We start from the raw sequence: 57,671 nt of genomic DNA, 5'->3' as shown, positions 1-57,671 counted from the left end.
CGCACGCGGTGATCGCCCCCAAGGACCATGCGGCCGGCATCAACGCTACCGTGGCCAAAGTGGCCAGTGGCGCGGCCGAGACCATGCCTTATTTCATGGTGACCAATCTGGCGCGGACCTTGGGCGAGCTCAAGGAGCGCAGCATCTGGGTGATTGGCACCAGCGGTGACGCGCCACGCAGCATCTACCAAGCCGACCTCAAAGTGCCCACCGCCCTGGTACTGGGTGCCGAGGGCGACGGCATGCGCCAGTTAACCCGCAAGAACTGCGACGAGCTGGTCAGCATCCCCATGCGCGGTGCGGTCGAAAGCCTGAACGTGTCCGTGGCCAGCGGCGTGTGTCTGTATGAAGCTTTGCGCCAGCGCAGTTGACGGCATCCGTAGGTCGGCGGCTTCAGCCCCGACACAGGGCCGAAGCCAGCCATGTCGGACCTGAAAGCTCCTTCGGTAGCCACGTATCCGTAGGTCGGCGGCTTCAGCCCCGACATGACCCTTAGAGCCATTTCAAACAAGGAATTTTCCATGTTGCAAAAGATCAAACACACCGCCCTGATCACCACGGTCATTGGCGTCAGCCTGCTGGCCGCTTGCACGCAAGAGCAACAAAACAAAATCAGCCGCAGCATCCAGAACTGGACCGGCACCAACGGTGTGATGGAGGTGTATGCCGGCGACAAGTTGGTGCGCCGCTTCATCAAGGTGGACAAAGTCAGCACTGCGTTGGGCACCGATGACAAAGCCCCACGCGCTTACCGCTATGGTTACGGCGTGCTCGATGAGAACTTCAATTTTGAGGTCGATCCAGGCGAGAAAAAAGTCTATTTTGAGGTCAGCGATTACTCGAACACGGTGTTTTTCGAGAGCCCGCGCTGATTCGCCTCAGACCCAGCCCAAGCCGCCCAGCAGGGCACCCAGTCCAATGAGCCAGAGCATGTGCACCTGGGTGCGCCAGACCACCAGCGCGGTCAGGGCCGTCAGCACATACAAGGGCCAGTCAAGCGCGGGCTGGTTGTGAGCGAGCGTCAGCAGCCACGACGTTGAAAGCAGCAGGGCAATCACAATCGGTGCCATGCCCGACTTGAAGGCGCGAATGCCCAGCTTGTCTCGGTGTTGGTGCGCCCAACGTGTGGCGGTGTAGGTCAGCACCGAAGAGGGCAGCATGATGCCCATCAAAGTGAGCACCAGTCCCAAGCTCGCCAGACCCACACTCATCCAGCCGCCACCCAGACTGGCTCCGGCGTTCATGCCCACGTTGAAGCCCATCAAAGCCACAAACAGGATGTTGGGGCCCGGTGCAGCTTGGGCCAACGCGATGGAGGAGGTGAACTGCGATTCACTGAGCCAAAGCTTTTCTTCCACCAAAAAGCGGTGCATGTCCGGCGCCACGGTGATCGCCCCCCCGACAGCCAGCAAGGACAGCGACGCAAAGTGGTTGAACAGGCTGAGCCAGTCACTGGTGCTCAGCTCCAGCACCGGGTTCATGGTCGACCTCCGGCATTGGCCGCTTTTTGGGCCAGTTGCCAATAGGCCCAACTGCAGGCCACCAGACCGGTGCCCAGCAACACATAAGCCAAGGGCCAACGCAGCAAACCCACCCCAGTGAAACTGGCACAGGCCAAGCCAATGCACATCGGCATGCCCATGGGGTTGTTGCGCAGGGCCGACATCAGTTTGAGTCCCACCGCGGCAATCAGCCCGGCAGAGACGGCCCCCATGCCGCGCAAGGCGCCTTGGGCCCAGGCCGCGTCAGACACGCCACCAAAAGCCACGGCCAGCAAGAGCACCACCACCATCGGCGCGGCCAACATGCCCGCAACGCCTGCCAGCGCTCCGGCCAGCCCGAAATAACGACCGCCAATCATCAAGGCCAAGTTGATCACATTGGGGCCGGGCATGATTTGCGCGACGGCCCAGTCTTCGACAAATTGCTCGCGCGTCATCCAGCGTTTTTTTTCAACCATTTCGCGCTGCACCACGGCCAGCACGCCGCCAAAGCCTTGCAGGGCCAACACCGTGAAAGACACAAAAAGATCGGTTTTCGAGCGTGGTTGATTCAGTGGCAGGATTTCAGACATGCAGGGGATTATCCCCGCAGGGGCTTATGCCAGGGTGTCATCCCTGAGCGACGACCTATGCCAACTTGCATTGGCCAAGGCAGTTTCATAAAGACTGAAAACTTCTTTGGAGCAGATCAGCCTACCCGATCGGGCTGAATGCCTGGGTGTTCTCTGAAGCAGATTGTTTTGTTGACCTCCCTGGTTTTCCTGCTGACCGAGTTCCATTCGGATCGACCATAAATGCGGTCTGAGCATGAAGTGTTCTCAGTTGTTTAGGGGCCTGCAGCATCTGAGCTTGTGCCCAGTGGTGGGGGCAAGCCAAGAACGGGCAAAACTCCAAGACAAAGAATTCAAAAAATAAGCAGATTTGTAAGTAAAAAATAATCTTAAAGAATTATCAAAAAATTTTTTGTGAATAATGTCGTTTTTTGTCTGTTTTTGTCGTTTTTTTGCGTGCGATAAATCTAATTTCATGGATTACGATAACTTTTCTTCTTTGTGGTGAAAGAGGAGGTTTTATCGTTTTTGATTTTTACAGACTGTGCTGCAGCAAGTCTGTGGCAATTGAGAAAGGTCAAGCCGTAGTTGAGCGCAAGGTTGGCAACCAGGGAGTCGGATCGAAGCTCACTTCCGTCCGAATTCATAAACATCAATTTTTATCAAAAAGGATCTGCTTCATGTTTGAGCAAGTCGTACCCGTCAATAAAGAACGCCACGCTGGCAAAAAAGTGCGGATGAGCAATGACTTCGGTTTTGCCTCCAAATTTCACATCGCCTACATCACCCTTCATGAGTTCGCACGTGCTGCGTCGATCTATCCGGTGATGTTTTTGGAAGATCAGGCCAACGATCAATTTCGGCCAGTGGTCCTGATGGGCCTGGACGCTGGTGAAAACCTGTTCATTGACGCGCAGGGCCAGTGGTCTGCTTCCTACATCCCCGCCATCATCCGCCGTTATCCTTTTGCGCTGACCAAAGCGCCCGAGGCTGACCGCTACATCGTCTGTGTTGACGAAGGCAGTGACTTGCTGAGCGATACCGAGGGCGCACCCATGTTCGATGAGCAAGGAAACCCCACCCAGGTGATCGAGAACGTCAAGCGGTATCTCGGAGAGTTGCAACAGATGGATCAAATGACCCACGAGTTCAGCAAATTTTTGGTGCAAAACAACCTGTTGACCCCCTTGAACATGCGAGTCAACGCCGCGGACCAAGTCCGAAACATCACAGGCTGCTATGTCATCAACGAAGAGCGCTTGAACAATTTTTCGGATCAGAAATTCCAGGAAGTGCGTCAGAAAGGTTATTTGCCTGCGATTTATGCCCACCTGATTTCTCTTTCACAAATCGAACGCCTTGCTGCTTTGAAAAAGCCCGCTGTGCCATCTCAAGACCTGAGCGCAACGCAAGCGCCTTCTTCCGAACAGCTTCAGTGATCCATTCTCAGGGGCATGAAGCGATGCAAAACCTCCATGCTCCTGATGACTGGGACTTTGACTCTTGCCCAAACAAGGCGCTGGTGTGTGCAATCTGATGTTCAGGACTCGCATGAAAAACTCTGATAAATCTTTTCGTCTTATCGCCCCTACTGCACTGATGCTCTCGATCGGTTTGGGGCTGCATGCCGATTCTTGGGCGCAAGCGGTCGCCTCGGCTGGCCGTGAGCCCACTGCGGCGGCACAGCAGCAGGCACTGAGCCTCAAAGACTTGGTGGACCAGGTGCGTGTTCACAACAAGGCGATCCGATCCAAGCAAGCTGAAAGCAAGATCACGGCCACCGGTGTTGAGCGAGCTGCTGGTGCATTTCAGCGCACGGCCAGCATCAACACCACGCGTGGCATGAGTTCGACCAAAAACACGTTCGAAGAAGACCTGGTCAGGCAGGGGCAGGGGGTTTATGAACGCACTGCCAACGACTACAGCGCGGGTATCTCTCAACTGCTGCCCTCGGGTGGCAAGCTGGAGGTGAAAACTTCGCTTTCGCGATTTATTTCCAACATCAATAACCAAACCACACCCCGTCCGCCAGGTTTGCTGGATAACCGCAGCCAGTTTGGCTTTACCTTGACACAGCCCTTGGCCCGGGATGCGGGCAAGGAGGTGACCAGTGCACGTCTGAATGTGGCCAAGCTGGATGCATCTGCTGCTGAGCTCACTGCACGTGACACCGAAACCAGTGTTGTGGCTGAAGCGACCATTTATTACCACGAATTGACCTTCGCTCAGTACCGGGTGCAGGCTGCGCAAGAACGAATTCGCAACGCTCAACGTTTGCTTCAGGAAGCCCAGGCCATGAAGCGTGGTGGACGTCTGCCAGATACCGACGTATGGGAGGTTGAGAACGCACTCGGTCGTTACCAGGCGGGATTGGGCGAAGCTCTTCAGCAAGAGCGAGAAAAAACCAATCGGCTGCGCACCATGCTCATGACCGTATCGGCCAATGATCCTCGAAGCCTGAGAACAACAGATGCTCTGCCTGAAGTTGGGCTGACGCAAATTTCACAAGAGGACAGTCTTCGCACGGCGCTTGAGCGTCGTGATGACTTCTTGATGCGCAAGGTTCAGGTCGAGCGCGAGGGTGTGCAAGTTTCCTATTCGAAAAACCAGATGCTCCCTCGGGTGGACTTGGTGACAGGCTATGGCGTAGGGGCCTTGGAGTATTCCTCCCGCAAGGCGTTGACCGCCTCCAACGCGGTGGACTACCCGACTTGGTCCGTGGGGCTTCAGTTGTCATTCCCCTTGGGTCCCAATCGTCAGGCCAAAGCAGACGTTGAAGCGGCGGTGGTGCGGCGCGAGGACGCCATGCTGGCTCTTGAAGCCTTGCAGGTGCAGATTACCAACGACATTGACACCAGTCTGGCTATGCTCCAGTCGTCTGCCGAAAACTGGCAACTTTGGAAAGACGTGCATGAGCGCGAGAAAAAACAATTAGAAGCTGAGCGGCGCAAATTTTCAGGTGGCCGCAGTGACACCCGAGAAGTCCTGTTGCGTGAAGAGCGGGTGATCAACTCGATGCTCAACGTGCGCGAGCAACAGCTGGCGCATGCGCGTGCCCAAGTCATGTTGCAATCTGCCCAAGGCACTTTGCTCGATCGATTCCGCTGAGATGGTCAGACAAAACTCAGGGAGAGATTTTTGACAGAAAAACGAGCAAAACAAAGCAGATGTTGTCCACTTGCAGCGGTCCTTGGACCTGGCTTTTTTCTGCAGGTGGCTGCTGGCTGCTTGTTGGCCACAGTTTCTTTGGCGCAACCCGCTGTGACTGCGCGAGCAGCACCCGCTGGGGGCGCGTCCACTTTCTTGGCCCAAGGTGTGACTCAGGCCATCAAGGACATCAAGTTGGGCATGACCGTGGCCGGGCGGGTCGATGGCGTGTTGATTCGCGAAGGGCAACGGGTTCGGCAAGGCCAAGTCTTGCTGTACCAAGACAAGCAAGCCGAAGAGCTTGAGGTGCAACGCAGGCGCTTGTTGCTTCAAGACAACTCTCGATTGAATGAGTTGCGCAACAAGGAGATCGTGTTGACCGAGCAAGTCGGCTCCTTGCGTTCTTTGTTGACGTCGGGTGCTGTTTCTCGCAAACAGCTTGAAGATGAAGAGATGTCAATGAACGCGGTGGTGTCTGAGCGCAAGGCCCTCGAAATAGCCAAGCAACGCGAGCAAGTTGAGCTGGAAATGGCCATGGAGGCTTTCGAGCGACGTCACTTGCGCTCGCCCATCAATGGCATCGTGACCAAGGTGATTCCGCGTACCGGTGAAAGCATTGGCGCTCATGAGCCTGTTGTGCACGTGGTGGACACCAGCAGGGTACGTTTCATGGGCAACATCCCAGCTGCACAGGGTGCACTGCTGCGTGTCGGTGCTCAAGTAACGCTTCGTCTCGGGGTCGACCCGGGGATCACCCGCACTGCACGGGTGATGTTCGTCTCACCAATTGCCGATCCCGCCAGTGGGCTCGTCGAGGTCATCGCCGAGTTCGATAACCCCGATGGTGCAGTTCGTCCGGGGATCACCGGCCGCTTGGTGTTGTGAGGCCGACCGACATGTCCGCGCCATCGAGCCCGCCACCGGAACAAAATAGCCAAACCGCCAGTGCTCGTTTGGCCAGTTTGGTGCGCCTGGGCGGTACAGCGGAGCATTTCTGGTCACATTATTTGCAAGCGGTAGGGCAAGCGCTGTCTGCGCGTCGGGTGTTGTTGTTGACCTCGTCGGTTGGGCGGCCCTGGCAGGCCCGTGCGCAATGGCCTGTGCGTGGCGGCGATCAGCCGGGCGATGTTGATTGGACGCTGGAGTTGGTGGGTGAAGTGCGCAACGGTCAGCCTCGCGTGCGTCGCAACGGGGCAAATCAGCTGGCCTTGGTGATGACACCTTCTGCGGATGCGGCCGAATCCGGGGCGCAAGTGCTGGCTGTGGTCGCATTGGGCATCGATGCCGACGCTTGGGACGAGACCCGTTTGTTGGTTTGGGCCGCATTGGCCGAATGGATTCCATCTCAGTGGTCCCTGAACACGGCCATGTCGGGGCACCCCCCTGAGCGCGAGGTGTCGGTTGTTCCCAGCCAGTCATCCGACGCTACCGTGCCTGAAATCGCCTCGGTTAAGGAGCCTGATCAAAGTGCGCAAGATCGGGCACAAACGCTCCATGATGTGATGCGACTGGCCATTCGGCTGCAGGAAGAAAAACGCTTCATGGCCATGGCCATGGCCATGTGCAATGAATTGGCGCTGAGATTTGACTGCGAGCGGGTTTCATTGGGTTGGGTCGATCAACACGATCTGAAGCTCACGGCGGTCAGCCATGTGGAGCATTTTGACCCCAAGTCACAGGCCACCCGCTCGCTTGAAGCTGTGATGGATGAGGCGTTGGCGCAGGAATCGGTGCTGTTATACCCCGCCGAACCCGGGACCGACCCTGTGCTGCGTGCGCATCAGGCTTATTGTGAAAAAGTGGGGGCCACCTGCATGACCACCGTGCCCTTGTTGCATGCCGAGTCGGTCATGGCCGTGCTGTGCCTGGAGCGGCAGGCAGGCACGCTGACCGCGGCGCAGTTGTGGGAGCTTCAGCTCATTGCCGATGCCGTGGCACGCTGGCAGTTCACCCTGCATGAGCAAGACCGTTGGTTTGGCGCACGCTGGTGGGCTGCCTTGAACCGGCAGGCAAGTCAAGTTTTCAAGCCCAGCCACATAGCCCTCAAACTCACTGCCCTGACGGTCAGCCTCCTGCTGGCTTTGTTGTCTTTGCTGTCCTGGCCTTATCGGGTGGACGCTGCCTTGGCCATTCGCAGCCAGGATTTGCTGTTCATGCCCGCGCCATTCGATGGCTACCTGCGCAAAGTCAATGTGCATGTGGGTGAACAGGTGGCAGAGGGCGCAGTGCTGGTCGAGTTGGACACCCGCGATCTGGCCTTGGAGGCGTCCATGGCCGAGGCGGATTTGCTGCGCCACTCGCGTGATTCCGAAAAAGCCATGGCGGCGCATCAACTGGCCGAGATGCAGATCGCAGCGGCCAGGGCGCAGCAATCGGCTTCGCGCCTGGACATGATTCGTTATCAACTGGAGCATGCGCAGGTACGTGCACCTTATGCCGGCGTGGTGATCGAGGGTGATTTGAAAAAAAACCTGGGTGCTCCCGTGCGCAAGGGTGATCTGCTGCTCAAGCTGGCCCAAACCAGCCAAGCCTACATTGAGTTGGAGATCGACCAAGCGTACATCCACGAAGTGAAAGTGGGCAGCCGGGCTGAATTTGCCTTGGTCGGTCGGCCCCAAGACCGTTATGACATCACGATCAGCCGCATTGACCCTGCGGCAGTCAACCGGGATGGTCGCACCTTTTATGTGGCGCGTGCTGATGTGGACGGCAATTTTGAACCCCATTGGCGGCCAGGCATGGGGGGCAATGCCAAGATTGATGTGGGCCTGCGAAGCCCTCTTTGGATCATGACGCAACGCACGGTGCGTTTCATGCGTGAGTTTTTCTGGTTATGAGTCTCGAAGAAGCCAGCGGCCGGACCTTCAGTGATACGTGGCACCGTGTCGCGGGCGTGCGTGCCCATTTGCGCACCAGCGTGACGGCGCATCGCCAAATTTTTCGTGGCCAACCTTGGATGGTCTTGCGCGACAAGTTCAGCCACGAATGGTTTCGTGTCACCCCTGATGCCTGGACATTTTTGTGCCGCTTGGGCGAAGGCACGACGGTGGACGAGGCTTGGAACCGATCGTTGGAGTTTGATGCAGGCCGGGCTCTGACACAGGAAGAGGTGGTGCAACTGATCGGTCAACTTAACCTTTCGAATCTGTTGCACTTTGACCGTGCTGATTCGCAAGCCAGCCAATTTGAACGTCATCAAAAACGAAAATCACGCGAACTCAAAGCCCTGTTGATGGGCTTTTTGTCGGTGAAGATCCCTCTTTTCGACCCAGACCGCTTACTGGACAAGGCTTTGCCCTTGATCCGCGCCATTTGCAGCCGCTGGGGTCTGGCGCTGTATCTGCTGTTGCTCTTCATGGGCCTGAAGGCTGTGGTCGATGAGTCTGACCGCTTGTTTGACCAGTCATCGCATCTTTTGGTGCCAGGCAATCTGCCTTTGTTGTATGTGGGCTTCTTGCTCTCCAAGACACTGCATGAGTTCAGCCACTCGGCGGTTTGCAAGCTTTTTGGCGGCGAGGTGCACAAACTGGGTGTGATGTTGCTGTTTTTTGCACCGGTGCCTTACATGGATGCCACTTCGGCTTGGGGCTTTCGCAGCCGATTCGAAAGGGTGATGGTGGGGGCCTCTGGTGTTGCGGCAGAACTGGCGATGGCCGCCTGTGCTGCGCTCGTCTGGGCATCTACAGCGCCAGGCACCCTCAACTCTTTGGCTTACGACATCATGTTTGTGGCCAGCATTTCAACCGCGGTTTTTAACCTCAATCCCTTGTTGCGCTTTGACGGTTATCACATTTTGGTGGATGTGCTGGATGTGCCCAATTTGTTTCAGCGCTCGCGTGACCAATTGCGCTATCTGGCCGAGCGGCATGTGCTGCGACTGCATGACGCACAACCGGCTGCACGCACCCCCACCGAGGTGTTCATGCTGCCGCTTTACGGTGTGATCAGCTTGCTGTATTGGGTCATGCTGATGGTGACCATTGTGATCTTCATTGCGGGTGAGTACCTGGATCTGGGGGTGGCCTTGGCGATCTTGCTGACCTTCACGTCGGCGGTCATGCCCTTGTACAAATATGTCAAATATTTGTACAGCGAGCCACGGCTCGGTTATCGGCGTGGGCAAACAGTAGCGATTTCCGCTGCATTGGCCTTGTTGGCCGTGGGCCTGTTGACCTTGATCCCTGTGCCTGACCGCATTCGCGTGACCGGCGTGGTGGAAGCGGTGCAGTCTCGTCAACTGCACACCGACACCGATGGTTTTATTGATGAACTGCTCACTCGCCCTGGTAGCCAAGTCAGTGCTGGGCAGCCCTTGCTGCGCTTGCGCCACCCCGAGCTTGAATTTGACATTCGTGCTGCACAAATGCAGCGTGAACAACTCGAGGCCCAGCGCATTCAGTCGGTCTCCAAATCGTCAACCGATCTGGCGACCATTGAGCGTCAGCTCGAATCGGTGTTGCAAAACCTGACCGAGCTGCATCGCCGTCGTGAAGCGCAGCTGATCGTGGCCCCGATTGCGGGCGAGTGGAGCGCCAGTGATCTGGATGGCATACGTGGTCAGTGGCTGGCCCGCGGTGCATCGGTGGGCACCATCGTGAACCCCGATCAGTGGCGTTTTGTTGCCGTCTTGCCCCAGGTTGGCAGTCATGTTCTGGGCGAATCGATCGAAGGCAGCGAAGTGCGTTTGAGGGGTCAAGAAGGCATCAACATCACCGTGGCTGCCACGTCGGTGATGCCCTTTGAGCAAGGCCTCCTGCCGTCACGGGCCTTGGGAATGTCAGGGGGGGGCGACTTGGCCGTTTCACCATCTGATCCCAATGGGGTGGTTGCTGCTGAGCCTTTTTTTCGAATTGAATCGCCATTGATGCCCGATGCCGAGCAAGCTCCGATGTTGGTCCATGGCCGAATTGGCGTCATGCGCCTGACCTTGAGCAGTCGACCTTTGCTGGTGCAGTGGGAGCGGCGATTGAGGCAATTCTTGCAGCGGAGGTTCAGGGTATGAACACCATGGCCAACACCACGTCATGGTTGAAGGGGGTGTCTACCCCTGCAGCGGGACTCATCGGTCATGCCCGCACACTGACACCGCTGACACCGCTGCCTCAGGGGCTGGACGCAGCCTACCAGTCCTTGCAAGGGTACTGGATGCGCTTGCGCAGCCCGCGATCGCAGTTGCTGGCCCAGGCCAAGCGCACTTTGGTGGCCTTTGATGCCTTGATGGGGTTGACGCAGGAGGAGATTCAGGCACGTTTGAAACAGGCACGTTCCTGGATGCGACTGGATCCCAAACGGGCAGATGGTCATCTTGAGGAAGTTTTGGCTGTGGTGGGCCAAATGGCTTGGCGGCATTTGGGACTCAAACCTTACGCGGTGCAATTCATGGGGGCCTTGGCACTGCACAAAGGGCTTTTGGCTGAGATGGCGACGGGTGAGGGCAAAACGCTCACCGTAGGATTGGCTGCAGTGCTGGCTGGACTGTCTGGCCGAGCCTGTCATGTGATCACCGCCAACGATTACCTGGCCCACCGTGATGCCGAAGAAATGAGCCAACTTTTCTTGGCTTGTGGTTTGCGGGTGACCTCGATGGCCGGGGAGCTGGAGCCACCCGAACGATCCCTGCGTTATGACGCTGATGTGGTTTATCTGACGGCCAAGGAATTGTTGGCGGACTATCTGCGTGACCAGATGGGTGAGGCTTCGCCCGCCAGTGATGAGCAGCTGTGTTTTGAGCAGTGGTTACGAGGTGAAGCACCCCAAGGAGCCAGCGCCTTGTTGGTGCGTGGCCTTCACACCGCCATCGTTGACGAGGCCGACAGCATCCTGATCGACGAAGCTGTCACGCCTCTGATCTTGGCAGCCCCCCGTGAAAGTCGCGGCTTGCACGAGGCCGTGCGGCTGATTTCCGATCTGGCCAATACCTTGTTTGAAGGCCCCGACTACCAGGCCAACGCCAAGGGTCAGTCGGTCACGCTGAACCCTCCTGCACTGGCGCAATTGACCGATTTGTCCAGTCAGTTGCCCCCTCTGTGGCGGCCTGCACCCCGGCGCGAAGAGTTGCTTCGGCAAGCGCTGGTGGTTCGCCACTTTTTTCACCCAGGCCAACACTTTGTGGTTCAAGACGACGAAGTGGTGCTGCTCGACGAGTTCACTGGCCGCATGACACCCGGCCGAAGCCTGACCGCGGGCCTGCACCAGGCCATTGAAGCCAGTGAGGGGGTCACGATCACCGACCCCAATCAGTCCCTCACGCAGATGAGTTTTCAAACCTTCTTTCGGCGCTTTCGAAAACTGTCCGGTTGCAGCGGCACCATCTGGGAGGCTAGTTCTGAGGTCTGGCGTGTCTATGGATTGCAAGTGGTTCGGGTACCTACTCACCGGCCTCGCTTGACGGTTTACGACCCGCCGATATTGGTCAGAGACGCCGTGCACAAATGGGACACGATTGCCCAAGAGGTGTGCAGACAGATCGCGCGAGGTCGTCCTGTGTTGGTGGGCGTGCGCAGCGTGACCGCCAGTGAAGCGCTGGCCCGTGTGTTGCGGGCTCAAGGCATCGAGCCCCGGGTGCTCAATGCCTTGGCTCACGCGGAAGAAGCGCCCATCGTTTCGGGGGCGGGTCAGCGTGGCGTGGTCACCATTGCCACCAACATGGCGGGCCGCGGCACCGACATTCGTTTGGGAGAAGGGGTCCCCGAGTTGGGCGGGCTGCATGTGATCGTGGCCGAAGTCAATGAATCAGGGCGAATCGATCGGCAGTTGGCTGGCCGATGTGGGCGCCAGGGTGACTTGGGCAGCGTCTCCACCTATTTGTGCCTGGACGATGACCTGGCCCAACGCATGATGCCTGCGCCCTGGCGTCAGTTGGTTTCGATGGCCCTGCGCACTTCAGCTGGTCGGTCGTCACGCATCGCGGGGTGGGCTTTTGCACGCGCCCAGCACCGTGCTGAGGCGGTGGCTTTCCAGCGGCGTTGGTCGGTCTTGCGTTCAGATGATTGGATGAGGGCAGCCCTGCCATTTGAAGGGCGTCAGCGGAGAAACCGGTCATGACGCGTGTTTCAACCTGGCCCTGGACAGCAGGTGAGCGCAGCGAAGCTTTGTCGGACTGGCTTGGGCCTTGGCTTCGTCACAGAGGTCAGATACCTGCTACAGGGTATGAGTTTTCGTGCCGTTTTGGGCCCGATGGCGCATGGCCAGACCGTCTGTTGCTGGCGCTTGATCAAGCCCCAATGCGCACCGAAAAAGGCGCACAACTGTTGTCTGACTGGGACATGCCCGATGGCCTGAAGCACTCCTGGCAGCAGGACGCGCGGTATGCAAAGCAGTTTTTGATGGCCGCTCAGGCCTCTCATGACGGGGTGGAGCGCCGTGCCTATCTCGGTTTTGGGACCGAAGAACATCCGCTCATGCCAGGTCTGGTCATGCGCGGTTACAAGTGGTGCAAGGGCCGCGAACGGGTGAGCGATTACTGGCGTGTGCCGGTGTCCGCTCAGCAATTGTTGCAACAAGGCGCCTTGTCATCGGGCTTGCCCATCCAAGCCGAAGCGGTTTGGGGTGTCTTGATGCAGGTCCTGCAAACCGCCTGGGTTCGTGACCAGGGCGTGGACCACATCGAATTGTGGGCAGTGACTGAAGCCGCCACCGCGCGTGGCTCGGTCTGCTTGCGCTTGTACGAAACAGGATTGTGTGTGGCCGATGTGGCCCACGCCTTGAAGCGACTGACGACCCTTTGGCCGTCGTGTGCGCTCGTGTGTGAAAAAACCTTGCAAGCCCTGGGCCCCAGAGCCCTGGGCTGGTTGGCCGCCGGAACCGATGGTGCTGGCCTGCCATTCATGACCATTTATTGTGAAGCTGGACCTCAAGACGTCCAGTCTCTGCTCGAAGTATCAGGAGTAGCTTATGCGTAACATCAAGAACAGAACCTTTCGCACCCCCCCATTTGCGCTTAAAAAGAGCCGTGTGCAGCTGGAGAAGCTTGAAGAGCGCCTGCTCCTGTCGGCAGAGCCCCTGTTGCAAATCAGCAAACCTGCACAGGGCAGCTCTTTGGCTGTGGACAATGTTCTGCTGACGACACGGGTTGGTGATGCGGTCAACAACCAGCAGGATCCGATGTTCGAGGTCAACTTGCAAAACGCCCAAGTCATTGACCTGAGCAAAGGGGTGGACCAGAACAGCAGCTTGCTGTCTTGGGAAGTGCAGGGTGACCTGATGAAGCTCAACCAGGACTTGGGCAGTCTGGTGCTGGATTTGGGCGCGAATGATGACACCGTCACCATTTCTCAGGATCAGCAGGGTCGAATCAAGGTCTCTGGTGATGGTCTCTACGATTTGGTGTTTGCCAAACCCTTGAACCTGCTGGCCATTCGGGGTGGTGCGGGTGTGGACAAGGTGCTGCTGGACTCATTCAGCATGAGCGGTGGACTGCGTGTGGAGTCCGAATTCATCGAACTGACCAAAGACAAGACCGTCACGCTGGGTGGCGATGTCTTGCTCGATGCAGTCTCACGCATCACCGGTAATCCCGACACAGGCGATGCCCAGGGCACCGCCTCGACCCTGGTTGACGTGCAAGGCACCTTGGTGACGAAAGGATTGGTGACCTTGTCGGCACGCTCTTATGTCGATTACCAGACGGTCAGAAACGGCACATCTGCGGACTTGAATTTCACGGCGCAAACCGAAGCCCGAGCCCGTCTTGGCGAGTCTGCCTCTGTGACCGCAGCAGGATTGGCGGTGGTCGCGTTCTCCGACATCAGACTGGTGGCCGAACTGTCGGGTGTGACCGCAGGCACTTTGGTGCTGGACGCCAAACAGACCAGTGAAGCAGCTTTGCTGGGCAACGCCCGCGTGACCATTGATGCAAAAACCGGTGACGGTCAACCCCAAGTGCGGGTCGAAGCCAGTGGTCTGACGCAAATGAAAGGTGTGGTCAGCATGGCCACCCGCGATGCCGAAAACACCATCAATGCCAACACGGTCAATGGCCAGATCAAGCTTGACCGCTCGGTGTGGGCGCGTGTGGGAGATGGCCTGCAAAGCATTCAAGAGGGTCAAAGCACCGACAACAAAGTCACGATGATTTCGGCCGATGGCCTACCTGCGCCTGCTTTGCAAGTCTCTGCCTTGACCGCAGACCGAGCCAGTGGCGGTATTCAGGCCGAGCTGATCAGTTCGCCCTACGGTGTTCAAAACATCCAGGTCAATAACCGGGTAGCGGCCGATGTGAACGGTTCAACCCTGAACCTCTCTCGTCTGGACGTCAGTGCGCTGGACAGCACCACGGTGAGCAACAAGGCCCGACAGGCCAAGAGCACCGGTGTGAACAGCACCAGCGTGCTGCTGCGCAACAGCACGGTTTTTGCCAGTGGCCATGTCAGCTTGGTGGCCCTGGACGCCTCTTCTTGGAACACCGAAGGCGGTGCGTATTCGGTCAACTTCACTGGTGGTGGCAACCTTGGTGCGTCCCGTGCAGGCAACCAAGTGAGCTCGGACGTGTCAGCATTGGTCAGCGCTTCGAGTGTGATTGCTGCGGACCTGCGGGTATTGGCCAAGGGGGCTCAAACGCTCAAAGCCACCATCGCCCCCAACAAGCTCGATCCTTTGAACTCAGGCGAGTTGGACTACTGGGTGGACATGAGTGCGCAACGCGCTTGGAACCAACTCAATGGCGGTGTCCGCATGGACATGAACGCCTCCACATTGACCCTGAGTGGTGGAATGGTCTCTGGTGCCTCCGCGCGTGCACGTTTGAGTGCCAACACGCCTGCTGGTGCCTTGCGTTCGGGCATTTTGAGCGATCAGGAAGAGTCCATGGCCCGCAACGTGGTGGGCTGGAACGAAGGCAATGGCGATACGCTGGATCTGTCCAAGCTGGGCGGTGCCGAAGGCAATCTCAATGGCGTTTCGGCTTACGAAATATTTGCCACGGTGCGAGACACCGAAGTCAATGCCGCCGCAGGCGTCGTGGTGGACGCCCACAATCGACTTCAATTGGAAGCCATCAACGGCGCACTGAGCGTGCCTACGGGCGCGGGTGCGGCTGCACTGGCCTTGCTCGAAGTGGGTGCCACCGCCCTGGTGGCCACCAACCGGATGCGCACCGACACGCGTGCACAGGTCTCAGACAGTGAGCGCAAGAAGAAGTTTGCAGCGGCGGGCGTGGTGAGCATCTCCGCCGTCGATGCGGTCACCGTGGACGCTTCTGTGGGCACCCTGGCCCGCGCCCAAACCACGGCCAGTGGTGTTTTGGTGCTCAACGATGTGCAGCACTTTGCCATGGCCCAGTTCAACCCGAGTGAGGCCAGCACAGGCGATCTCAAGATCGAGGCGCTGGACCAATCACAACTGAGCGCCTTGACGGCGGGCAAGTTGTACGCAGGAGAAAGCCGCGTTTTTAAGAACAGCTGGAGTGCTCTGGCCGACGAAGGCGTGGTCACCACCAACTGGCTGTCTGGCTCCGTCAAGGCTTGGCTCGGAAATGACACCGGTGATGTGGGTGTGCAGCTCAAAGCCACGGGCAACACGTCGGTGCAAGCTTCTGGGGAGGCCACCCTGAAGGCCGGAAACCAGTTGGATTACCAAAACGCCAAGGGTGCGGGGGTGTCCTACAACCGCATTGGCACCTCGGGCATGGCCGGTGTGCTCAAGGGCGAGATGGACGATCTGTTGTATGCCAACAACCAAACGGCTGATCCGTTCATGGTGTCGGCCTTGGTGCGCAACGGCAGTGTCCATGTGGACGGTGACCTGCGTGTGCGTGCTGACCTCAAAATCAGCGCGACCAGTGTGGTGGGGCTGAGCTCTTCTGAATTGGACAGCATCCTCGCGCAAAACGCCAGCTATGCCCGGGCCGATGCCCGCATCGTCATGCCCGCCAGCAGCACGGTCAACCATTTTGTGGGCGGTCTGCTGCAGGTTGCCGCAAGCGACAGTACCACGGCGCTGTCCAAGGGCTCGCTGAGCACCGGAGGGGCTTGGTCTTCGGCTTTTCTGGGGGCTCGAAATGAGGTCAATCACCGCGCCGATGCCTTGATGGACAACGTGATCGTCACCACGGGCGGCGGCGTGCAGGTTCTGGCCAACACCACTCAAAGCCTGACGACCAACTTGTCCGGCAAGGTCGACGGCTTTTTGTTCAGTGCGGCCAACACCCTCACACTCAACGAGGTCGTGGGTGGGACCACAGCGCGTATCCAAGGCGGGCGACTGGAAACAGCCGGTGATTTGTCGGTGGTGGCCGACAACGCCAGCACCATCGACTCTGTGAACCAGGCAACCGTCGATGGTGCCGGTGCTGACAGCCATGTGATCGCGGCCAACGTGATTGGCTGGAGCGGTTTGAATGCATCGCGTGCCACGCTGGCCTCCATTAGCGGTTTTAAAAGTGCTTTGGGCGGGCAATTGACTGGCTCAGCCGGTTCGGCTTCTCCGATGGAAACGCTGGCTTCGGTCGTCAACACCCCCCTGGTGGTCGGTGGGTCCGCCCAAGTCAAGGCCCTCATGCGTGCGGCCCAGACCAGCCGGGTGAGCTCGGATGTCGATGGATTTTTCGGGGGGGGCAGCCAAGTCTTGGCCGTTCAACGTGCCAACACCCGCACACAGGCTTGGATCAGCCCATCGTCTGCGGCCACTCCCGTAGATGGCCGCACGCAAGTGCTCAAAGTCAATGTCGGCGGTGCGCTTCAGGTCGAGGCCAATGACAGTTCAAGCATCCTGTCCAACGCCACCATGTCTTCTGCGGGGGGCATTGCCGCTGTGGGCGGGGCCACGGTGCAAAACCTGGTGTCACAGCAAGTCCAGGCCACTTTGGACGATTTGGCCATCGCTGCAGGGGGCAATTTCTCGGTGCAGGCCTTGAACAAGGCCGTCATCAGCTCTGAACTCAGCGGCATCGTCAGCCTGTCTGTCAGCTTTGGCTTGGTCGGGTCCGTGCCATTTACCCGTCTGTCGGCCGCCAACAACATCTTGGCGCAAGTCGGCGCCGACGTGCGCGACAGCGACGTCACGGCGGGTGGGGACTTTTTGCTGCAAGCTCAAAACAGCGCCAGCATTTTGGCCAACAATTCGGCTTTTAGCCGTTCTTCAGGGGGTGGTGCTGCATCGAGTGTGGTGGCCCGCAATGCCATCGGTTGGGACACCCCGGCCCTGTGGACACAGTCAGATGACGACCTCGATACGCTCAAGGATTCCAGTGAACTGGGGGCAAATGCCTGGTCCAAGGTCTCTGGCAGCACACTCAAAGTCACCGGGGGGGCCCAAGTTTTGGCCTTCATGTCGGCCAACGTGGATGCATCGGTAGATAACTCCGCCACGGGTGGAGCCGGAGGCACCATGGTCGCGGGTGTGCGTGCCTACAACTTGGTCAGCACCTCTTCCAAATCCGAAGTCTTGGATGCCCGCTCTGATACCTTGGGTTTGATGGGCGTGGCCATGGTGGGCGGTGAATTGAGGCTCGAATCGAAGAACGAGCCCATGGTCACCTCTGACACCACCCTCAAGGCGGGCAGTGGCAACACCGAAACCGAGCGCATCAATGCCGACTACACCACCAGCGATGGTTTGCGGAAAGTGAGCTTTGGCGACAGCGTCCGTGTGGATCCGCGTTACCGCAACGGTGGCGAGGGCGGCAAGGTTTACCGTTACATGGGTGGCGGCTCCAAAATGCTGGATCTGAGCAAGGAAGATTACAGCAACGATGGTTACTGGTTGGAGGAATCGCCCTCAGCCTTCAAGTCGGGGGTGCTCGGCCAGTTTGTCGGGTTTTATGAGCAATTGGCAGACGTTTTGCCCATGAACTCCCTCAGTTGGAAAGATGTTGTCCAGTCTGGACGAGGTTCCTCCGGTGTCCAGGAAGTCCAGCGGCTGACCCTGACCCCCGGCATCGATGCTGTCAGCAGCATGCAGTTGGCTCAAGGGGACAAGGTTTCCGAGCCCATCGCGGTGCTCAAGATCGGCACGGCGCAAGCGGAGCGCCAGTCCTTGGTGCTGGTCAATGCCGACCGGGCGGTCGGCTCCACGATTCGCCTGTCGCTGGCTGGGCGTGATGACTTGACTTTCGAGTTGTCAGCTGACCAAGCCGCCCAAGCCGTGCAATTGGAATCGCTGCTTGAGCAGTGGTTCGGTGCCGACAACGTCAAAGTCTCGGTGCAAAGCATGCGTCAGGCTGGCTGGGGTTTCGACATTGTGCTCGCCGGCAGCATGGTGGGCGAAAACATCAGCCCCATCAAGGCCAAGGTCAGCACCTTGGTGGGTGACACACCCTTGGGGCTGAATGTCAGCACTGTGCGGGACGGACTCAAATCTCCGACGCGTGAAGAGCAGGCTTTTTTGATTCAGAGCGCCTTGCGCAAGTCGCTGGGTGACAGTTCGCTCACCGTGACGGCAGGCGCTGGCCTGGTGGCCACTTACGACATCCGTTACGGCACGGAGGGGGATGTGGCGCAGCTGCGTGCCCTGTCCTTGACCGGTGGCACCAAGGCCGAGCTCGAGACCGTGAGCACCGGCGTGGCAGCCGTTGGTGGCATGTACGATTTGCGGCTGGATCAGCAAAGTCCTGATCAATACTTCAAACTGAAATTTGACTACGCCGGGCTCACTTACACCTCCAATGACGTGGTGACGGTGGCCACGGCCAACCAGATGCGAGACGCCTTGCTGGACGCCAAAACCAGCGACGGCAAGTCTTTGCGCAGCCAGGGTTTGTCGGCCACGGTGTTGGCTTTGCCCACCAACGTTGATGGAAAGACCTACTGGAAAATCGCGTTCGACCGGGACAGTGGCGACCGCACCATCGAGAATTTCCAGATCAAGCAAAGCACCCCCACTTTGGTCGGTGGCGTGACGAGCGTGCTGTCCTCGTTGTCGCTTGTAGGTGGCCTCTCGGTCAACGGCATCATGGCCCGCAACATGGTCAGCGGCAGCGCCACGGCCACTTTGCGAAATGTGGACCTGACCGCAGGGGCATTGACCATCGACGTCAGCGATCAGGCGGTGATCGATGCGATGGTCGACAGCGTGACCAGTGCCGGTGGTGGCCTTCTGGCCGGCTTGCCCTCCTTCTCCGACGTGGTGGCCACCAACATGGTTTTGTCGCAATCGCATGCCGATGTGCTGGACGCCAAGGTCAAAACGCTCAACGGCGATGTGGTCATTCGTTCCAGTGAAAACGTCACCATCCGTGCGACCAACCAGAGTGACACCCAGGTCAAGGGCATCGGTATCTCGCGCACCATGGCCTTCAACACCGTGGGCTGGGAAGCCCGGGATGTGTACAAAAGCGCCAACGAAGCCCTGGTCAATGGCAATGTGGGCACCGAGAAAACCTCAAAAGCCCATGCCTTGGTCAAAGGCTCAAGCATTGACTCTGCCGGTGCCATCAGCATTGATGCGCTCAATGAGTCGGGCATCAAAGCCACCGTTGGCAACCAAACTTCCACAGGGGATGGACTTTTACAAGGTTTTGTCTCTGAAAAAATACTCAAAGGCGTTCTCAAGGCCGCCACTTTCAAGGCCAGTTTGGGTGTTGTGCTGACTTCCAACGTCATCAGCTCCGAAGCCAAGGCCATCGTGGAGGGCAATCTGGTCACCCTCGACGCCCGCGGTGGCGGTGTCAAAGTGGCTGGCATTGACCAGGCCAAAATTGAATCTGAAGCCAAGTTGCTTCCCAAGGCCTCGGCCTCTTTGGGTGGCAGCGTGGTCGGCTTGGCCACAGAGGCTTTGCCGGGATTTGAAAGCAAATACACCGATCGCTCGGGTTGGCAGGATGTGAAGGGGGGACAGGTGGTTCAAATTGCCACGCCCGACTATGTCTCCAGCGACACCGGTGAGGACATGCAGACGGGTCAACGCGTCCAGTTGCAAAGCGCCATCGGCGGAGGTGCATATGACGAGGTCTACGAATACACAGGCCAAACCACGCTGAAAAACATCGATTTCAGTGCTCAAAATTTCAAGGACACGAAGTCCTGGCGCAAGATTTTGGCTTTGCCAGGCCAAAAATATGTCTACTACTTTCCGCTTCCGACGACAGTGGACCTCAGCACGGAAGACTATCTGTCCCCCGCCAGAGGTTGGAAGTTGTGGCAAATTGAGGGGGCTGTCAAAGGGGCCTCAGAATTTGTCGGCGAAATCCTGGACACCAAACTCAAAGACGTTTTGGGTGGTGGACAAAGCGCCTCGGTGGGGGCGGGTGGCCTGGTGGTGCGCAACGATCTGCGCAGCTTGGTCGATGCACACATCAGTGGCGCCAAGGTGTCTGCGGCAGGGGATGTGCTGGTCAAGGTGGTGGAGGGCGTGGTTCTCAAGGCCAACAACACCAGTGAAGTCGCTGGGGATATTGGGGCCCTGAACGTGACGGTGGCCACCAACACGGTGTTGGGTTCTGCCAAGGCTTGGATCAGTGGTGGCAGTGTGACCACCACGGGTAGCGGCAATCTGCGGGTGCTCAGCACCAACTCTTCGACCGTCAATGCCACCATTGACGCCTCGGTCGAAGCAGGCATTGCCATTGGCGTGACTTTGGCCTTTAACACCATTGGCTGGCAGCCCACCAGTTTGTGGACCTTGCTCAAGGATTTTTCGTCAGGCAATGCAGCACTCCAGGAAAAAACCCTGTTGACCCAAGCCTGGGTCGATGGCGCGACCCTTGATGTGGCCGGTTCGGTCGAGGTCAACGCCCAGTCGGTTGGTCTGATCAATGCCACGATTGAAAACTCTGCCAAGGCGGTCAATGCCGAATTTGGCGTCGAGGACGATGGCAAGGGATCGGGGGCTTTGAGCATCACGGTGGCGCCGGTGGTGGCCACCAACCGGGTCAGTGCTGACACCCAGGCCTACATCAGCAACCTGGTCTCGCTCAAAGCCGGTGCAGACCTCACCGTGAAGGCCGCTGGTCGTGCCGCGATCATTTCTTCTGTGGAGGCCAGTGCCGTGTCGATTGCCGTGTCCGGCAAGGGCAGCGCTGCAGCCATTTCAGTGGGCCTGTCGATGTCGCGCAACGACGTCGACAACGACGTGTTGGCCTACATCAGTGGTGTTCCGGGGGCGACTGCACCGATCACTGTGGGCGGCAATGTGCTGGTTTCGACCGATCGCAGTGCCACCATCAACGCCTTGGGCTCGGCATCCTCGACCTCGGTGGCGGCAGGTGCCGGGGGCGCAGCGATCAGCGTTGCGGCGGCGGGTACGGTGGCCCTCAACCTGATCAACGGTTTGGCGGATGCCTACATCAGCGGCGTCGCATTGAGCACCCGAGCACTTTCGGGCAGCAAGGGCGATGTGACCGTCAGCACGCTGGACAACGCCAGCATTGATGCCGAGGTGACCACGCGCTCGATTGCCTTGTCGGCTGGCAGCCAGGCTGGTGGTGCCGTGGCGCTGGGGGTCTCGGTGGCCAAGAACATCATCGGCGGTGACGTTCTGGATGTGCCTTATGACTACAAGGTGTCCGACTACAACAAAACCAACAAGCTCACCACACTGGCCAAGGGCAAAAAAGTGCTCAAGGACACGGGCGTGCTGACAGGCGAAGTCTACGAGTACATCGGTGAAACCTTCACCGATCCCAAGGGCTTTGAGTTGGTGACGCAAAATTTCAGCGACGCCGGTCAATGGCGATTGCTCAGCTACTCTGACCGCCGGGCTTCAACGCGTGCACGCATTTTCAGCTCGAACATCGATGCAGCGGGCAACTTGTCGGTGCTTGCCGAAGGCCATGCGGTCATTGACTCCTTGGTGCAAACCACCTCGGCTGGCGTGTCCCTCGCGGGTCAAGGTTCCGGGGCGGCCAGTGGTGCCGGGGTTTATGCCCAAAACCGCATTCAATCGGATTTAGAGGCCAGCATCGATGGTGCGGTGGGCTCGGGACGCAGCAAGATTGCGGGCAACACCATCACCGTGAGTGCCGACAACCAGGCCACGATTGACGCTGTGGCGGGAGCGGCATCTTTGGCCGCGGCCGTGGGCGGGCTGGGTTCTGCAGCGGTGTCGGTGGGCTTGTCTTTGGCCTTCAACAGCATCGATGGCGACACCCTGGCCAATGTGGGTCAGGCCGACATCACCAGCCGTTCAGGCACGGTGAATGTCACTGCACAGTCGGGCGGAGAAAAGTTACTGGAATTCAAGTGGCAGGACTTGGAGGCCAAAGGTGTCACCGCACAAGTGTTGGATGCGGCCACCAACAACAATGCCGAAGTCAGCTACATCAGCAGCCAAGGACAAACTTGGGATTACCTGAGCACAGAGGGCAAGACACTGCTCAATTCGGGGGATGAGGTTCGTGCTGCCTCAGGGCGCATTTATGAGTATGTGGGTACCTCCGGCCAAACCCTGGACTTGGGGCTGCAAAACTACGCCTCTGACAGCGCATGGAGCGAGGTGAGCACCTCTGGCAAGAAAGTCATGTCTGGTTACACCGTGCGGGTGGATGATTTGCACACCTATGGCGGCGTGGCCGGCAAGGTGTACCGCTACATTGGTGGCAAGGTGGACCACACCACGCTCTCAGGCAAAGTCAATGTCGATTCCGGACAACTGGTCCGCATTGAGAGCAACTTCTCGGACAACAGCCTGCTGGGCAAGGTCTTCAAATACAAGGGCGTGGATGGCAAAGGTGGTTCGGCCCTGCTGGACCTGCGTGATCAAAATTTCGAGGACTCCAGCCAGTGGGAATCGTATTCCTTTGAAAAGACCATCGACTTGTGGCGTGAAAACTATGCCAACACAGCCGTGTGGCAATTGGCACAAGACTTCACCGACAAAAAGAGCATGGCGCTCATCACCGCCGGATTGCTGGATCTGGGTTTGTCTGTGTCCGCCTTCGATTCGGTGCGTGCCTCTGCTTATTACAAGAGCACCGATGGCATGTCTTGGGATTACCTGAGCTCAGCCACCGATCAGGTTTCGCTGAAAAAAGGCACCAAGGTCAATGTGGTCAGCGGTACACACGCGGGCAAGGTGTACGAATACATCAGCAAAACCACCCGCAAGGTTGAGTTGGGCACCGAAAACTATGCCGACGCCACGCGTTGGAAAGTGGTCACGGCCGAAACTCGTGAGTTGAAAAAAGGCGACACCGTGCGTGTGGCCACCCAGCACAAGGCGGGTGGCAACTCGGGCTGGGTCTACCGCTATATTGGCAAAAACAACCAAGCCTTGGACCTGACCAAGCAAGACTACGCAGACACTTCGCGTTGGGAAGCGGTTCGGCCTGTTCTCGAGATCACCTCTTTGAAACAGGGCAAGAGCTGGATGATCCACGACGGAGGCGGTGACAGTTACACCCTCATTTTGCTGGATGATGGCAATGCCGTGATCAAGCGCAACAACATCAATGCCACATCGGCGGCCGCATCGATGGCGCTGGGCATCGGTGGCTCAGGTGCTTTGGCCATTTCGGGTGCTGGTGCCGTGGCGCTGAACTCGGTCATGGGCTCCACCGACGCTGTTGTGCGTCAAGGCAGCATCACCGCCAAAGGCGATGTGGTGATCACCGCCCACAATTCCACCATCATCTCCAGCAGCATTGTGGCGGTGTCTGCCGCCATCGCCGGTGGGGGAGCCGGTGCCGTGGGGGCCTCGATCGGGGTCTCAGTGGCCCGTAACCTGATTGGTCAAGAGGGCTTTGGTGCGGTGGGCGAACAAGCCATCGCCACCACCCGTGCCTTGTTGATTGACACCGATGTCACCACCTTGGGCAATCTGAAGCTGCACGCCAGTGCCGAGCAAACCATTGAAGCGCTGGTGGTTGCGGGTTCGGCTGCCGTGGCATCCGGAGGTGCCGGCGGCGTGGCCGCCAGCGGCTCTGGCGTATGGGCGCAAAACCAGATTGGCATGCGTGTGCACGCCGGGGTGGACACAGAAGACATCGTGGTGGGCACGCGTGCGAGCCGCATCATCGTGGGCAACGCCCATATCCTTGCCGATGACAATTCCAACATCCGCTCCCATGCTGGTGCTGCCTCCATTGCCGCGGCTTTGGCGGGTGCATCCGGTGTGGCCGTGTCGGTGGGTGTTTCGCTGGCTCGCAACGTGATCGACTCGGTGGTGCTGGCAGGCCTCAAAGGGGCTGAACTGGATGCCCGTGGCCAGTTGGAGTTGGTGGCCACCTCCAATGCCGCCATCAACGTCAAGGCCTGGGCTGCCTCTGTGGTCGCTGGTTTTGGCGGCGCAGCAGGTGTGGGCGTCAGCGGAGCGGGTGCTTCGGCCATGAACGTGATTCTGGGCGATGTGCTGGCCCAAGTGGACGACAGCGCGATCCGCGCTGCATCTGATGTGACCGTCAAGGCGCTGGCCACCAACCGCATTGAAGCCATCATCGTTTCGGCCTCTTTGGGCGTGGGTGTGGGCGGTGCCAACGGTGCCGGTGCATCGATCGGTGTCGCGCTGGCACGCAACTACATCGGTTACGACCCCCTTCAGTGGGACGGTGCGGTCACTTACACCTCGGGCGTCAGCCAACCGAGCTCGATCAAAACCGGCGATTTGATTCGTTTGGGGGCCACTTCGGGTGCACGGGCCAACGAGGTTTATGAGTACATCGGCACCGATCCCATCTTGGCCCAAGACAAAGACGGTGACGGCAAGCTCGACGAGTTGATCCTCAAGCAAGACTACGGCGACACCAAAAAGTGGAAGCAGCGAACCACCGCTTCGGCCAACCGCATCATCGCTTCGGTGGACCGTTCGGCCATCAGCGCTTTGGACGACGCCACGCTCACCTTGGATCTGACCATCTGGGCCGACACAGCACAAACCATCGAATCGACGGTGGTGGCTGGATCGATGGCGATTGCCGGCGGAACCACAGGTGTGGCGCTCAGCGGCGCTGGCGCGGGTGCCACCAACCTGATTGGCTCTGAAACCCGGGCCTATCTGCAGCGCACCACGGGTGCTGGTGTGGAAGTCGATGGCAACATCCTCATCGATGCCCGAGACCGTTCAACCATCAATTCTTATGTGCAAGCGGTCTCGGTGGCTGCGAGTTTTGCGCCCACCGGTGCAGCTGTGGCCATTGGCGTGTCGGTGGCCGAAAACGAGATCAACAGCACCGTCACAGCCACCGTAGACCGTGCGGTGGTGGAGGCGCTTGGCGACATCACGATCACGGCCTTTGACCTGGCCCGCATCGACACCACCTCGACGGCGGCAGCCATGGCCATCAGCACCGGTGCCGGGGCGGCGATTTCCGGTGGGGGGGCCTACGCCTACAATACCATCAACACCGTCACTGCAGCTGTTGTGGACCGAACGGGTTCAGTCCCGGTTGCTGGCAACCCAGAGACGGGCAAGACCCGGCTCACGACAGGCAAAACTTTGACCGTTCGCGCCGAGGGCAATGCCCAGGCCGACGCTTTGGTCGTTGCTGCTGCCGCCAGTTTTGGCGCCATCGCGGCAGCGGCCGCGGGCACCATTTCTATCAACCGCCTCAACCCCAAAGTGATGGCGGCCATCCGTACTGCCGATATTCTGGCCTCGCTGAGTACCGGCAAAGTGGAAGTGTTGGCCCTGGCCAACCAAAAGGCCTTTGCCCGCAGCGATGCCTTGAGTGTCAGCTCTGGGGCTTCGGTGGGCTCGTCTACAGTCATCGCCACCGACAGTGGTTCGGTGGTGGCCGAGTTGGGTGATGATGTGCGTGTGGTGGCCTCCGTGCTGCGCATCCATGCCAAAGCCCAGGACGACATCTATCAGCGTACCAGCGCCTCCAGCGGCGGCGTTTTCGCAGGTCTTGCGGGTTCTTATTCCGACATGAAAATTGAGGGCACGACCCGTGCGGGGCTGGGCGATCGCAACCAGATTGCCGTTGGGTTGTTGGACATTTGGTCTACACGCAGCCAAAACTTCGACGCAGTGGCTTTGAACCTGGCCGTGGGTGCATTGGCGGGCAGTGGCGCGGCCATGTTCACCACGCTGACGGGCACGTCGAACGTGAAGATTGGCCAAAACAGCAAAGTCGTGGCGGGCAATATCGCGATCCGCGCCGACAACATGGCCGACAAAAACCGCTACTCGGCCACGGAAGAGTCTTTGCGCTCGGGTTCTGCCGGAGCGCTGAGTTTGACGGCTTTGGGCACGGTGACGGACATCGGCACCGATGGCAAACGTTTCGGTGCTCAGGTCGACATTGGCAACGGCACCGAAATGACGGTGTCTGCCGATGCTGGTCAGACCGGCCGTTTCAGCATCGACACCTACTCTAAGGCTTCTGTGACCGACAAGGTCCGCATTGATGCCATCGGTGGGCTGGCCTTGTCTGTGGCGCTGGCTGACCAGGATGCTTACCTGCGTTCGGGCATCAACGTGGGTCAGGCCAAGTTGAGCAACCTCAGCGGTGACCTGGCCTTGACCACCCGAAGCGATGCCAACATGACCGCTGGCTCCAATGTGCTGTCGGTGTCGTATGTGGGGGGGGCTGGTGCGAATGCCGATTCGCGCCTGTATGCCGACAACACCATCACCTTGAGTGGTGCAGATCTGCTGGGCAATGAAGTCAAAATTTATGCAGGTCAAGACAGTGCGCGTGCGCCCAATGTGATGACCGCCACAGCGCAAGCTGACTTGACCCTGATCGCGCTGGGCGTGGGTTTGCCTGTGGCCACCTCCAAGGTGATTGAAAACAACACCATCGACCTGACCGGGGCGACCCGGGTGCGCTCGATTGGCAACGTGGTCTTGTTGACCGAGCCGGGTATTGGTGTCGGAAAACGGGCCATAGGTGCGGGCATGGCCATTATCCCCGTGCCTGTTCCGGTCCCCATGCCATCGATCACTTACACGACCGAAGAGAACAATAACCGCGTCAATGTCGGTCAGATGGCGACCATTGAAGCGGGCATCAACTACCGCACACTGGTGCAATTGCTGCCCTACGAGGTCAACAACGAAACCCAGCTGAGCGCTGACAAGGTGGGCAAGGACCTGACCACAGCCGAAAAAACAGCACTGGGCCTGGACGAAGGCCAGCAATACCACTATGCCGCCTTGGACTTGAAGGATGTTGCACTGTCGATCAGTGCCGGCTCCATCGTCGAGTTGGTGGGCTCGGCCTATGGCAAGGGCGTGAGTGGCAAGTCCTACCGCTTTGCCCCACCCGGAGGGGCAGCCGTCGAAGAAAACCTGGTGCTGGAAATCGAGGATTACACCAACACCAAACGCTGGCAAGAAGTCAAGCCTGACCACAGCCTCAGTGGCAACGAGGTTTCTCTTACCATCAAAATCGGTGAAACCGTGCGCACTGCGAACGGGCGCTGGTACCAGCGCATGGGTGAGGGCGTGAATTTCAACCCTGCTACAGCCACCTACTCGGACACCGATGGATGGCGCGAGATCGATGTCACCAGCAGTGACAAGGGCCAAAAATTTGCCATGGCCCTGAGCGATGACTTTTACGTGGTCAAGCCCAAGGACATGGCCTTGCCCACCTTGGTGTATGCCAACGTGGCCAACCAGTTGCTCGAAGACCGCGCCAAAGTCGTCGGCTGGATGGAAAGCCATGCCGGTAACGCCGAGGCCATTGCCCGCTACCAGGCCTTGCTGACCAAGATCGACCAGCAATTGCAGAAGCTGGGGCTGGCCGACACCCAAACGGGTGCCAACGGTGCCACGGGTGTGTCAGCTCGCGAGAGTTTCGACGTGCTATACCTGCGCATGCCCAGCATCCAGGCCTCGGCCGGACTGATTTCGATCAAGGCTGATCTGGCCTCCAAGGCCGCGGTGCAAAGTGCGGTCACCGCCAAGCGCATGGTCGCCCATGGCGAAGCCAACATCACTGTGGTCAACAAGACACCGTTTGGTCTGGAGATCAACGACATCGGCATCAACAAGACCGGTGCAACCGAACTGGTGAACAAGCAACGGGTGGTGATGAGCCCCGGTGCCACGTATTTCAATGCCGCCTCTTTGACCGATCCAGGCCCAGCCGGCGACAGCGTCATCAGCATCACACAAGAGGCCTACCCGACCTCTTGGTACACCTCGCTCAAAGACTTGAACCTGCCCAAGTCCCCTCAGGATATTGAAGTCAAGGGGCGAGTGGTCAACGAAGACGGCAAGCTCATCTTGAAAAATCTGAGTGGCAGCATCAACGTCACGGGCGAACTGCGTGCAGGCACGATCGAATTGGCCGCCACCGGTGACTTCAACCTGTCCAGCGATGATTGGTTCCACACCGGGCGTGATCCGCGCCAGTATGTGTCCTTCAACACCGTGTTTGGTCAGCAGGTCTACAACAGCGCAGGCCTGGCCAAATCCCTGAGCTTGAGCAGCTCTGACCTGCGTTTGCAGTCATTGCTCAATGCCATCAGTGATCCTGCCAAGTCTTCCACCATCTTCGCCATGGGCGAGGTGAACATCAACGCCCGATACCTGAACATTGACGGACTGGTGCAAAGTGGCGTCGACAGCATATCCTTGACCATCGATGAGACTTTCAACCCCACTGAGTCGGTCAATTTCACCGATTCCAAGGGCAATGTCCAAAAGGGTTTGACCTTTGGCAACGGCGGTCTGGCTTCGGTCACCGGCGCTTTTGATTTCGCCAGCAAGAAGATCACGCTCAACCCGATCAAGCCCCAAGGTGGCAAGATCAACGTCACGGGCACCATCATCAGCACGGGCAATGGCCGACTGCGCGTGGCCAGTGGCTACACCTCGGTGATGATCGACAACCGCACAAATTTCACCCTGGAACTCGACGAGATCGATGTTTCAGAAAACCGCGTTGGCACCATCTCCATCACGGACAGCGCCACGCTGCGCCAAGAAAACTACACCTACAAGGACGGTCAAGTCACGCACCTGAGCCGAAAGGGCGTGCTCACGCCGGCTAACGGCAGTGGCACGGTCAGCAGCATCACCTACACCAATGTGGGCGATGCTGTTGTCATGGACGCAGGCGCTGCCTTGTTCTACCAACCCGAGCAAGGGCGTTACTACGTCTGGACCGAGGGTCAAGCCAAGACCAACACCACCTTGGAGATTTACAAGCAGCAAAGCTTTAACCTTTTTGGCTTTGATTGGGATGGCTTGGTGCCCGACACCGCCGCCAATTTCACGGACACCCGATTTACCGATGGCACACCGCTCAAGGAATCTGAGCTGGCCTTGCAACTGAGCTTGAATGACTACCTGTTTGTTCAGTACGAACAAAAACGCAATTTGGCGGTGGATGTCACCCAAGACAAGACCCAGGTGCGTGACGTGGCCACCAGCAATCTGTACCTGTACGTGGGTGAGACCACCAAGCTGAATTTCCCGCTGACGGATTTCTCGGACACCAGCAAATGGAAGTTGCTGGAAAAACTCTCGGGCGGCAGCAAAGTGCTGGACACCGCGTCGGTGCTGGCCAATCCCGGGGATCCGAGCAAGTGGGCTTACAAATTTGTGGCCACCCAAAGCAGCCCCTGGAAGACGGCCGATGACCAGGTCTGGAAACCCTCGAAAGCTTTGGACCGCTTTGACAGTGATTTCCAGAATCAGGAAATCACCATTGACGGCCCCACCACCACAGGTGGTGGCTGGATGCGCAAGAAGACCATCACGACCAAAAAGACCACGGTCACCGGTCTGAAAGACTTTTACACCTACTCCCTGCGGGCGGATTTGCCTGTGGCGGTCGAGACGGCGCAGGGTCCTTCGAGTCCGAAGATCGACATCCGCACCGTCGGCAAGATGGTGGTGCGTGGCAGCGTGAATTTTGGGGATGCCACGCCACTGACCGAGGCCAATGACGACCAGCCTGAGACCTTTGTGCCGATGGCGCTGGCGGCTGACACCATGGAAGTGGCCGGCAATGTGGAGTTCGTGGGTGCTTTGCCCGATATCCGTGCCAAAGGTGACATCACCATCAACGTCAAGGACCCACGCGGTCGCTTGAATGTGCAGGCCACCGGCAACATCACAGTCAACCAAACGGTCGGCAAAACCGCTGCCGTGCTCAAATTGGGTCAAGTCGTTGCGGCAACGTTCAATGCGGACAACACGCCCAAGACCGTTGGCAACATTGCCATCAATGCCCTTCATGGGATTTCTGGCACGACCTACAGTTCACGCGTGTTCGGTGCACAGGTGCTGCTCGACGGCGGGGCCGGCTCGGTCATGGCTCGGGTGGACAGCGCGGTGCTGGGCACCGGTGGTGTGGCTGCCCGGGCACAGGGCTCGATCAACCTGGTGGAAACCGACGGCGACATGCGCCTGATTTTGCCGCAGGCCTGGAAGGGTGAGACCGTCTCGGTGCGTTCGGCCAATGCCGACGTCAAACTTGAATCGCGTTGGGGCGCGATCGTTGATGCGTCTTACGAGCGTGTCACCGCCGACCCGGCCGAGGTGGCTGCCCGCATTGCGGCAGCGGGTTTCTCCGAAACCGAATTGCGACTGGCCGGCATGCCCTCGGGCCAAGCGCTTGTGGCGCAATCCAAATATCCCGTGTCGCCAGAACTGCTGGCTGCGATTTTCCCGCACCGTGACTTGGGGGGGACTCAGGTCGGAACAGGGGCTGAGCGCATCAACGTGCAAGGCCGCAACGTGACCTTGTTGTCTCAGTCCTCTGAAGGCGGTGTCGGCCGATCCACCGAACGGGTCACGGTGACGAATCTGGACTCTCCATCACAAAGCGAATACCTGCGTGCCGTGATGTCCAAGGCTTCGGCGCGTGATGTGGTGGCGGTGGAGTACCAGCGCTATGAATGGATGGGCGATACCGTCACCTTCGATTTGTCCAGCGCGGGCAGTTTCGTGGTGGATGGTTGGCGACTGGTTGATCCCAGCGAGATCACACCTGCGAACATGCAACTGCTGAAGTCGACCGACGGTGTTCAAGAGGTCACCCAAGGCCAGTGGATTGAAAACCGACACGAAGTCATCAGTGTGGTGTTGCAGGTCTGGGACGACGTGAACATCAGTGCCACCGGTGACGTGGCGGTCAACAGCGCTGGCGACGTGGTGCTCACAGCTGCAGGTGACCTGCGTGTGCGTGATCTCAACGATCTCGAAATCAGTGGCATCACCGCAGGTGGCCGCATGCGTCTGGAAGCCGCCGGGTCCATCTTGACTCAAGGCAGCGACAACCGCATTGACACCGTTGGTGGAGTCGCCGTGTTGCGCAGTGCAGGCGACATGTTGCTGGTGGCTTCGGGCGCGGCTGGGGTGACCGGTGGTGTGATCCGCAGCAATGCGGGCACCCTGAGCATCAACGTGGGCGCGTACGGTCAGAAACTGCCGGGCAACGACGGCTGGCGTGAAGGCACGCTGACCCTTCGTGCCGCTGGCGATGTGAATGTGACCGAATGGACCGATGATTTGTTGTTGTCTTCGGTCTCTTCGCAGACGGGCAACGTGGCGATCCAGGTCCTTCAGGGCAGCTTGCAGGCCTCGGACCGTCTCGAAGACATGAACCAGCTGCATGTGAGTGGCAAGCAGGTCAGCCTGACAGCAGGTGTGGCCACCCAGCTCGATGAGCTGCGCAATCTGGGCACACTTCTGGTGGGTTTAAAGATTGATGCCGACACCTTGCAGGCCACCACCCATACCCGCCTGAACAGCATTGTCTCGATCACCGATGTGGACGATCTGACCCTCGATCAGCTGCTTTTTGACGGTGAGTCGAGCATGCTGATCAGCGCTGTGGGCCATTTGCATGTGAATGCCGATTTGGTCATCGCCGGCAACCCCTACACCCTGATGCGCTTGGAGTCGATGGGTGGTGATTTGAATTTGAACGGTGACCTCACCATGGGCGAGGGCACGATCACGCTGCTGGCGCAAGGCGATGTCAAGCAAGGCGCAGGCTCGCTCATTGAGCACCGCAGCGGCGGACTGGACATTGAATCTCGCACTGGCTCTTTTTTGCAAGCACAAGGGGCCTCGATTGTGGTGGCCAAGCGCACAGGCACCAGCATCAGCAAACCTGAAGGCAAGGTGCACATCCAGGCCGCCAAGGGCATCACCCTGGACAGCATCGATGCAGGTGCTGGCTGGGTGGCGCTGGAATCTTCCGCAGGTGGGGTGTCTGAAGTGGCCGATGATGTGGCCGACGACATCGTTGCCGGCGCATTGCTGATGAATGTGAACACCCAGGTCGGCCAATCGGGGCGACGCCACAATGATCTTGAAATCGGGGTGGATGTGTTGGCCGTCAAGGCTGGGGGGGATGTCTCCTTGCTGGCCAGCCGTGCGTTGGCCATGGGTCAAGTACAAGGGGAATTCAGGCGTGTTGGGGCCATTGGCCTCACGCCCGAGGGCAGGCCGTCGCTGGGTGGTGAACTCAGCGTGGACAGTCTTTCACTCATGGGTCTGAGCGCAGGAAGCGCGACACAAAGTGCCGGAGCTTCCGTTCGCGTGCTGACTGGCGGCCTGAGCTTGTTGGCAAATGTCCAGGTCCATGGCGCTGGGTTGTTCCTTGGGGTTGAGGAAGCAGGGCAATCGCTGTTGGTGGCCGATGGCGTGACCTTGCAATCTGCCGGTGGTGATGTCAGCTTGGTCTCCAAGGGCACATTGAGCTTGGGCGATGACCTGGTGAACAGTGCCGGTGGCGACGTGCTGATGCAAGCCGCCCAAAACCTGAACATGCAGGCATCGACCCGTGTCATGACATCGGGTGGCCATGTGCGGCTTGAATCTTTGCAAGGCAACGTCACACTCGGTCAAATCAACACCGTCAAGGACTTGCAAACCGGTCTGAGTTTGCAAGCCGAGGATGGGTCTGTGGCCGTTTATGCCCGAAGTGGTGCCATTCAAGCGGCACTGCCGGTGGGCTCGGCCGTGGAAAACATCATCGCCAAGCAATTGGGCATGTGGGCTGGCACCGGCATCGGTGGCAGCGCACAGACCGAGTCATTGACCACCCGCGTCAATAAGATCGCTGCACAAACCGCCGCAGGCGATATCCGTCTGAAAGAAACTGAAGTCCTGGAAATCAATGGCCTGGACGATGTGGCTTTCACCCAGGTCAGCCCCACCGGCATGGCCAACCGGGGCCTTTTGTTTGACGAACCCATGACGGGCCTGCGCACAGGCAGTACCGGTGGGGTGTACGTCAGTGCCAGAGGGTTGAATGTGTTCGCGTCGCCTGCCATTGGCGAAGACTTGGGCATTGAGGCCGGCTCCGGTGGCATCACGATCGACACGACTGACCAACTCACGGACATCCGTGCCACGCTGAGTGCCACTGGCGGTGGCGCAATCAGCATCCGCTCGGCCAGCAACAGCATCCTGATGAGCACCGATGCGCTGCTGCGCACCGAGGGGGGGGCCATCACGGTGATGGCCGACGCCAAGTTGCAATTGGCCCGTGTGCAATCGGGTCACTGGGTCTCCAGTCTGTCGCAAAGGCTGGCCAACGGCGTTGCGGCGCAAGCAGGCAGTGTGCTGCTGCAAGCCAAGACGGGCAGTGTGGTGGTTGCCAATGGCTTGGACCTGACACGCGATCCTTTGGTGTTCGCTGGCAGCTTGAGCGTGCAGGCCGCGCAAAGCATCGACGCCATGCAAGTGGCTGCGGACAGTTTGGAGGCCCTGGCAGGTCAGGGTGATTTGATCTTCTCGGACCGTGACGGTTGGGGGCAGAACACGGGCTTGACCCTGGGCGCTTTGCAGACCTTGATGGACGGGCGCATCCAGATCACCACCGAGGGCAGTCTGCAGGGGCAGGCCGCATTGAAAGTGGCCAATGGCATGGCGGTGGATCTGATCGCTTACGACGCGATCAACCTGAGCGACAACAGCACCTTGGTGGCTGTGAGCGGCTTGGTCGGGGAGATTTCCCTGGTGGCCGGTGGCCTCATCAGTGCCGCAGCACGGGCTTTTGTCCGCTCGGGCACCAACGACAAAGCCCGTTGGGGTGAAACGGTCTTGCCCACCACGGGTGTGACCACCATCACAGCGGCCAATGTGGACGCTTTGAACAATGTGCTGATTTCCGGTGACGTGGTTCTGAGCAACATCAGCTCGGCCAGCCTGAGCAGCCTCACCTTGAAGGTGAGCGGCTCGCTTTGGATCACGGGGGCTGTACCAGCGAACCTGACGCTGAACCTGGAAGTGGGTGGCGATTTGGTGGTGGACACCGCTGTGAACGGCGCAGCCGGTGAAGTCATTGATCTGGGCGCTGGCCCATTCACAGCCCAGGTGAGCGGCGATGTGGATCTGCGCACAGCAGTGCGCACCACGGGCGCTGCCAAGCTGACCGTTGGCGGTGATCTGCGCGGTCGTGCCGCACCTCGCATCGGACTGAGCGATGTGTCCAGCCTGGCGGGCCATGCAGCCTTGCAGGCCACACACCTGACACTGAATGTGACCGGTGACATCGCGGCCAATCCCACAGCCTCAGGCAGTGCGGTCGGTCAGGCGGCATCGGGCCTTTCGATCGCCAGTGAGCAACTGTTGGTGACCGGCGCGGGCAAGGTCTGGCTGGACAACTTGTCCACGGCTGCCTTGACGATCGAAAGTTTGACCGCAGGATCCGACGGCGGACAGGCCGGCGATGTGGTCCTGCGCAGCTTGGCCTCGGCCATCACCCTGAGCGGGCATGTTCAGGCTGCGGGTGCCTTGGGCAGCATCACCTTCGATGCCGCAGGCTCAGGCGGCAGCTTGACCGTGGTCGATGGCGTCATGCTGCAGGCCAACACCGTGATTCTGGATGCCCAGTTGGCCATTGAAAGCGCCGGCAGCGGCAAGGTGATGGCCCATGCATTGGAGTTCAACACATGGCTGGGCGGGGGCGTGGGCACCTCGAGTTTGCCTTTGAATGTGCAGCTGCAAGGCAACGACGGCGAGATTCGTGGGCGTGTTTCGGGCAGCATGAACCTCAAGGCAGTCCAGGGCGATTTGGGCCTGAACCGTTTGCAGGTGGGGGCTGACAGCCTCAGCGCGACCACCCGACTGGAAACCCAGTCAGGCCGCATTGTCGGGCGCGGTGCTAACGCGGGTGCCAGCCACTCTGCAGATTTGGTGGCCAGCGATGTGCAATTGATCGCCAACGGCAGCTTGAACTCGGCGGGCATCGGTGCTGACGCGAACCCATTGCGTCTGCGCAGCACCACCGGCACGGTCACCCTGGGGGCCATGGCCACCGGTGCCGTGATTGGGGACGTGGTCATTTCCTCGGCCTCCAACTTGCGCATCCGCAGCACCGGTGTGAGCGGCCAGGCCGATGTGTATTTGGCCTCAGACCGTGATCTGACAGCTCAGCGCAACGGCGCTGAGGTCGCCACGGTGTCCAGCAGCCAAGGCGCTGTGAGCCTGGTGTCTTGGCAGCGGGTTGAAATGCTCTCGCAGCAAGACGGCGGGCTGAACCTCGGTCGTGTGACCCTGGATGCGCCCAACTTGAACGTGCAGGCGGGCAGCATTGAGTTGGTCTCTGGTGCCGGTTCCGTGAACATGGGTCAAGACACACGCATCTCCATCACCAGTGGAGGTGAGATCCGCGTGAGCGCGGGCGAATCCATGACCGTGTCCCAGGTGGATGCAGCGTCTGCCAAAGTGGCTTTGGTGGCCCGTGGCGGCTCCATCATCGATGGCGATGTGACCGAATCGGCCACGCCCGACATTCGAGCTGCACAGATCTTGCTGCAGGCGGCCGAAGACATCGGCAGCAGCCGTGCCGCTGGCGGCCAGTCTGTGGGTGTTGCCAATGCGCTGGAAGTGGCGGCGGGCTCTTTGGCCGCACGCAGCGGCTTTGACTTGCGTGTGAGCGAAGTCGACGATGTGACCTTGGACTCCGGCCTCTCGATCACCGTGGCGCGTGCTGCTGCCATGCTCAATGCCTTGCCGCCTCTGACAACCGCTTTGAACGGCTTGCAAAGCACCGGCGGTGGCGACATTGTGGTGAGCGCAGGCAGCCTGACCCAAGCCGGTCGTCTGACCTTGCAGGAGGGCACTTCGGTGCAGACCACGGGCACGGGCGCGATCCGATTGAGCGCTTTGGGCACCGATGCCGTGGTGATGCTCAAGGGCGATTTGTTGGCGGACCAAGGTCCGCTGGAACTGGCCGCCACGCTGAGCGTGAACAAAATGAACGCAGCCCAGCTGCAAACCCGTGGGGACATCATCGTTCGTGCCAGCAATGGCTTGAAACTCGTGGACGCGGCGGGCAATTCGGTGGCCGGTACCTTCGCACGCACCCACTCACCTGGCTTGCTGCGCATTGAGGGCAATCAAACCATTGCGGCCAATCAGCACCTGGCTTTGATGCTGACAGATGCCAAGCAAGGCGATCGCCTGGAAGTGACCGGTACCCTGACGATGGCCTCGGGTGCGACGCTGGACATCTTGCGCTCCAGCAGTTATGTGCCGCAGCGCCTGCAACACCATGACATCGTCAAGGCGGGCACTTTGGCCGGCCAGTTCACCGAGGGCACGGGCCTGTTTGGATTTGGTGATGGCAGCGTGTTGCTGCAAGTGAGCCAATCAGGACAACAGCTCTCGCTGGACGCTGTGCAGCGTCCTTTGGCCGATCTCTTGGACATCACGGTTCATTCGCAGGCCGATGCCGACAAGTTGGGCATGTTCTTCAACGCCGATTATTTTGGCGTCGATCGCAACTACACCGTCAGCATGATGCTGCGGGCGGCCGATTTCCTGACGGTTGACGGGAATTTCGTTCTGCGCAACAGCGTGGCCGATGTGAGCCTGACCGATGGCAGCGCCAAGACACGCCGCTGGACCGTGGGTGGGGCCAACCTGTCCGCCTTTGTGGGGCTCAACGGACCGTACCGGACCGACCTGAACCATGATGGCGATTTCAATGACGAAGGTGAAGGCCCGAACGCCGCTGCGGCTGGCTTTGACCTGCAGGGCGTGGATGTGGCGCTGGCCCTTCACATGGAGACGACCGCCACGGGTGGACGTGCCTTGCCACGCAGTTGGCTCAGCCTCAAGGCCACTGCAGACAGTGCCACCGAAGTCGGCATTCCGTTCATGTCGCTTCAGGCCTCGGCCATGGCGATCGATATCAACGCTGGCACCGCCGGTGAAAACGTGGTGGACCTCAAAGCGGGCAAAGCCCTGAGCGTGGCCACGGGCGATGGCAACCAGACCGTGACGCTGGACTTTGATTCTGCGCGGGGCACCCAGGTCAAGGCTTCTGCGGCCTTCATCCTCAACATCGCCGATTTTGTGACCGCTTCCGGAACGCTGGGCTTTGAGCGTTCCTTGCGCGATGTGGTGCTGGCCGACGGCACCAAAGCCAAGACCGAAATGCTGACTTTCGGGGGTGAAAATCTGCACGCTTTTGTCGGTTTGAATGGTCCTGCAGACGGTATTTACAACGCCAGTTCACACCCCGACGCCATGGGGCTGGCTTTGACCGATGTGGATTTTGCGCTGGCGCTGTTCTCTGCGCGGGCTGGCGAAACGGCCTCCAAAGGCCTCAAGTGGGCCGCTGTCAAGGCCACTGCAGGCAGCGTCGAGGTGGTGGGCATGCCGGAGTTGACGCTCGCGGCCCGCAACCTGTCGCTGGACCTGAATTTGGTGGACTCCACTGGTTTTGGCCGACCTGTCAACGGTGACAACAAAGTGATCGATTTTGCTGGCGGCGGGGGGACCCGCAAGCTGGATGTGGTCACCGGAACCGGTCGCAGCACGGCCATCACCTTCGATGGCGGTTTGGGTGAGTACATCCGGGCCACGGGTGATGTGGAATTGCTGGTGGGCGACTTCTTTGCCGTCAAAGGCTCATTGGGCTTTGAGCGACGGGTGCAGGATGTCACGCTGGCCGATGGCAGTCTGGTCAAAACCCAGCTCATCAGCATTGGCGGCAGCGGTCTGGATGCGTTTGTGGGCTTCGGTCCCTATGAAATTCAGCAAGATGGCCAGACCATCGTCAACCCGGATGCACGGGGTGTGAAGATCAGCGACGTCGAATTTGGACTGGCGCTGTTCTCCTCCAAAGACGCGGGATACACCGACAAACGCTGGACCGCTTTGACGGGCGTGGTGGGCAAAATCGATGCGCCCATTGGATTGCCCGACAACGTGGACTTGGACATTCACACTTTGGGCATTGATTTGAACCTGGTGAATGGTTTCAGCGATGCGGCATCACCCAACAAGGTGATTGATTTTGCGTCCATGAAAGATGTCAACGGTGTGGCGGGCATGCAAATCGCCACCGGCACCGGCAAGGCCCTGCGCCTGATGCACGATGGTGACCGAGGGCAGCTCGTTCGCGCCTCAGGCGGCATGGACCTCCAGCTGGATGGCTTTGTGCAGGCCAGTGGCACCATGTCGATCGAACGCTCAGACGTGACCTTCAAATTGGCAGGCAATGGCATTGCACCTCGTCCAAGCGTTGACACCCGCGTCTTGACCATTGGTGGCACCGGGCTGAACGCCTTTGTGGGCATCAATGGACCTTACCGCAGCGACACCAATGGCGATGGCGTGGTCGACCTGAGTGACGACACCAACCCGTCGGCCATCGGCGTGACGGTGAGCAACGCCGAGTTTGGCGTGGCGCTGGCCTGGGACAAAGCCGCCGCAAGCCAACGCAGCTGGGTGGCCGTGCAAGCCACGGCCAGCGAGGTGGCCTTGGTGGGTGTGCAGGGCGTGACCGCCACCGCGCAAAACCTCAAGGTTGAGCTCAACCTGGTCAACAACCCGCTGGCCAGCACCCTGGAGCGCTACCAAGTGTTGGATTGGGCAGCGCAGCCGTTCAAAGTGTCCACGGGGTATGCGACACAAATTGAACTGAAGATGGACGGCTCGCGGGGTGAGCTGATCCGGGCCACCGGTGACTTCGAAGTCGGCGCGGCCGGTTTTGTTCACGCCCGCGGCTCGATGGGCCTGGAAAAATCGACCACCACGGTTCAGCTGGCCGACAAGAGTCTGGTGGTGGTGGACCAGTTGTTGTTGGGTGGCCAGAACCTGGATATTTTTGCGGGTGTGGGCGGTCCTTATCGGATTGACAGCAACCTCGATGGTGTCATTGATGCCAACGACCAAGTCAACGCCTCGGCCGTGGGTTTTGCCATGACAGGTGGCGAGTTTGCCGTGGCCATGCTGAGCCCGACAGCTGGACAGCCTTTGCGCTACAGCGGCATGAGCTGGCTGGGCATTGAAGCCGGTGCCAGTGTGATCCAGTTTGTGGGCGTTCCCCAATTGGATCTGAAGGTCAGTCGCCTGGAAGTGGTGGCCAACCAAGTGTTCAACGTGCCCGACGGCGTGGACGAAGCCACCCAGGTGGTCGACTTCAAGGCCAAACCGGTGCTGGTGCCCACAGCAACAGGCGTCACCCGCACTTTGGATGTGCAGGGTGACCGGGGTGCGCTCTTGCGAGCCTCTGGCGACATTGAAATGCGCGTTGGGGACTTCTTCTACGTGGGCGGTTCGCTGGGCTTTGAAAAGTCCACACGCTTGATCACCTTGTCGGATGGCCGCATCGTCAGCCACGATGTGATGACTCTCGGGGGTGCCAACTTGCAGGCTTTTGCCGGCCTCAATGGCGGTCCGCTGGTGGACTCCAACAACGATGGCAAGATCGACAGCAACGACACACCGGCTCCTGGGGCCATGGGCTTTTCGCTGGCCGATGTTGACTTTGGCCTGGTTTTGGCAGCCGAGCGTGAAATGGTGCGTGAGACGCTGGCGGAAAAACTCGAGTGGCGCGACATCGCTGTCTCGGCCAGTCGCCAGGTGGCGCTGGCCAGTGCATCGGCCGACCCCTCGGCCAGCAGCCTGTGGTTGTCCAACGACGGCGGACAGCGTTGGGCCCGAATCACGACAGCCCCTGTTGGCTTGCGTTACACCTCGATCACCATTTCAGAGGATGGTCAGACCATTTTGGCCACCGTGGACGGTGGCGGCATTGTCCGCTCCACCAATGGTGGGTTGAGCTGGTCGGCCACCGCCGCCGCACAGGACCGGTACACCGATGCCGTCATCGTGCGCGATGGTCGCATCGTCAGTGCCGACATCCCGGCACCGGTACGCAACGATGTTTTGCGCCTGTCGGGTGACTGGAAAGTGGGTGACATCATCACCATCACCGGTTTGGCCACGGCCAATGTGAGCTACACCGTGGTCAAGAATGACCTGAGTGCAGACGGTAAAGGCGGCTCCAAAAACGGCTCGGCTGACGAGATCAATGCCAATGTGGCTGCGCAGGTGCGCAAAGCCATCAACAATGCGGCCGGTTCCCTGGCGCTGGCCGCGGGCAATGGCTCGGTGGTGACGCTGGCCGCCCGATCGCAGTCCACCGATGCAGGCTGGATGGGCATGAGCGTCACGGTCAAAGGCAAGGGTCTGGTTGAAAGTACCCGCAGCGCCGGTTTCATGGTCAAACAACTGGACATGCTGGTCTTGACCAGCCGTCCAGCTGAAGGCGATGTGATCACCCTGTCGGGTGTCACGACCCATGACATTAGGTACACCGTCACCCGCAATGACCTGACCGCCAAAGGCGATGGCACCGGCGGTCTGGCCACAGACTTGCAGGTCCAGACCAATGTGCTCAACCAGATCCAAAAGAGCTTTGATGCCGTGGCCCAAATGGACCTGAAAATTGGCACCGCTAAAAAGCAATTGGCTGAGCTCAAGAGCCTGTTGGTCTTGGACATTTTTGGCACAGGCAGATACCAGGTCAAGCTCTTGGAGTCGTCCATTGCGGCCATGCAGCTCATCCGTGACAGCTTGCCCACATCCTCTGCGGTGGTGACTGTCAAGGCCACCGCCAATGCACTGGCCGTTTATGGCAAAACAAGCGGCCAGGCCTTCAGCCTGACGGTCACCACCACGGGCAAAGCCAAGGCGCAGCTGGTTCGTGCGGCTGACCGGGAATTGTTGCGCGGCACCTTGCAGGTGTCCGGCCAAGCCGAAGGCAGCACTTGGACAGAGGCGACGCAGTCCTCTGGCGACCGCAATTTGAGCTGGAAGCTGCTTGCCGCCTACAACGCGGGCACCCAAGTGCTGGCCGCTGCGGCAGACGGCATCTTCATTGGCCAGGTGAATGCCGATGGCAGCAACAGCTGGACGCGGCAAACCGCCGGTTTGCCCAGCACGGGCTGGGTCAGTTTGGATGCCAGCGAAGCCTTGGTCAGTCCCAGTGACCCCACGGTCCAAGGCGCTTTGCTGGTGCTGGCCCGCCCCGGTGATGCCTTGTACCTTGCCGATACACGCCAAGCCAATTGGACTTGGAAGAAGATCGCCAGCCCCCGCGACTGGACGTCGGTGGCGGTCTCGGCCGACGGCAGCACCATTGCTGCAGCGGCCAACGGTCTGAATGGTGGCATCTGGGTTTCCAATGACGCCGGCATCAACTGGCGTCTGGTCAATGCTTCAGCCGGTCTTGACTGGCGTGCTGTGGCGCTCAACGCCAATGGCACTCAACTGACCGCTGCCGCCTCCGGCAAAGGTTTGTTCACCACGGCCGTGCAAACGGGAACCCAAGCCTTGCCCACACGTTTGGCTTTGGAAGCCACCGCGGGTGCGGCCCGCTTGGTGGGCTTGCCCTCGGTCACGGCCGAAATCAGCAATGCCAGCGTGTCCATGAACCTGGGCGATGCCATCAGCCATCGTGTGATGGATTTCTCGGCCAATGGTTTCGATGTGGTCACCGGCACAGGTTCGACCCGTACCATGAGCCTTGGCGCTGTCGATGGCGAGTTCATTCGTGTCGCGGCCAACGCCAAACTCGATATCGCGGGTGTCTTGCAGGTCGCAGGCTCTGCCGCTTTCGACAAACGCTCTGCCACCGTGATACTGGCCAATGGCCAGTCGGTTTATGCCGATCAATTGACCTTGGGCATGTCCAATGTGCGCGGGTTCTTTGGTGTGGGCGGTCCCTACCTGGTGGACAGCAACCAAGACGGGAAAATCGACAGTGCTGACACGCCCAATGCCAATGCGGTGGGCTTGTCTCTGGACAACATGAATTTGGCCATGGGGGTTTTCACGCCCATCACCATCGCATCGGGCGACAACCTGTACGCCGATCCGAAGTACAGCAGCACCAAGGCCTTACAAGGCGCTTCATGGATGGGCCTGTCGGCCAGCGTGGGTGCTGTGGAACTGGTGGGCTTGCAAAATGTGTCCCTGTCGGCCACCTCTTTGGCGATCGATCTCAACCGGGTGCAGAATTTGCCCTCTGGTTTGAGTGCGGATGCCAACGTCATCGATTTCAAGAAATCCCCGGTGACGGTGCGCACCGGCCCCGGCACTTCCACCCAACTCACGCTGGATGGACAGCAAGGTGTGCTCACCCGAGCCAGTGGCATGGTCAATGCCCAAGTGGGCGATGTGCTCTCGTTCAGTGGTTCTGTGGGCTTTGAGATCGGTCAACGCCAACTGGCGCTGACCAGTGGCGGCAGTGTGATGACGCAGGCCCTCATCATCGGTGGTGAAAACCTGGCCGCTCGGGTCAGCACCAGCTCCGATGCTTCGGGTCTGGGTTTTGCCCTGAATGGCTTGGACTTTGGTCTGGTGATTGCCCGCTCGATGCTCAACGGCGACACACGTTCTTGGGTATCTGCACGCGGTGTGGCCGATTCGGTCAATGTCCTGGGCACCTCCGCCTTTGGTGTGGACATGTCGGGTCAGAACCTCAAATTGGGTCTGAACCTCGGCTTGGGCAAGGACAGTCTTGGCCAGGCCAACGCCACCACCTTGGACTGGACCGGCTCCAACAGCTTGACGGTGAAATGGGGGACATCCACCGGTGCAGTTGCTTTGGACTTCAAGGGCGAGCTGATGGAAATTGGCGGGACCATGACCGTGCAGCTTGGCAGCCAGCTCAGCGCCAGTGGCTCCTTGATGATCTCGCGCCAAGAGCGCGACATCGTGGTGGCCGGCCGCACTTTGCGTGCAACCGGCTTTGTGATCGGTGCCAGCAACTTGCAGGGCACTGTGGGCGGGATCAACCTGGGCGGTCAAGGCATTGACTTGGCCATGGCCTTGCTGCGCCCGATGAATACCGATGCGAAAGACAACCGTTCATGGATGGCCTTCAAGGCCAATGTGGACGGTTTGACGCTGGATGCCAGCCAATTGGGCTTGCCGATGGACAGCCTTTCTGTCGAAGCCAAGGCCATGACTCTGGAGGCCAACCTGGCCTTGGGCAGCGTGGGCGGCATCGCCGCAACCGATGTGCTGGACTTGGGCCTGAGTGGCTCGTCCGACAAGCGCATACAGGTGCAAACCGGGCAGGTGGTCAACAACGTGGCCGAGACCGTTTCGCTGGACTTTGTGGGTGCGGGAGGGGCATTCTTGTCCCTGGCGCTGGATGCCAAGATCAACATTGCAGGCTCAGTGTTGTTGCAGGGCACCTTTGGTATGGCCCGTCTGGGCAACCGAACCGTCACCCTCAGCGATGGCAACAAGCGTGACATGTCGATCACCGCCTTGTCCGCTCGCAACGTTTTGGCGCAGCTGGGTACCGGTGTGGGCACCGACGCCTTCGTTGGCGCATCCCTCAGCGGTGCCAGTGTGGGCATGATGCTGTTGACCGACACCGAGGGTGATGGCACCTTCATTGGCTTGCGGGCGTCTGCCGACAGCGCCACCATCCAAGGCTTGGGGGATCTGACCCTCAAGGGCGGAACGCTCACATTGGGTGTCAACATGGGGCCGGGTAGCGGCGCATTGGCCGGCACGGTGGTCGACTTTACCCAGGGAGACTTGGACGGTGATGGCCGAAATTCGGGCATGTCACCGGTTCGCCTGCGTGGCACGACGGTCAGCACTCTGGATTTCCGTACCCAGACCTTCGAGGCTGGCGGGACCCTGTCGCTGGAGTTGCGTGAGACCGGTGATGCCATGAGTGCATTGCCATTGTTTGCAGGGTCAGGCAGTTTTGCCGTGCGCGTCACGGGCTCGGGCAGTGCCCTGCGCACCGTGCTCGCCGCCAACGGCCTGGAGGCCATGGTCCATGTGCAAGGGCAACATGCGGGCGTCAGCAATGGCTCCTTGCTGTTGGTGCTGCCGGGCAGCGGCTATGCGCTGAGCCTCTCAGCCACGGCCGCCATCGCGGTGCCAGGCCTGGCGGGCACGTCGGTGTTTGGCGACGTGACGGTGGAGCTCAACCGTTCGGGCCAAGCCATCAATGAAAGCATTGTGGTCGGTGGCAAGACTTTGTTGGCGAAGTTTGATACCGGTGCCAACGCGACCCGCTTTAGCCTGACCAACCTGGACGTCAGTTTGGGAGGCAGCCTGGGCAGCACCTTGTTGGGTGTGGCTGCGCAAATGACACAGGCACGCGTGTCTTTGCAAAACAGTGCTGTTTTGCCGTTGGTCAACCAGACACTGGACGACATGCTCAACCTGTCCCCTGTGGTGAGTTTGGGCGACTATGTGCAAAGCTACATCAATGGCTACATGAATCCGACCTGGATTCCGAGCCTGGAGGGCATGCCGGTGCCGCAATACGGTGCCTTGGGCGTGCCGACTTTGGGCGGATTGAAGTCTTATCTGGACGCAAATTGGGCACCCAAAGCCGGTGTCAGTGCGGGCCTGAGCTACAAGTTGGACCAAAACGGACTGGCCCTGTCTTTTGACGGCAGTGTCAAATTGGGCAGCGACAAAGTCGCCGTGGACTTGAATGCAGGCTTGGCGCAGTACGGCATCAGTTTTGATGCCGATGTGCAGTTGCAGGTGGCAGCCACTGCCGTGGTCGACCTGGATCTGGCTGTGGATTGGACTCAGGGCTTGAAGGCCAACTTCAACCTCAACAATCTGGCCTTCTCGGGCAGCCTGAGTGCGACGGACATTGTGCTGGCCGCCCGCATGGGCCCTCTGGACATCGGGATTGGCAAAAACGGGCTTGACGCCAATGCTCAGCCTTACCAAAAAGGCTCGCTGACCCTGGATCTGGGCGGCAGCATTTCTTACACCCAAGGCGTGTTCAGCCTGAAGCCGGGCACCAACCAGCTGAGCATGTCATTGCCGCTGTATGCCTCGGTGGCCGGTGTGGACTTGGCCCAAGGGACGACGCCAAGGATCACGGTCACAGGCAATCCGCTCAGTGGCGACCTGCAATTCACTGCGCTTGGTTTGGAGGCCTTCACCGACTTCTCCAAGATCCGCATGGAAGATGTGCTGACCGCCATTCCTGGGGTGCTTCAATACCTGGAGACCGTGGACGTCTCCAAACTGGGCTTGGGCAGTCTGCCTTTCATTGAGACCTCGCTGCAGGACCTTCTGAATTTGGGTTCCGCGTTCAAGACGGGCGTGGTTGACAAGATCAACTTCAACCGCCCCTTGAAGGACTGGACCGGCAAGACGGGCGAAAGCCAGCTGTCGACCGGCAAGGCCGCCAGTGTCAAGGGCGTGTCCGGTCTGACGGGGGCCGCAGGACAGTTTGCCGCCTCCATGAAGGGTTTCTATGTGTCCGTGGGCAACCAGGTCCTGGAAATCACGGATGTGGCCATCGATGGCAGTGCCTTGACCTTGGACGGTGCCATCACCAGCTCCAACACCGAAATCTCGTATCGGGTGCATCAAAAGGTGGAGCGCATTGTGACCATGGGTGAGTTTGTCAATGCGCTGAATGCATCGACGCTGCTCAAACCTGGCACTTTCGCCAGCTACAACGCCAGCACAGGCGAGTTGAGGATCCCTTTTAGCGCCATGTTGAGCATGCCATCCCAAGTGGCCGCACTCAACCTGAATCTGTCGGCCAACTCTGACCTGTCTTTGTCGACGTCGGCCACAGCGGCCATCAACGTCAATGTCGGGGTCGACTTCGACCTGCTCTTGGCGCTGGGAGGGGGTAATTTCACGGTGGCCGTGGACCATTTTGTGGCGGCTGCGAGCATTGATGCCAATGTCAAAGACTTGGAGGTGTTGGCCAAACTGGGCTTTGTCTCTCTGCAGGCCGGCGGTGTAGGCACCGGCTCCGAAGTTCATCTGGGTGCACGAGTGACTGCGGTGCTGGACCGCACACCTGGCCTGGTGGGTGGCGAACGCTTTAACCTGCCAAGTTTGCTGACGGAGGCCCCTGCGGCTTTGAGGTTCGATTTCAGCGGCGACGCTTATGCCCGCCTGCGTGGCTTGCAGCTCAAGACGGCGGGTGCCGGCATGGACATTGGTGCAGGTCTTGAGCTGGGCCTGTATGTGCAAGACCTGAGCAATTGGTCCAGCTTCAAGCTGGTGACCACCAGCCAGTTCGATATCAAGAACGCTGCACAACGGCAGGCCTTGGGCCTGACCGACAAGGACGTGGTTGCAGTCCTGCCGGACTTGGGGGCTGTGCTGGATCTCAGCCGTCTGAATTTCTCGGACATCATGGGTGGTTTGCGCATGGTGCTCGATGTGGTGGACACCTCCATTGGCAGCCAGCCTTTCTACACGCAGAAATTGCCCTTGCTGGACAAGTCTCTGAGCGAGATCCTGAACTTTGGCGACATCTTGTTGGCCCGCATCGAAAAAGCGGGCGCCACACCGGCCGCTGCGCTCGATGAGGCGGAGAAAATCATTGAAGAAGCGTTTGGTTTGCAGCCGAACATGTTGGATTTCTCGATCGACAGCGTGAGCAAGCGTTTGTTGATGGATTTGCGCTTGGACATCGGTGTGAGCAACGAGTTCCGGGTCAACCTGGACTTGGCCACCTTGGCGGGCATGGTCGGTCTGGAGTTGCCTGCGGACTTTGCCAATTTGCTCGATGCCTCGGGCAAAGCTGCGGGCACTTATTCCGTAGGGGCCAACCTGGTCGCTCGCGTGGGCATTGCCCTGCCCGGCGCACCGTCGGGCACACCGGCCGTGGCGCTGCTGGACTTCGACGAGAAAACCGGAACAGGCACTCACCTCGATTTGACAACCAGCCTGCGTGCTTCCGATCTGATGTTGAGCTTCAGTGTGGGCAAGGTGGCTTTGGGCGTGTTCAACGGCAAGGTGGTCATCGACGAGGACGGCAAAATCGAGACCCTTGCGCCCGCTGTGCTGCGCTTAGCGCTGGACAAGGGTGCGGTGAAAGTCTCCGCCAAGGGCGCGATGGACATCGACTTGCCCGTGAGTCTGGTGGCGCTGTCGCGTCAAATTCCGCTGGGCAACCTGCACATCTACACCGACCCCACGTTGGGCTCGGCGGGTCTGCCCACGCTGCTGGCCCAAATTGCGGGCTTGCAGACGGGCATGGCGCTTAAGTTGGAGTTGCCTGACTTCGGTCGTGCTGTGCCGGACGATGTGTCTTTGTTGGATGTCATTTACGACCCCACCTTCTTGCTGGACGGCATTGACCTTGGCTTGGGCAGCGTTCAGGACATCTTCCAAAACAGTCTGACAGCCGATATCCCCTTCATCGGGACACATCTGGCCGATGCCGGCCAGCTGATCGGCAACCTGCGTGCCGGTTTGCTGACCGATCTGCGTGGCAAACTGGCTGGACCGGGCAAACCGATCGAGTTGGCGCGTGATGCCCTGTTCAACACCTTCAGCGGTTTGGGCATCTTGCTAGACACCAACCTGGACCAGGCCATCACCATCGACGACGTGATGATTGCCTTCTACAACGATTTGGGCGTCAAAACAGCGGTCTGGACACCCGGTATGACGCTGCCCAAGACGGGCGTGGATTCGATCCGATTTGACATGGATCTGGGCGGCCGTTTGCTGGCGCTGGGCGTGGACATTCCGCTGGACCTGAACATACCGGGCTTCGAGTTGGCCGTCGATGGCGGCTTTTCGCTGAGCGGCGACTGGCAGTTTGATTTTGGTTTCGGCTTGTCGGCATCGTCAGGCTTTTTCTTGAGCACCAACGCCAAGAAGGACGACCCAGAATTGAGCCTTGACATCCGTGCATTCCTCAACGGTGATCCGACCAATCCCGACCTCATCACACCGTTTGAAGGCAGGGGCAAACTGCTGTTCTTTGAAGCCAGTGTCAAAGACCAATACGTTGATCCGGTGACGGGGGTCAAGGGCAGCGGGCTGGCCGGGCACTTGGGGCTGGATCTGAATGGCGACAAGGCCAACCGCCTGACGCTGGACAGCGTGTTGTCCAACCCGAGCAAGGCTATTGTGGTGGACTTTGGTGTGTCTGCCAACATGGACCTGGGCGTCAAGCTCAGTGCGGTGGGCTTGCCATCGCTCATGGCCGATTTGGTTCTGAAGTGGGACTGGCGTTTGGGTGACACCAAGGTGTCGGTGCCGGACATTTCGATCAACAACATTCGTCTGGACTTGCGTTCGTCGGTGTTGGACTTCCTGATGCCCATTGCCAAGAAGGTCGCTCAGACGGTTGAACCCTTCCGTGATGTGGTCAATGCCTTGACCACCCCGATCGTTGGACTGGACTTGGTCTTGCCTGATGATCCCACCTTGCGTGGGCTGATCGACCTGGTCTGGAGTAAAACCATGACCGACAAGCCTTCGATCAACTGGGCCTTCCTGGACGCGGTCAAATTTGCTTTGGACATGCCCTCGATTTTGCAAAGCCTGGTGGCAGATGGCGGGAATGTGGCCATCGGCAGCATCAAGGGTTTGGCCTCTGGACAGGTCACGTTTGAGCGCAGCGCGGAACTGGATTTGCAGACCAACGACTCCTCGTCGATCATCAGCCAATTCAATGACAAGTTGAAGCAAGTGGGCAATCAGGCGTCTGGTGGCAAGCCCGGCAGCGCAGCCGCTCGTTCAGGCCTGCAGTTCCTGCCTTACATCACGGACATCTCGAACTGGGCCAAGTTGATGACGGGTGGCAGCGCTACCTTGTTCACCTATGAGATGCCGTACCTCGAATTTGAACTGGCCAATTTCGATGTGCTGGTCTTTGAGGCCAATTTGGCCGTCTTGTCGGCAGGCATCATCCCGATTCCGCTGGTGATTCCGGTGTATGCCTTTGGTGGCGTGCGGTTGTATGCCGATTTGTCGTTCGGTTATGACACCTATGGCGTGCAGAAAGCGTTCGCGGGCGGCAGCGTTCTGGATGTGCTGGATGGTTTCTATGTCAACGACTGGTCCATGCCCGCTTTCCGCAACGGTGCCTTCGTGGCGGGCACAGGCGGCCTTGAAAAGCCCGAGCTGAGCATCAGCATCGAGATGGGACTCAAAGCCGGTGTCGGCATCGCAGGCATCAAGGGTGGTTTGGGGGCCAGCCTGGAGTTGGTTGTGGATGCTGACCTCAACGACATCAAGGTGGGCACGGTCACCCGCGATGCCGAAGGGCAGTTTGTCACGGTTGACTACAAAGGTGATGGCAAGGTTCGCGCTTCGGAAATGCTGTCCATGATGGCCTATCCGGGTCTCATTCCGGGCGTTCCAGGCGGGCCATTTAACCTCTTTGACCTCAAGATCACGCCTTACATCAATGGTTATCTGTGGGCCAAGGTTTTGTTGTTGAACATCAATGTGCCTTTGTTCAGTCTCAAGTTGGCTGAAATCAACCTCCCTGCGCCCACGGTCAAACCCGTACTGGGCCAGATGGAAGGCAACACCCTGGTGCTCAACGCTGGCTCGCGTGCGGGCGAGCGTTTGTTCATCAGCACTCAAGACGTGTCAGAGACTTTCATCCTCAGCGGCCTTGAAGGCAGCAACATTGTGGGTGTGGAATTCCAGGGTTTCTATCAGGAGTTCAGTGGCGTCAGTCATGTGCTGGTGGACATGGGCGAGGGCAACGACACGCTCGATGCCAGCCGCCTCAAGGGCAGCATGACCCTGGAAATCACCGGTGGTGCTGGCAACGACAACCTGTTGCTGGGCGCCGGTGGCGGCAAAGCGATCGACCTGGAAGGTGACAACGTGCTGCGGGCTTTGGCCAGCAGTGCGGCACCGGTTTTGCTGGTCGGGGGTCGGGGTCGTGACAAACTGTATGGCAGTCTGGGCAACGACGTGCTGTACGGTGGTGCCGGATCGAACGAGATGGACGGTGGTGGTGGCAACGACACCTTGTATGCCCTTCAAGGCATCAACAAGCTGCTGGGCGGCCAAGGCATTGACACTTATGTCTTTAGCGGGTCCTTGGGCATCAATACCTTGACCGAAAACGGTCAAAACATCAGCCACGTTGACTTCTCGGGCGGTCTGCCTGCCCAATTGCTGGGCATTGTTGGACCCTTGCCAGATGCTCCGACCGTGTCGGTGCCTGCAGCCTACACCGTGGTGGTGGGGCAGGCCTCGGCGCTGAATTTCTACGGCAAGCCTTTTGGTGGCGACTTGGCCGGTCAGGCGACGGTCACACTGTCTTTGGCCTCCGGGTCCATTCAGGCGGTGAGCGCCGATGGCGTGACAGTCTCGGGTGCCAACTCGGCCAAGGTCACCTTCACCGGTTCGCTGGACAAGCTCAACACCTATTTCACAATGGCCGATCGCATCCAAGTAGTCTACAGCGGTGGTGACGCCAGCCAGGCCCTGAATGTGGTGGTCGATCAGGACGGCTTGAGCAGCAAAGCCACGGCCAAGCTGCAAGCGGCGGTCACATCGCCTGTCTCGCAAAATTGGCGTGAAATGGCCGTTGGCAAGGACATCTTGGTGGCGATCTCTCAGGCTGCGGACACAGAGTTGGGCATTTACATCTCGCGTGACCAAGGCCTCAACTGGCTGCCCGTGAACGTGCCACGCGGCATGGATTACGAGGCTGTGTCGGTTTCCCCCGATGGCCAGACCATTGCTGCCTTCACCGTGTCTGGCCAGTACGTGCTGTCCAGGGATGGTGGCATCACCTGGATTCAGGGCAAGGCACCAACAGACAACTACACCGAAGTTTTGGTGCAAAACAACGCGAGCATGGTGGCGCTGGACAAGACCGACAGCAACAGGTATTTCTTCTTCAAGAACATCTTCAACTGGGGCTGGAAGACCGACTACTCTCCTGGCCAGATGCGTGTGCTTGATGCTGACGGCACCACCTGGCGCACCTTGGACGGCGCGGCCAATGCGAACTGGACGGCCATGACCGGCAATGCCGATGGCTCGCGCCTGTTGGCGGCCAGCGCTGCTTCGTCGAACAAAGGCACAAATGGGGCTTTGTATTTGGGCGAACCTGGCACCGACGGTGTCCTCACTTGGACGGACTGGAAGAACATCACCCCTGCGGGTGTCAGCAATGGCGATTGGTTGGCCGTGGACATGAATGCCTCGGGCACTCTGCTGGTGGCAGCACGAGCTGGGGGCCAAATTTACCTGGCCGACACCCGTCAGACCGACTGGAAATGGCGTGAAACCGGCTTGTCGGGCAACTGGACTTCGGTCTGGATGAGCGACGATGGCCTGACTTTGGCGGCCACCGCCAACGGCAGTGCCGGCGGTGTGTGGGTTTCGCGCAATGGTGGCGTGAGCTGGACCCCTGTGACGGGCAACTTCCCAGCCGGTCTTGATTGGCGTGGTGCGACAGTGGACTTGCTCACTGGCCATGTGGTGGCCATGGCTGCGGGCAAGCCAATCTACCGCTTCGCGCCTGTTGCTGCAGGGGCGGCTCCCAACATCTCCTTGCCGGACACCCTCTACGCCGCGGGCAGCAAGCCAGGCGACTTCAATTTGCCTGCCGGGGTCTTGGTGGATGCGGACTCTTCACGTTTGACGGTGACCTTGTCGGCCACCAGCGGCCAGTTGCAGTTGACCCCGCAGGGTCTGGCGCTGGCTCAGTTGAGCAGTGGTTTGGCCAAGGCCAGTGTGATTCAGGTGACCGCGTCTTCACCCAACAGCCCGAACAACGAGCGTGTTGACAACATCCAAGACGGCAGCAACCGCACCAAGTACCTCAACTTTGATGGCCCCGGCAGCGGCTTGGTCATGACCTTGTCTGCCCCAGAGGTGATCAAGGAAATGAAGCTGACCTCGCGCACCAATGACGAAATTCCTCAGTGGGATCCTGCCACCTATGAGCTGTATGCATCCACAAGTGCTTTGGCTTGGGACAGCGCCGACTGGGTCAAGGTGTCTTCTGGTGATGTGGGTCTGCCCAATGCCCGGGGTTCGGTGGTCACGCTGGCGATCGACAACAACACGGCCTACCAGTTCTACAAAGTGGTCTTCCCAACGGTCAAAGGCACCAACGGCGGCAAAGCGTATGTGCACCTTTCCGAATTGGCGCTTTATGCAGCCACACTCGACGTGAGCCAAGAAAACGGCATGCTGCAGTTGAGTGGCAATGCTGCCGACATCAACGCCTTGCTCACCCAGCCGGGCAACATCGTGTTCACGCCGAGTGCGCAGGGCGCGAATGGTCAATTCGTCTTGACAGCCAACGACGGACTGAACATGACGGTCAAACGCGTCACGCTGGAAGAGCGTGAACCATTCGCCATCAAAGCAACGTACAACGCAGGCAACTTCGAAGTCCTGGGCTTGACGGGCAATGGTGTGCGGGTCGTCCGGGCAGCGCTGGACACCATCCGATTGGGCGCTTTGGCCGACGAGTTGTCGGTGCTTAAGTTCACCGACAAGCCCATCACTTGGGTGTCTTCGGGCGGTGCTGACAATGTGGTGGTCTGGATGGGCAACACATCGTCCGGTACGGGCCAGTTGAACCTCAGGGAGACAGTGGGCAGCGAGCTTCAGTCTGTGAACATCGTCTCAGTCACTGCTTCTTCGGCCAACAACCCGGCTGGAGAGGGTGTCAGCAACATCATTGATGGCAATACAGGCACCAAGTACCTCAACAAGGACGGTGTGGGCAGCGGCTTGACTCTGGCCTTGGCCGAGTCGACCGTGGTGACCAGCCTGGCTTTGACGACCCGCACCAATGACATCATCGCTCAGTGGAATCCGACGTCTTATGCGCTGTACGGCTCCAATGACGATTTGGCTTGGAGCGACAACGCGTGGACGTCAGTGGCCCAAGGCGATACCGGCTTGCTCGGTGCCGACAAGGGGGTCACCCGACAGGTCAGTTTTGCCAACAGCACGGCGTTCAAGTTCTACAAGCTGGTCTTCACCGGCAATGGTGGCAGCTGGAACAACCAGTCGTATGTGCATGTGTCCGAAGTGGCGCTGTTCACGCCGATGCCCACCACCGATTTGAGCAACGACACCCTGACGGTGCAACTCAAACCGCTGGCTGTCAGTCCGACCAAAAACGTGATTCAGCTGGGCACAGGCGAGTTGATCAGTGGTGTCGAAAAAATGGTTTGGGATGACACCCTTGGCACCTTGCACATCGTGGGCGACAGCGTCCAGATCACCTTCATGGAAGGGGCTGTGGGTGAAAAAATCGAGCTGGGACGCAACACAACCCTCAAGGTCACGGCGGATCGCCTCACGGTGATTGGCAATGTCTATGCCAAAGATTACGACCTCACCATTGCCAAGCGTTTGATCCTCAAAGGTGGCCTGTACACCTATGACAACACCAACATGATGCCGCCAGGCACCGTGTTGTCGACAGCGCCGCTGGCCGATGGTGATTCGTTTGACCTGAGCACCGTCCAGACACCGCTGTACGCGATTCAAATCACCCCTGCGGACGACACCACGCCGATCCGCCTGGGTGGCACGGGCGGTGGAATTTTGCTCGATCCCGCCAAACTGGCAGACATGCAGGCCAGGGAGTTGGTGCTTGGTGCCAATGGCGGCAACAATCCGATCTCCATCGGCGGTAATGGCCAAGCCATCATCGTGCCGGTGCCTCTGGTCATTCAGGCGCAGGGCGAGAACGGCAAGATCGCTGTCCAGGGTGACCTGACAGGTACGGTGCTCGAGATCTATGGTCCCGGGAACACGACCACTTTCAGCTCGGGAACGGTCACGATGACCGAAGGCTTGTCGATCAACGACTCGGTGCGCATCGTTGGCCAAGTCACTTTGGCGGTGGGTACGGCCAATGCCGGTGCCGACATGCTGGTGACGGGCCGACTCAATGGCAGCACGGGTGATGACGACTTTCTGAGCCTGGCAGCTCAGGGCGGTGACATCACCATTGAGGGCAGCGTGGGCGATGGCGTGGGCACCATCAGCATCGTGACGGCAGGCGCTGGCTTGGTCGATGGCATTTACGGTGAAGGCGATCTGCGTGTGGGCCTCAGTGGCGGCAGTGGTTCAGGCGCCACGGCTCGCGTGACGGTCAGTGGTGGCGTGGTGAGCGATGTGCGCCTGTTCTCTCCCGGTAAGGGCTACAAGGTGGGTGACCGCCTGACCTTCAACCAGAAGGAACTCTATGGGGCTGTGCTGGAGGTCACCGGCGTCAACGATCTGGAGGGCCTGACGGTCTCTACCGCTCGAAATGTGACTTTTAACGACAAAGTCTTTGTGGATGGCGATGTGACCATCACGGCCACCGGCAAGGTGGTCTTCTTGGACAGCGTGGTTCTGCGTGGAGGCGGTCAGTTGTTCATCAACGACGCTGCCGAAGTGGAGTTCCTCGGGGGTGTGAAGTCTGACACGGGTGAACCCGTGCTGGTCTTCAGAGGTGCCCAAGCTGGCCCAGGTTCCAGCTTGAGCTTCAGCCAAGGCCTGGTGGTCGGTGGTTCGGACTCGGTCTCATTCACCGGGGTGAGCAACTTGTCACTGGCTTCGGCCACGATGGGGCAGTCGTTGCCGTCCTTGGTGATCGATGGCCAGGATTTGGGCCTGACACCACCCTCTGGTGCCTCGACCCTCCGTTTGGATGTGTCGGCTCTCAAGATGACCGGCCAGACCTTGGCCTGGCCTGTATCCGGCATGAGCCAGGTGCGCGCGGACGATCTGCAACTGGCCATTGCGCAAGGCGTGGGCAGTGCAGCCAACCCGCTCGAGGCGGTGGTCAAAACGCTGTCGGTCAGCAGCCAGACGGGCGACATGTTCCTCAAACACGATGGCAATGTGACGCTGGTGCGCGAAGGCTTGAGCGTGCGCGAGGGTGCTGGCAGCATCACTTTGCAGGTCAGCGGCGATTTGGGCATGCAAACCCAGTCGAGCGTGAGCACGTCGACCGGTTCTGTTTTGTTGCAGACGGGCGGCGGCATGGCGACTTCAAGCGTGGTCAGCCTCAGCGGTGACATCCGCTTGGAGTCGGGTGGGCGCATGGACATCGGTCAGGTCAGCGATGTGCAAGGGGATGTGTCATTGACCGCCATGGGCGACGCCTTTGTTCATCGCATCGACAACACACAAGGCGCGATTGTTGTGGAAGCCGCCTCGCTCACCCTGTTGGACGGGGGGCTGGTGAGCAATGTGTCTGGCTTGACCCGCGTTCAATTGCGTGGTGACTTGGCCATGGAGGCCGGCAGCTCGGTGCAATCGGACAGCGGAAACATCCTGATCGATGCCGCAGGTGCGGTGCAAATCAGCCGAGTGGTCAGTGTCGCGGGACGCATCGACGCGCGTTCGGGTGGTGACATGGAGATTAACCAGATCTCGAACACCCACGGTGACATTGCGGTCACGGCTGCAGGCGATGCCACGGTCAGGAACATCGACAACATCCTCGGTGCGGTGGGTCTGGAGGCGTCCTCACTCACCCAAGAGTCAGGTGGTCAGATCACCGATGACAGTGGTTCGATCACGATCACGCTGCGTGATTCCTTGAGCATGATGGCGGGCAGTGTGATGAGCACGGTCAGCGGTGACATCCGTGTCATGGCCCAAGGCGCTGGCTTTGTCAACCGCATGCTCAGTGACAGCGGTGATGTGTCGGTGATGATGGGGGGACAAGCTTGGGTGTCCTTCATCTCCACTCAAAGTGGGGACATTTCTGTTGCCGCTGAAGCTAACGCCAAGGTCTTGTTCCTCCAAAGCCAAAGTGGCGACATTCGCCTGAACACGGGGGCCACGGCAGAGATCCACCGGATCGATGCTGTCACTGGCAACATTTCTGTTTCCGCTGTGGATGACGTCATGTTCGACTACCAGGACTCGGGTCTTGAAGTTCACCAGGGAACCGGAGCCATTGAGATTGACGCGGCGGGTGATGTGTTGATGGTCGGTCGTCAGACCCTGCGAACAGATGCAGGCACCATCACGGTCAAAGCGGGCGGCGACGTGCAGATCAGCCGCATGGAGTCCGCCACGGGCGACTTGTCGCTGCAGGCGCAGCTCTCGGTGAGCGTGACGGGTCACTATGGTGCGCCTCAAATTGTCACGGCTGGCGATTTGTCGGTGTCTGCGGGGACGGGCATTGGTGCAGACCTGTTTGGCCGACTTTTTGTGGATGTCAACAGCTTGTCGGTGCAGAACGGCGATGCTGGCGATGTGGTGATTTCTGGCTGGAAGGGTCTGAACTTGGCCTCCGTCCATTCGGACTCCGATGATGGCTGGATGGTGCTGATGTCCGGCCCTGCCGGGCGCGTGACCGGTAACACGCCAAGCGCTGAAGGGGGGCGTGTGGCCCGCATCAGTGGCAAGACCATCATTGCCCGGGATGTTTTGCCTGCCCGTGAGATGTACAACGCCAATGTGTTCTACACCCCACCGCCTGCGGTCCATGCCTCGGTCAATGAAGACTCTTTGGACATGTTCAATGCCCAGTTGGCGCGGGACTGGACACAGCAGGTGCAAGGCGCTTCAGCGCGGGAGGCACTGTCTGCACGGGCGTCAAGCCTTAGCAGTCAGCCCCGCAGCTTCGGACGTGCATTGGGCGCAGGCGGTGCCTTTGGCGATTCGCCGATGGACACCAGTGGCTCATTGCACGACACCGCCACCTTGCTGGACGCCGCTTTGCGCTTGTCCAGCAGCTTGCCACGCGAAGACGTCTTTGGTGGAGACATGCTCAGCAGTTGGGCCCAACGCTCGTTCGCTGAGCGCCAAGCTGCCCATGCAAGTGCTGAGCCGTCGACCAAGGTGTCCACACCAGACTCTTCTGCTCCAGTGGGTTCGCCTTCCAGCAAGGCTGCCGTTCCTGATCTGGTCCGTGAGGTCGCAGCGGTGCAGCTCAAGCAGACGCCGACAGAGGCGCAGGTCTTGCGCAACAAAGCCGAGTCTGTCAAGGCGAAAGCTTGGGTGTCCAAAGAGCCAGAGTTTGAGCAGGGAAAGCCTGTCATCGGCTTGAAAAAGTCGGACAAGCCCCTGAGCGATCTCGAGCCTCAAGCCCAGTCGGGTGCCGTGAAACCAGCGAACTCTGCGGAGCAGGCTTTGGCTGAGGCTTCTCTGGATGGGGTTCAGCCTGCGGCTTCGGCTGCTGAGGCTCCTGCTGCCGACCAGGGGTCGGGAGCGGCTTCATGAGCTGAGTTTGCTGCACGCAAGGTCGCCCAAGTCACACATCGCTTGTCGATGCCATGACTTGGGCGACTGAGGTGTGTGAATTCACCAGAGTTCATTGGGAATAGGTCAAGGCTCGCTCGTGTCAGTGCAACAGGGTGCCCGCAGTAGCTTCTTGATCTGGTCCAGTGAAGTTTGAAGTCAAAGGCTCGTCTTGGGCTCAGCGATCTCTGTGGGAGCCCCGCCCTCGGGGCGATGGGTGGTGGTCTGCGAGGCTTATCGCGACGAGGGCGTCGCTCCTAGTGCGCCCGTGAAGGCGCGTACACAGCATGGTGAGAGTCCATGTCGGGGTAAGCCAAGGCCCCGTAGTCGAAGGTAACTGCGTCGCTGCGAAGCGGGGTGGAGAGCAACCGGAGGCGAACTGGCGGTGCGCAGTAAAGCGAACTCGATTCGGCAGGGAGTGGCGGCGAGCTGGCTGGGAGAAGGCGAAGCCTGAAACACATCGCATGCGTTGTTTTGGTGGATA

12 protein-coding genes (1 of these 12 running past the window's edge) are annotated in these 57,671 nt (G+C 59.3%); 10 read left to right on the top strand and 2 right to left on the bottom strand.

Annotated features, from left to right (window positions below):
* Both rlmB and AMM41_RS15020 read left to right on the top strand, forming a co-directional pair.
* A protein-coding gene (rlmB, locus tag AMM41_RS15025; protein WP_089960603.1) for a 23S rRNA (guanosine(2251)-2'-O)-methyltransferase RlmB crosses the window boundary here: on the top strand, positions 1-371 show its 3' portion. 364 nt of this gene lie to the left of the window's left edge; the window shows 371 of its 735 coding nt (coding positions 365-735); the start codon falls outside the window, past its left edge; its stop codon occupies positions 369-371.
* Between the two features lie 150 nt (positions 372-521).
* Positions 522-872 carry a hypothetical protein gene (locus AMM41_RS15020; RefSeq protein ID WP_089960601.1) on the top strand — a complete coding sequence of 117 codons (351 nt, stop codon included), beginning with the start codon at positions 522-524 and terminating at the stop codon, positions 870-872.
* 6 nt (positions 873-878) lie between these two features.
* Here the strand turns inward: AMM41_RS15020 and AMM41_RS15015 are convergent, their stop codons facing one another.
* Together AMM41_RS15015 and AMM41_RS15010 are read right to left on the bottom strand one after the other, a co-directional pair.
* On the bottom strand, positions 879-1,481 hold the full coding sequence (locus AMM41_RS15015; RefSeq protein WP_089960598.1) for a chromate transporter: 603 nt from the start codon (positions 1,479-1,481) through the stop codon (positions 879-881).
* On the bottom strand, positions 1,478-2,074 hold the full coding sequence (locus AMM41_RS15010) for a chromate transporter (protein WP_089960595.1): 597 nt from the start codon (positions 2,072-2,074) through the stop codon (positions 1,478-1,480). Before AMM41_RS15010 ends, AMM41_RS15015 begins: the two co-directional genes overlap by 4 nt.
* A 539-nt stretch (positions 2,075-2,613) precedes the next feature.
* Here AMM41_RS15010 and AMM41_RS15005 point away from each other — a divergent pair.
* The 8 genes from AMM41_RS15005 (at position 2,614) to AMM41_RS14970 (ending at position 57,169) form a co-directional block, all read left to right on the top strand.
* On the top strand, positions 2,614-3,492 hold the full coding sequence (locus AMM41_RS15005; RefSeq protein WP_228769300.1) for a SapC family protein: 879 nt from the start codon (positions 2,614-2,616) through the stop codon (positions 3,490-3,492).
* 112 nt (positions 3,493-3,604) lie between these two features.
* Positions 3,605-5,161 (top strand): TolC family protein, encoded by a 1,557-nt coding sequence (locus AMM41_RS15000; protein WP_194944815.1) that lies wholly within the window; start codon positions 3,605-3,607, stop codon positions 5,159-5,161.
* A 123-nt stretch (positions 5,162-5,284) separates the two neighbouring features.
* Complete coding sequence (locus AMM41_RS14995) at positions 5,285-6,085, top strand: efflux RND transporter periplasmic adaptor subunit (protein WP_158273230.1); 801 nt, start codon at positions 5,285-5,287, stop codon at positions 6,083-6,085.
* Between the two features lie 11 nt (positions 6,086-6,096).
* Complete coding sequence (locus AMM41_RS14990; protein ID WP_089960581.1) at positions 6,097-8,037, top strand: RND family efflux transporter; 1,941 nt, start codon at positions 6,097-6,099, stop codon at positions 8,035-8,037.
* Positions 8,034-10,202: a hypothetical protein gene (locus AMM41_RS14985; protein ID WP_089960577.1), complete on the top strand. Its 2,169-nt coding sequence runs from the start codon at positions 8,034-8,036 to the stop codon at positions 10,200-10,202. Before AMM41_RS14990 ends, AMM41_RS14985 begins: the two co-directional genes overlap by 4 nt.
* Positions 10,199-12,244, top strand: coding sequence for a preprotein translocase subunit SecA (locus tag AMM41_RS14980; RefSeq protein WP_089960574.1), 2,046 nt, complete (start codon positions 10,199-10,201; stop codon positions 12,242-12,244). The genes AMM41_RS14985 and AMM41_RS14980 overlap by 4 nt, the downstream gene beginning before the upstream one ends.
* Positions 12,241-13,101, top strand: a complete 861-nt coding sequence (locus AMM41_RS14975; protein ID WP_194944814.1) for a hypothetical protein — start codon at positions 12,241-12,243, stop codon at positions 13,099-13,101. Before AMM41_RS14980 ends, AMM41_RS14975 begins: the two co-directional genes overlap by 4 nt.
* Positions 13,094-57,169 carry a hypothetical protein gene (locus AMM41_RS14970; RefSeq protein WP_089960568.1) on the top strand — a complete coding sequence of 14,692 codons (44,076 nt, stop codon included), beginning with the start codon at positions 13,094-13,096 and terminating at the stop codon, positions 57,167-57,169. The genes AMM41_RS14975 and AMM41_RS14970 overlap by 8 nt, the downstream gene beginning before the upstream one ends.
* The last annotated feature ends 502 nt before the right edge of the window (positions 57,170-57,671 follow it).

Source organism: Limnohabitans sp. 2KL-3, assembly GCF_001269405.1.
Lineage (GTDB): Bacteria > Pseudomonadota > Gammaproteobacteria > Burkholderiales > Burkholderiaceae_C > Limnohabitans_A.
Note: the sequence above shows the minus strand (reverse complement) of the source record. Positions and strands in the feature narration are given on the sequence as shown.

Bases quoted from the DNA above. Each gene is read 5' to 3' on its own strand.
- AMM41_RS15015 (WP_089960598.1), bottom strand. From the start codon at position 1,481: ATGAACCCGGTGCTGGAGCTGAGCACCAGTGACTGGCTCAGCCTGTTC.
- AMM41_RS14980 (WP_089960574.1), top strand. From the start codon at position 10,199: ATGAACACCATGGCCAACACCACGTCATGGTTGAAGGGGGTGTCTACC.
- AMM41_RS14985 (WP_089960577.1), top strand. From the start codon at position 8,034: ATGAGTCTCGAAGAAGCCAGCGGCCGGACCTTCAGTGATACGTGGCAC.
- AMM41_RS15000 (WP_194944815.1), top strand. From the start codon at position 3,605: ATGAAAAACTCTGATAAATCTTTTCGTCTTATCGCCCCTACTGCACTG.
- AMM41_RS15010 (WP_089960595.1), bottom strand. From the start codon at position 2,074: ATGTCTGAAATCCTGCCACTGAATCAACCACGCTCGAAAACCGATCTT.
- AMM41_RS15020 (WP_089960601.1), top strand. From the start codon at position 522: ATGTTGCAAAAGATCAAACACACCGCCCTGATCACCACGGTCATTGGC.
- AMM41_RS14970 (WP_089960568.1), top strand. From the start codon at position 13,094: ATGCGTAACATCAAGAACAGAACCTTTCGCACCCCCCCATTTGCGCTT.
- AMM41_RS14990 (WP_089960581.1), top strand. From the start codon at position 6,097: ATGTCCGCGCCATCGAGCCCGCCACCGGAACAAAATAGCCAAACCGCC.
- AMM41_RS14975 (WP_194944814.1), top strand. From the start codon at position 12,241: ATGACGCGTGTTTCAACCTGGCCCTGGACAGCAGGTGAGCGCAGCGAA.